The sequence below is a fragment of the Streptomyces sp. WZ.A104 genome, from assembly GCF_002382885.1.
Taxonomy (GTDB): domain Bacteria; phylum Actinomycetota; class Actinomycetes; order Streptomycetales; family Streptomycetaceae; genus Streptomyces.
Window position 1 is genome coordinate 1 of record NZ_NWVL01000014.1, and the last position, 56,335, is coordinate 56,335.

55 protein-coding genes and 5 tRNA genes (1 of these 60 cut by a window edge) are annotated in these 56,335 nt (G+C 71.0%); 44 read left to right on the forward strand and 16 right to left on the reverse strand.

Annotated features, from left to right (window positions below; translation table 11 throughout):
• From CIB93_RS10075 to CIB93_RS10090, 4 genes are all read right to left on the reverse strand, one after another.
• On the reverse strand, positions 1-353 hold a 353-nt coding region (locus CIB93_RS10075), incomplete at its 3' end, for an ATP/GTP-binding protein (RefSeq protein WP_179500052.1).
• Positions 334-741: a DUF742 domain-containing protein gene (locus CIB93_RS10080; protein WP_072487285.1), complete on the reverse strand. Its 408-nt coding sequence runs from the start codon at positions 739-741 to the stop codon at positions 334-336. The genes CIB93_RS10075 and CIB93_RS10080, both read right to left, overlap by 20 nt.
• Before the next feature lie 135 nt (positions 742-876).
• Complete coding sequence (locus CIB93_RS10085; protein WP_003966009.1) at positions 877-1,299, reverse strand: roadblock/LC7 domain-containing protein; 423 nt, start codon at positions 1,297-1,299, stop codon at positions 877-879.
• Positions 1,300-5,082 (reverse strand): nitrate- and nitrite sensing domain-containing protein, encoded by a 3,783-nt coding sequence (locus CIB93_RS10090; RefSeq protein ID WP_096626271.1) that lies wholly within the window; start codon positions 5,080-5,082, stop codon positions 1,300-1,302.
• A 581-nt stretch (positions 5,083-5,663) separates the two neighbouring features.
• On the opposite strand from CIB93_RS10090, the gene CIB93_RS10095 reads away from it, so the two are divergent.
• From CIB93_RS10095 to CIB93_RS10135, 9 genes are all read left to right on the forward strand, one after another.
• A complete protein-coding gene (locus CIB93_RS10095; RefSeq protein ID WP_096626273.1) occupies positions 5,664-5,846 on the forward strand; it encodes a hypothetical protein in 183 nt (60 codons plus the stop codon).
• A gap of 257 nt (positions 5,847-6,103) precedes the next feature.
• Positions 6,104-6,889 carry a fumarylacetoacetate hydrolase family protein gene (locus tag CIB93_RS10100; RefSeq protein WP_096626275.1) on the forward strand — a complete coding sequence of 262 codons (786 nt, stop codon included), beginning with the start codon at positions 6,104-6,106 and terminating at the stop codon, positions 6,887-6,889.
• A complete protein-coding gene (gene gltX, locus CIB93_RS10105) occupies positions 6,882-8,357 on the forward strand; it encodes a glutamate--tRNA ligase (RefSeq protein ID WP_096626277.1) in 1,476 nt (491 codons plus the stop codon). Before CIB93_RS10100 ends, gltX begins: the two co-directional genes overlap by 8 nt.
• Before the next feature lie 97 nt (positions 8,358-8,454).
• A complete protein-coding gene (locus CIB93_RS10110) occupies positions 8,455-9,174 on the forward strand; it encodes an HAD family hydrolase (protein WP_096626279.1) in 720 nt (239 codons plus the stop codon).
• An 88-nt stretch (positions 9,175-9,262) separates the two neighbouring features.
• Positions 9,263-9,334: transfer RNA gene (locus CIB93_RS10115), tRNA-Gln, on the forward strand.
• Between the two features lie 39 nt (positions 9,335-9,373).
• Positions 9,374-9,446, forward strand: a tRNA-Glu gene (locus CIB93_RS10120).
• 60 nt (positions 9,447-9,506) lie between these two features.
• Positions 9,507-9,579: transfer RNA gene (locus CIB93_RS10125), tRNA-Glu, on the forward strand.
• A 12-nt stretch (positions 9,580-9,591) separates the two neighbouring features.
• Positions 9,592-9,663 (forward strand) — tRNA-Gln (locus CIB93_RS10130).
• Positions 9,664-9,683: 20 nt separating this feature from the next.
• Positions 9,684-9,756, forward strand: a tRNA-Glu gene (locus CIB93_RS10135).
• Between the two features lie 67 nt (positions 9,757-9,823).
• On the opposite strand, the gene CIB93_RS10140 is transcribed toward CIB93_RS10135, so the two are convergent.
• Complete coding sequence (locus tag CIB93_RS10140; RefSeq protein ID WP_096626281.1) at positions 9,824-10,465, reverse strand: MerR family transcriptional regulator; 642 nt, start codon at positions 10,463-10,465, stop codon at positions 9,824-9,826.
• Between the two features lie 88 nt (positions 10,466-10,553).
• On the opposite strand from CIB93_RS10140, the gene CIB93_RS10145 reads away from it, so the two are divergent.
• On the forward strand, positions 10,554-11,126 hold the full coding sequence (locus tag CIB93_RS10145; protein ID WP_257002128.1) for a DUF4188 domain-containing protein: 573 nt from the start codon (positions 10,554-10,556) through the stop codon (positions 11,124-11,126).
• 83 nt (positions 11,127-11,209) lie between these two features.
• Here the strand turns inward: CIB93_RS10145 and ndgR are convergent, their stop codons facing one another.
• Positions 11,210-11,926, reverse strand: a complete 717-nt coding sequence (gene ndgR, locus CIB93_RS10150; protein WP_026237628.1) for an IclR family transcriptional regulator NdgR — start codon at positions 11,924-11,926, stop codon at positions 11,210-11,212.
• A gap of 174 nt (positions 11,927-12,100) precedes the next feature.
• Here ndgR and leuC point away from each other — a divergent pair, with 174 nt between their 5' ends.
• The 4 genes from leuC to CIB93_RS10170 all read left to right on the forward strand — a co-directional run bounded on the left by leuC (position 12,101) and on the right by CIB93_RS10170 (position 15,267).
• The gene (leuC, locus tag CIB93_RS10155; RefSeq protein WP_096626283.1) at positions 12,101-13,528 is read left to right on the forward strand and encodes a 3-isopropylmalate dehydratase large subunit; all 1,428 of its coding nucleotides are present in this window, start codon (positions 12,101-12,103) and stop codon (positions 13,526-13,528) included.
• A gap of 2 nt (positions 13,529-13,530) precedes the next feature.
• Positions 13,531-14,124 (forward strand): 3-isopropylmalate dehydratase small subunit, encoded by a 594-nt coding sequence (leuD, locus tag CIB93_RS10160; protein WP_096626285.1) that lies wholly within the window; start codon positions 13,531-13,533, stop codon positions 14,122-14,124.
• Between the two features lie 104 nt (positions 14,125-14,228).
• A complete protein-coding gene (locus CIB93_RS10165) occupies positions 14,229-14,456 on the forward strand; it encodes a hypothetical protein (RefSeq protein WP_026291031.1) in 228 nt (75 codons plus the stop codon).
• Positions 14,457-14,598: 142 nt separating this feature from the next.
• Positions 14,599-15,267, forward strand: coding sequence for an HU family DNA-binding protein (locus tag CIB93_RS10170; protein WP_096626286.1), 669 nt, complete (start codon positions 14,599-14,601; stop codon positions 15,265-15,267).
• 95 nt (positions 15,268-15,362) lie between these two features.
• On the opposite strand, the gene CIB93_RS10175 is transcribed toward CIB93_RS10170, so the two are convergent.
• Together CIB93_RS10175 and cofC are read right to left on the reverse strand one after the other, a co-directional pair.
• A complete protein-coding gene (locus tag CIB93_RS10175) occupies positions 15,363-15,566 on the reverse strand; it encodes a hypothetical protein (protein WP_096626288.1) in 204 nt (67 codons plus the stop codon).
• 10 nt (positions 15,567-15,576) lie between these two features.
• Positions 15,577-16,260, reverse strand: a complete 684-nt coding sequence (cofC, locus tag CIB93_RS10180) for a 2-phospho-L-lactate guanylyltransferase (protein ID WP_096626456.1) — start codon at positions 16,258-16,260, stop codon at positions 15,577-15,579.
• Positions 16,261-16,411: 151 nt separating this feature from the next.
• On the opposite strand from cofC, the gene CIB93_RS10185 reads away from it, so the two are divergent.
• Genes CIB93_RS10185 through CIB93_RS10195 form a run of 3 tightly spaced genes read left to right on the forward strand, consistent with a single transcriptional unit; the run spans position 16,412 to position 19,381 of the window.
• Positions 16,412-17,164, forward strand: coding sequence for a 1-acyl-sn-glycerol-3-phosphate acyltransferase (locus tag CIB93_RS10185; protein WP_096626290.1), 753 nt, complete (start codon positions 16,412-16,414; stop codon positions 17,162-17,164).
• Positions 17,161-18,171: an NAD(P)H-dependent glycerol-3-phosphate dehydrogenase gene (locus CIB93_RS10190; protein ID WP_096626292.1), complete on the forward strand. Its 1,011-nt coding sequence runs from the start codon at positions 17,161-17,163 to the stop codon at positions 18,169-18,171. The genes CIB93_RS10185 and CIB93_RS10190 overlap by 4 nt, the downstream gene beginning before the upstream one ends.
• Before the next feature lie 34 nt (positions 18,172-18,205).
• Entirely contained in the window at positions 18,206-19,381 is a 1,176-nt protein-coding gene (locus tag CIB93_RS10195; RefSeq protein ID WP_096626294.1) for a D-alanine--D-alanine ligase family protein, read from the forward strand.
• Positions 19,382-19,402: 21 nt separating this feature from the next.
• On the opposite strand, the gene CIB93_RS10200 is transcribed toward CIB93_RS10195, so the two are convergent.
• Both CIB93_RS10200 and CIB93_RS10205 read right to left on the reverse strand, forming a co-directional pair.
• On the reverse strand, positions 19,403-19,894 hold the full coding sequence (locus CIB93_RS10200; protein ID WP_096626296.1) for a DUF3515 domain-containing protein: 492 nt from the start codon (positions 19,892-19,894) through the stop codon (positions 19,403-19,405).
• A gap of 20 nt (positions 19,895-19,914) precedes the next feature.
• Positions 19,915-20,148 carry an Lrp/AsnC family transcriptional regulator gene (locus tag CIB93_RS10205; protein WP_096626298.1) on the reverse strand — a complete coding sequence of 78 codons (234 nt, stop codon included), beginning with the start codon at positions 20,146-20,148 and terminating at the stop codon, positions 19,915-19,917.
• 219 nt (positions 20,149-20,367) lie between these two features.
• Between CIB93_RS10205 and CIB93_RS10210 the strand changes: the two genes are divergently transcribed.
• Positions 20,368-21,339 (forward strand): thiamine-phosphate kinase, encoded by a 972-nt coding sequence (locus CIB93_RS10210; RefSeq protein WP_096626300.1) that lies wholly within the window; start codon positions 20,368-20,370, stop codon positions 21,337-21,339.
• Between the two features lie 38 nt (positions 21,340-21,377).
• Positions 21,378-22,187, forward strand: coding sequence for a bifunctional hydroxymethylpyrimidine kinase/phosphomethylpyrimidine kinase (thiD, locus tag CIB93_RS10215; protein ID WP_096626302.1), 810 nt, complete (start codon positions 21,378-21,380; stop codon positions 22,185-22,187).
• A gap of 96 nt (positions 22,188-22,283) precedes the next feature.
• Here thiD and rpmB read toward each other — a convergent pair whose 3' ends face one another.
• The gene (gene rpmB, locus CIB93_RS10220) at positions 22,284-22,469 is read right to left on the reverse strand and encodes a 50S ribosomal protein L28 (RefSeq protein ID WP_026171429.1); all 186 of its coding nucleotides are present in this window, start codon (positions 22,467-22,469) and stop codon (positions 22,284-22,286) included.
• Between the two features lie 256 nt (positions 22,470-22,725).
• Between rpmB and CIB93_RS10225 the strand changes: the two genes are divergently transcribed.
• The 9 genes from CIB93_RS10225 (at position 22,726) to mutM (ending at position 31,966) form a co-directional block, all read left to right on the forward strand.
• Positions 22,726-24,429: a DAK2 domain-containing protein gene (locus tag CIB93_RS10225; protein ID WP_096626304.1), complete on the forward strand. Its 1,704-nt coding sequence runs from the start codon at positions 22,726-22,728 to the stop codon at positions 24,427-24,429.
• A gap of 57 nt (positions 24,430-24,486) precedes the next feature.
• A complete protein-coding gene (gene recG, locus CIB93_RS10230; RefSeq protein ID WP_179500053.1) occupies positions 24,487-26,709 on the forward strand; it encodes an ATP-dependent DNA helicase RecG in 2,223 nt (740 codons plus the stop codon).
• Between the two features lie 126 nt (positions 26,710-26,835).
• The gene (rsmD, locus tag CIB93_RS10235; RefSeq protein ID WP_096626308.1) at positions 26,836-27,420 is read left to right on the forward strand and encodes a 16S rRNA (guanine(966)-N(2))-methyltransferase RsmD; all 585 of its coding nucleotides are present in this window, start codon (positions 26,836-26,838) and stop codon (positions 27,418-27,420) included.
• Positions 27,421-27,446: 26 nt separating this feature from the next.
• Complete coding sequence (gene coaD, locus CIB93_RS10240) at positions 27,447-27,926, forward strand: pantetheine-phosphate adenylyltransferase (RefSeq protein ID WP_179500055.1); 480 nt, start codon at positions 27,447-27,449, stop codon at positions 27,924-27,926.
• Between the two features lie 116 nt (positions 27,927-28,042).
• Positions 28,043-29,152, forward strand: a complete 1,110-nt coding sequence (locus CIB93_RS10245) for an ATP synthase F0 subunit B (RefSeq protein WP_096626312.1) — start codon at positions 28,043-28,045, stop codon at positions 29,150-29,152.
• Between the two features lie 194 nt (positions 29,153-29,346).
• Positions 29,347-29,958, forward strand: coding sequence for a DUF177 domain-containing protein (locus CIB93_RS10250; RefSeq protein WP_096626314.1), 612 nt, complete (start codon positions 29,347-29,349; stop codon positions 29,956-29,958).
• Between the two features lie 2 nt (positions 29,959-29,960).
• Complete coding sequence (rpmF, locus tag CIB93_RS10255; RefSeq protein WP_003965982.1) at positions 29,961-30,134, forward strand: 50S ribosomal protein L32; 174 nt, start codon at positions 29,961-29,963, stop codon at positions 30,132-30,134.
• A 19-nt stretch (positions 30,135-30,153) separates the two neighbouring features.
• A complete protein-coding gene (gene rnc / locus CIB93_RS10260; RefSeq protein ID WP_096626316.1) occupies positions 30,154-30,978 on the forward strand; it encodes a ribonuclease III in 825 nt (274 codons plus the stop codon).
• A gap of 127 nt (positions 30,979-31,105) precedes the next feature.
• Positions 31,106-31,966 (forward strand): bifunctional DNA-formamidopyrimidine glycosylase/DNA-(apurinic or apyrimidinic site) lyase, encoded by an 861-nt coding sequence (gene mutM / locus CIB93_RS10265; RefSeq protein WP_096626318.1) that lies wholly within the window; start codon positions 31,106-31,108, stop codon positions 31,964-31,966.
• Here mutM and CIB93_RS10270 read toward each other — a convergent pair.
• A complete protein-coding gene (locus tag CIB93_RS10270; protein WP_096626320.1) occupies positions 31,939-32,325 on the reverse strand; it encodes a helix-turn-helix domain-containing protein in 387 nt (128 codons plus the stop codon). The two genes, mutM and CIB93_RS10270, sit on opposite strands and share 28 nt — an antisense overlap.
• A gap of 28 nt (positions 32,326-32,353) precedes the next feature.
• Entirely contained in the window at positions 32,354-33,319 is a 966-nt protein-coding gene (locus CIB93_RS10275) for a CAP domain-containing protein (protein ID WP_096626322.1), read from the reverse strand.
• A 199-nt stretch (positions 33,320-33,518) separates the two neighbouring features.
• Between CIB93_RS10275 and CIB93_RS10280 the strand changes: the two genes are divergently transcribed.
• The 4 genes from CIB93_RS10280 to CIB93_RS10295 all read left to right on the forward strand — a co-directional run bounded on the left by CIB93_RS10280 (position 33,519) and on the right by CIB93_RS10295 (position 40,081).
• Positions 33,519-33,800 carry an acylphosphatase gene (locus CIB93_RS10280; protein ID WP_096626324.1) on the forward strand — a complete coding sequence of 94 codons (282 nt, stop codon included), beginning with the start codon at positions 33,519-33,521 and terminating at the stop codon, positions 33,798-33,800.
• Between the two features lie 438 nt (positions 33,801-34,238).
• On the forward strand, positions 34,239-34,451 hold the full coding sequence (locus tag CIB93_RS10285; RefSeq protein WP_073213902.1) for a hypothetical protein: 213 nt from the start codon (positions 34,239-34,241) through the stop codon (positions 34,449-34,451).
• Between the two features lie 260 nt (positions 34,452-34,711).
• On the forward strand, positions 34,712-38,458 hold the full coding sequence (locus CIB93_RS10290) for a chromosome segregation SMC family protein (protein WP_096626326.1): 3,747 nt from the start codon (positions 34,712-34,714) through the stop codon (positions 38,456-38,458).
• Positions 38,459-38,662: 204 nt separating this feature from the next.
• Positions 38,663-40,081, forward strand: coding sequence for a sugar porter family MFS transporter (locus tag CIB93_RS10295; protein ID WP_096626328.1), 1,419 nt, complete (start codon positions 38,663-38,665; stop codon positions 40,079-40,081).
• A 40-nt stretch (positions 40,082-40,121) separates the two neighbouring features.
• Here the strand turns inward: CIB93_RS10295 and CIB93_RS10300 are convergent, their stop codons facing one another.
• Positions 40,122-41,099 carry an LLM class flavin-dependent oxidoreductase gene (locus tag CIB93_RS10300; RefSeq protein ID WP_096626330.1) on the reverse strand — a complete coding sequence of 326 codons (978 nt, stop codon included), beginning with the start codon at positions 41,097-41,099 and terminating at the stop codon, positions 40,122-40,124.
• A gap of 267 nt (positions 41,100-41,366) precedes the next feature.
• Between CIB93_RS10300 and CIB93_RS38775 the strand changes: the two genes are divergently transcribed.
• Positions 41,367-42,389, forward strand: coding sequence for a hypothetical protein (locus CIB93_RS38775; RefSeq protein WP_257002129.1), 1,023 nt, complete (start codon positions 41,367-41,369; stop codon positions 42,387-42,389).
• A 181-nt stretch (positions 42,390-42,570) separates the two neighbouring features.
• Positions 42,571-43,782 (forward strand): signal recognition particle-docking protein FtsY, encoded by a 1,212-nt coding sequence (gene ftsY / locus CIB93_RS10310; RefSeq protein WP_096626332.1) that lies wholly within the window; start codon positions 42,571-42,573, stop codon positions 43,780-43,782.
• An 84-nt stretch (positions 43,783-43,866) separates the two neighbouring features.
• Here the strand turns inward: ftsY and CIB93_RS10315 are convergent, their stop codons facing one another.
• Positions 43,867-44,514, reverse strand: coding sequence for a bifunctional DNA primase/polymerase (locus CIB93_RS10315; RefSeq protein WP_096626334.1), 648 nt, complete (start codon positions 44,512-44,514; stop codon positions 43,867-43,869).
• Positions 44,515-44,945: 431 nt separating this feature from the next.
• On the opposite strand from CIB93_RS10315, the gene CIB93_RS10320 reads away from it, so the two are divergent.
• From CIB93_RS10320 to ffh, 5 genes are all read left to right on the forward strand, one after another.
• The gene (locus tag CIB93_RS10320; protein ID WP_096626336.1) at positions 44,946-46,421 is read left to right on the forward strand and encodes a hypothetical protein; all 1,476 of its coding nucleotides are present in this window, start codon (positions 44,946-44,948) and stop codon (positions 46,419-46,421) included.
• A 417-nt stretch (positions 46,422-46,838) separates the two neighbouring features.
• Positions 46,839-48,191, forward strand: a complete 1,353-nt coding sequence (locus CIB93_RS10325; protein ID WP_096626338.1) for an ammonium transporter — start codon at positions 46,839-46,841, stop codon at positions 48,189-48,191.
• Positions 48,188-48,526, forward strand: a complete 339-nt coding sequence (locus CIB93_RS10330; protein ID WP_003965965.1) for a P-II family nitrogen regulator — start codon at positions 48,188-48,190, stop codon at positions 48,524-48,526. The genes CIB93_RS10325 and CIB93_RS10330 overlap by 4 nt, the downstream gene beginning before the upstream one ends.
• Before the next feature lie 29 nt (positions 48,527-48,555).
• Positions 48,556-51,015, forward strand: coding sequence for a [protein-PII] uridylyltransferase (locus tag CIB93_RS10335; protein WP_096626340.1), 2,460 nt, complete (start codon positions 48,556-48,558; stop codon positions 51,013-51,015).
• A gap of 121 nt (positions 51,016-51,136) precedes the next feature.
• Positions 51,137-52,684 (forward strand): signal recognition particle protein, encoded by a 1,548-nt coding sequence (gene ffh / locus CIB93_RS10340; protein WP_096626342.1) that lies wholly within the window; start codon positions 51,137-51,139, stop codon positions 52,682-52,684.
• 87 nt (positions 52,685-52,771) lie between these two features.
• Here ffh and CIB93_RS10345 read toward each other — a convergent pair whose 3' ends face one another.
• A complete protein-coding gene (locus CIB93_RS10345; protein ID WP_096626344.1) occupies positions 52,772-53,656 on the reverse strand; it encodes a class I SAM-dependent methyltransferase in 885 nt (294 codons plus the stop codon).
• A 454-nt stretch (positions 53,657-54,110) separates the two neighbouring features.
• Between CIB93_RS10345 and CIB93_RS10350 the strand changes: the two genes are divergently transcribed.
• From CIB93_RS10350 to trmD, 5 genes are all read left to right on the forward strand, one after another.
• Entirely contained in the window at positions 54,111-54,704 is a 594-nt protein-coding gene (locus CIB93_RS10350; RefSeq protein WP_096626346.1) for a hypothetical protein, read from the forward strand.
• Positions 54,705-54,861: 157 nt separating this feature from the next.
• A complete protein-coding gene (gene rpsP, locus CIB93_RS10355) occupies positions 54,862-55,302 on the forward strand; it encodes a 30S ribosomal protein S16 (RefSeq protein WP_018488710.1) in 441 nt (146 codons plus the stop codon).
• Positions 55,303-55,304: 2 nt separating this feature from the next.
• Positions 55,305-55,544, forward strand: coding sequence for an RNA-binding protein (locus CIB93_RS10360; RefSeq protein ID WP_066978740.1), 240 nt, complete (start codon positions 55,305-55,307; stop codon positions 55,542-55,544).
• Between the two features lie 110 nt (positions 55,545-55,654).
• The gene (rimM, locus tag CIB93_RS10365) at positions 55,655-56,242 is read left to right on the forward strand and encodes a ribosome maturation factor RimM (protein ID WP_096626348.1); all 588 of its coding nucleotides are present in this window, start codon (positions 55,655-55,657) and stop codon (positions 56,240-56,242) included.
• On the forward strand, positions 56,242-56,335 hold the 5' portion of the coding sequence (trmD, locus tag CIB93_RS10370; RefSeq protein WP_096626350.1) for a tRNA (guanosine(37)-N1)-methyltransferase TrmD. Its footprint extends 728 nt past the window's final position; the window shows 94 of its 822 coding nt (coding positions 1-94); the start codon lies at positions 56,242-56,244; its stop codon lies beyond the right edge, outside the window. Before rimM ends, trmD begins: the two co-directional genes overlap by 1 nt.

The window sequence follows — 56,335 nt, forward strand, 5'->3', positions numbered from 1 at the left end:
AGGCGGCGGGTGTCGACGAGGACGACGGCGCCGATGGCGCCGCGGACCAGGTCGTCCCACATGAACCAGAAACGGTCCTGACCGGGCGTGCCGAACAGGTACAGGATCAGGTCCTGGTCGAGCGTGATGCGGCCGAAGTCCATGGCGACGGTCGTCGTCGTCTTGTCCCCGGTGTGGGTCAGATCGTCGATGCCCGCGGACGCGGACGTCATGACGGCTTCGGTGCGCAGCGGGTTGATCTCCGAGACGGCACCGACGAACGTGGTCTTGCCCACGCCGAAGCCGCCCGCCACCACGATCTTCGCCGAGGTGGTGGCGCGGCCCGTACCGCCGCTAGAGCTTGCGAAGTCCACTGAGCACCCTTTCGAGCAGTGTCACATCCGGCGCGCCGCCGGTCTCTCCGTTGCCCGGCTGGTGAATGGCCACCATGCCGGCTTCCGCCAGGTCCGCCACCAGGATCCGGGCGACGCCGAGCGGCATCGACAGCAGCGCCGACACCTCCGCCACCGACTTGACCTCACGGCAGAGGTGGCAGATCCGCTGGTGCTCGGGGAGCAGGGTCCCCAGGTGCGCCGGGTCTGCCGTCGTGCTGACCAGCGCCTCTATCGCGAGCTGGTAGCGCGGCCGGGTGCGGCCGCCGGTCATGGCATAGGGGCGAACCAGCGGCTGGTCGCCTTCCCCGTCGTACGACGCGTGGTGCAGTGCGCCGTACGGATCGGGTGAGGCGGGTGGCGGGGTCATGAATCCTCCGGGCGTGACAGCAGGTTCTCGGCTTGCCGTCTGCAAGGGGCCGGTGGGGGGACTGAAGCGGCCCGTCGGGTGAGGGTTGTGGGCATTACCTGGGGGGATCGTGTCGTGAATCCGCTGGAAGGCTGCCTAGTGGAGCAGACTGCCTTGGAGCTCGGCGCGGAGGTCGGGCGTGAGGACGGTGCCCGCACGGTCGACAAGGAGGGCCATTTCGTACCCGACCAGACCGATGTCGGCGTCCGGGTGGGCGAGAACGGCCAGTGAGGAACCGTCGGAGATGGACATGAGGAAGAGGAATCCCCGCTCCATCTCCACAACTGTCTGACTCACGGCGCCGCCCTCGAAGATCCGGGACGCGCCGGCGGTCAGCGACGTCAGCCCGGACGCCACGGCGGCGAGCTGGTCGGCGCGATCGCGCGGGAATCCTTCGGACATCGCCAGCAGCAGGCCATCGGCGGAGACCACCACCGTGTGGGACACCCCTGGGGTGTTGTCCACGAAGTTGGTGATCAGCCAGTTCAGATTCTGTGCGGCCTGACTCATCGGGCTCAACTAACGCTCCTGCTGGTGAGTGGGGCCGAGATGGATGCTGCCGGTCGACGGGCCGTTGTTGGCCTGCCGACCCTGCTGGATGCCCCGGCGGAGATTGGTGAGACGACCGCGTACGTCATCGGGCGCACGCGAGACCTGTGGTCCGGACTGGTGATTCTGCTGCTGAGCCGTCCCCGGAACCAAATTGGCGCGGGGAACCCGGCGGGGCAGCCCGGATGTGGTGACCCCGCCGGCGGCGGGCTTCTTGACCCGCTCGGCCTGTCGTACGAGTTCGTCGTTGGGCGAAGCGCGCCAGGAGCTGGTGACCGGGGCGTCGTCCGCACCGCGCTGAGGCAGCGGCGGAACGGGTGCGCCGGTGGGCTCCGGAGTCACGGGCGCCTGCGGCTCGGCGGACTGCTGGCCGCCCTGTCCCGGACCGTGGAACCAGTTGGTCTCCAGGGTGTCGTACAGCGGCGTACGGCCGTCCCCGGGACCGGCGGGCGGCAGGGCCTCCGGCTGCTGGGGCTGGACCGGCAGCGCGGGACGGCGCGGCGTCTCGCCCGCCGGACGCGGCGCACCGAAGTCGTCGCCGTCCAGGCCGCGCTGACGCGGCGCGGGCGGCTGCTGACCCTGGTCGTACGCGCCCGGGTTCTGCTGGTCCTGGTTCTGCTGGAGCGGGACGCCGAAGTCGGGCCGCGCGAACTGCGCGGTGCTCGCCGGGTCCTGGCCCTGCGGGCTCTGCTGCGGGTACGGACGGCCCTGCGGCGCCGAGAAGTCGGGCCGGGCGAACTCGGAGGTCGCGCCGGGGCCCTGGTGGTCGTCCAGCGGCTGCCGCTGGTTCGGCTGGTCGCCCTGGGCACCGAACCCCTGGTCCTGACCGGGTTCCGCCGGCCGGGCGAACTGCCCCGTCGCGTCGTGCTCGTCGTGACCGCGCGGAGCGTCGGCTCCCCAGCTGGTGGTCGCCGGGCGCTGCGGCTGCGGGTTGCCCCCGGGCAGCTCGGCACGCGGACCGCCGGGCGGCGGCAGCTGACGGCCGGGGCCGCCGGGCTGCTGGAATCCGCCCGGCTCCTGGCGGGGCTGCTGAGCCTGCTGGTTCTGGGGCGCGCCCGGGCCCTGCTGGTTCTGCTGGGCCTGCTGGTTCTGCGGCGCGAACTGGTTCGTACGGCCGTTCTGGCCGGGGGTGGCCGGAGCGCCGTGACCGAACAGGTTCGGCTGGCCCGCGTCGTTACGGCCCTGGGCGTCACCCTGGCCACCCTGAGGACCGCTGTGGGCACCGCCCTGGCCGCCTCGGGCGCCGAGCCGGGCGCTGTTGCCGAAGGCGCCGGAGAGGCCGCCGCCCTGGCGCTGCGGTTCCTGGCCCGGGGCTGGGAAGTCCTGGCCGCGGCCGCCGTTGTTCGGCTGTCCACCGTTCTGCGGGCCCTGCGCCCGGCCCGGTCCGCTGTCACGGGCGGGCAGAGCCGCCCGCGGACCCGAGCCCGCGCCGACCTGGCCGCGCTGCGCGCCCGGCCCGGAGCCGAGGCCCTTGGACCCCGGTCCGCCGGGGCCGCCGCCGAGGCCCGGACGCTGTCCGTTGCCCGCGCCGTTGCCCGTGAGCAGGCCGCCGGGGGCGCCGCCGGGCTGCTGGCCGGAGCCCTGCTTGGACGGCGGCTGCTTGCCGCCGTGCGCGACGTCGACAGGCAGCATGACGAGTGCCGTCGTACCGCCGGAGTCGGAGGGGCGCAGCTGGATCCGGATGCCGTGACGCAGCGACAGCCGGCCGACCACGAACAGACCCATGCGGCGGGAGACCGAGACGTCCACGGTCGGCGGCTGCGCGAGCCGCTCGTTGATCGCGGCGAGGTCCTCGGGGGAGAGGCCGATGCCGGTGTCGTGGATCTCGACGAGCACGCGGCCGTCGGGCAGCGCGTGACCGGTGACCCGGACCTTCGTCTGCGGCGAGGAGAACGACGTGGCGTTCTCCAGCAGCTCGGCGAGCAGGTGCACGAGGTCGTTGACGACGCGTCCGGCGACCTCGGTGGCGGGCACCGCGGACAGCTCGATGCGCTCGTACTGCTCCACCTCGGAGGCGGCGGCGCGGAGCACGTCGACCAGCGGGACGGGGCGGGTCCACCGGCGGCCCGGCTCCTCGCCCGCGAGGACGAGGAGGTTCTCGCCGTTACGGCGCATACGGGTCGCGAGGTGGTCGAGCTTGAAGAGGGAGGAGAGCTGGTCCGGGTCGGCCTCGCGGGACTCCAGTTCGGAGATGAGCGAGAGCTGACGCTGGATGAGGCCCTGGGAGCGGCGCGAGAGGTTGGTGAACATCGCGTTGACGTTGCCCCGCAGAAGGGCCTGCTCGGCGGCGAGGCGGACGGCCTCGCGGTGCACGTCGTCGAAGGCCGCGGCCACCTGGCCGATCTCGTCCCGGGAGTGCACGCCGACGGACTCGACGGAGGTGTCGACGTCCTGCGGGTCGGTCTCGGAGAGCTGCTTGACGAGCTCGGGCAGCCGGTCCTGGGCGACCCGGGTGGCGGTGTCCTGGAGGCGGCGCAGCGAACGGATCATGGAGCGGGCCACCACGAAGGCACCGACGAGCGAGACACCGAGCACGATGAGGATGACCGCACCGTTGATGATCGCGTCGCGCTGGGAGGCCTGCCGCAGCTCACGGGCCTTGGCCTCCATGTCGCTGAGGAGGGTGGCCTCGATGTTCTCCATGACGTTGATCTTGATGGTGCTCTGGTCGTACCAGTCGAGGTACGACCGGACCAGCTTGCCCTCGATGTCGTTCGTGGTGTTGAGGACGCGCTTGGCGTACATGTTCCCGGCGTTGATCTCCGGGTTCCCGTTGTCCAGGGACCTCATGAGCTCTTCGGCGCTCTCGCCGGTCGTGCCGTAGATCGTCTTGAACGAGCGTATCGCCCGGCCTTCTTTTTCGAGCGCGTTCTTTCCGAACTGCCGGTCGTTCGGGTTGAGGTGCGGGTCCTTGACCTGGCCGCCCGGGAGCGCCGCGGCGATGATCGCGCGCTGCACCGAGGCGTATTCCTTGGCGGAGGAGAACGCCGCCAGGGCCCGGGTCCGCTTGATCATGTCCGGGTTGCTGGTCGCCTGGGCCATGTCCTGCGAGAGGCTCAGCAGCGAGGTGATCAGCTGGCTGTACTGGTCGATGGTGTTGAGGCTCGGTGTGTCCTCTTCGTACGCCGTCTTGCGGATCGTACGGATGGTGCCGAGCTGGGAGGCGATCGACGAGATGCTCGCGTGGATGCTCTCCAGCGCCTCGTCGCCCTCGGAGTCACCGATCGAGTCGGTCTCGTTCAGGAAGGCGTCCGTGGCCCGGTCGGTCTTGTCCCGGGGGCCGGTGACCTTGTAGTCGGTCGGCTTGGACTTGTTGGACAGCGGACCGGCCGACTGGTCGCGCTCGACCTGGAGCGCCTGGGCGAGCGTGGTCGCCTGCTTGGTCATCTTCGTCAGCAGCTGCATGTGCTCCAGCTGCTGCATGTCGTTCATCGACTCCTGGATCCGCAGACCGCCGAGGCTGGTCGCGGCGACCACCGGGAGGGCGAGGAGCGAGACCAGTCGCGTACTGATGCGCCAGTTACGGAGCGCTATTCGCGAGCCCGTGTCGACCGGGCCGCGGGAGGAGGCGGACGTGTTCGGCTCCGCACCGCCGCCCGTCGTGGAGCCCGGGCGCTGCGCGCTGTCGCTGTTGTCGCCGGCACCGGCCGGCCCGGGGTTCTGGGCGTGCTGGGGCGAGGAACCGCGGTCGGTCCCGCCGCGCGGCTCCTGTTCCGCCGGAGCGCTGCCATCCCTCTTGAAACGTCCCTGCACTAGCGTCGCAACCTCTGGACCAGGCGTTCCACCCGCGTAAACGGACAGAACGGTGTCGGCGTCGTGGGGCGCTGGACGCGCCCCCTTGATGGTCGTTGAGTGACCGGCGAACTCCCCCTCCCGCCGCCACTCGGCGCTGCGTTGCGCCCTGCGCGCCGGCACTTGAAACCCGCGGCGGTGCGTGGAATTCCAGCACAGTGCCGGATCTCCAACAAGGCCCATGTACCGGGCTGTGACCTGGGTGACACGTTGTGATGAGTGAGTAACAAGGAGTGGAGAGGGATCGTGGGTAAAGCGGACTATTGGGGACGAGTCCCTTAGGGGTGGGGGGTGTCCCAGTCGCGATGATCAGGAGCGGAATGGTGGATTCAGTGATGCAATGTCCGTTTCCTGCGCCGTGGCCAGCTGTCCGGAATGGGTTAATTGTCGATTAGTTCGTGAGCAAACTCACATGATGATCGTCGCCTCATCCCGGCTTCGGCGGGGAACCGGATGTTTAGCCTGACGCTTTACAGGGATGGCGAATCCGACAAGCCGGCGCCGCCGATGCGGCGCCCGTACGAACAGGGTCCTGACGGCAGATGAAGACGACGACGATGTTCCGCAACATTGCCAACCCCCGGCGCACCACGCTGGCGCACCTCAAGGACGCCCAAGCGCTGCAGACGCCCCTCCAGCCGGAGCACGCCGCCGACCTGCCCGCCGTGACGGCCAACCCGCGTCGCACCATCCTCATGGACGCCCCGGTAACGGTCGCCCGGTAGCGGCCCCGCGAAGGGCGAGGCTGTGCCCCTCATCGGCGCCAGCGCCTCGCCCGGCCCGGATCGCCCCGTCACGCCGTCCAGCACGCACGCTCGCGGCGTCGGCCGAACGCCCTGGTAGCTCCGCTACGAGAGCCTTCGGCCGCCTTGCGATCGCACGCACTGGACGACGCTCCTTTTGGGGCGATCCGCGCCGGGCGAGGCGCTAGCCTGGAGCGTCAGTCTTCAGTCAGCCAGCAAGTGAGGGGCGACAGCATCCCGTGCGCATCGCCAGGTTCTCCATCGACGGCAATGTCGCCTTCGGCGCCGTCGAGGGACAGGGCACCGTGGAATCCGGTGACCTCGTCCTCGACATCATCAAGGGCATTCCGTACGCCGACTTCGAGCTCTCGGGCACCAAGGTCCCGCTGAACAAGGTCCGTCTGCTGCCCCCCGTGCTCCCCAACAAGGTCGTGGCCATCGGCCGCAACTACGCGGAGCACGCCGCCGAGCTCGGCCACGAGGTCCCCGAGGCGCCGATCACCTTCTTCAAGCCCACCACCTCGGTGATCGGCTCCGGCGACGCGATCGAGTACCCCTCCTTCTCCAGCGAGCTGCACCACGAGGCCGAGCTGGCCGTGGTCATCGGGCGTATGTGCCGCGAGGTCCCCCGCGAGCGCGTCAAGGACGTCGTCTTCGGCTACACCTGCGCCAACGACGTCACCGCCCGCGACGTGCAGAAGCGCGAGAAGCAGTGGGCCCGCGCGAAGGGCTTCGACACCTCCTGCCCGCTGGGCCCCTGGGTGGAGACCGACGCGGACCCCCACGACCTCACCATCCAGGCGACGGTCAACGGCGAGCAGCGACAGCTCGGCCGCACGAGCGACATGGTCCGCTCCGTCGAGGACCTGATCGTCCACATCACGGAGGCCATGACACTCCTCCCGGGCGACGTGATCCTCACCGGGACCCCCGCAGGGGTCGGCCCCCTGCACGTCGGCGACGAGGTCGCCGTCACCATCGAAGGCATCGGCACTCTCACCAACAAGGTGATCAAGCGTGGCTAACGCACCAGTCCGTGTACGTTTCTGTCCCTCCCCGACCGGCAACCCCCACGTGGGCCTGGTCCGCACGGCGCTGTTCAACTGGGCCTTCGCCCGGCACCACCAGGGCACCCTGGTCTTCCGGATCGAGGACACCGACGCGGCGCGCGACTCCGAGGAGTCCTACCAGCAGCTGCTCGACTCGATGCGCTGGCTGGGCCTGGACTGGGACGAGGGCCCCGAGATCGGCGGCCCGCACGCCCCCTACCGCCAGTCGCAGCGGATGGACCTGTACAAGGACGTCGCCGAGAAGCTGCTCGCCGCCGGGTACGCCTACGCCTGCTACTGCACCACCGAGGAGCTGGACACCCGCCGCGACGCCGCCCGCGCCGCGGGCAAGCCGTCCGGTTACGACGGCCACTGCCGCGACCTCACCGCCGAGCAGACCGCCGCGTACGAGGCCGAGGGCCGCAGCTCGATCGTCCGCTTCCGGATGCCCGACGAGGCCATCACCTTCACCGACCTGGTCCGCGGCGAGATCACCGTCCAGCCGGAGAACGTCCCGGACTACGGCATCGTCCGCGCCAACGGGGCCCCGCTCTACACGCTGGTCAACCCGGTCGACGACGCGCTGATGGAGATCACCCACGTCCTGCGCGGCGAGGACCTGCTCTCCTCCACCCCGCGCCAGATCGCCCTGTACCGGGCGCTCATCGAGCTGGGCATCGCCAAGGACACCCCCGCCTTCGGCCACCTGCCGTACGTCATGGGCGAGGGCAACAAGAAGCTCTCCAAGCGTGACCCGCAGGCCTCCCTCAACCTGTACCGCGAGCGCGGCTTCCTCCCCGAGGGCCTGCTGAACTACCTCTCGCTGCTCGGCTGGTCGATCGCAGAGGACCGCGACATCTTCTCGGTGGACGAGCTGATCGCCGCGTTCGACATCAAGGACGTCAACGCCAACCCGGCCCGCTTCGACCTCAAGAAGTGCGAGCACATCAACGCCGAGCACATCCGCATGCTGGATGTGAAGACCTTCACCGAGGCCTGCGGCCCCTGGCTGAAGGCCCCCTTCGCGCCCTGGGCCCCGGAGGCCTTCGACGCGGAGAAGTGGACGCGGATCGCCCCCTACGCCCAGACCCGGGTCACGGTGCTCTCCGACATCACCGACAACGTCGACTTCCTCTTCCTGGACGAGCCGGTCGACGACGAGGCCTCCTGGGCCAAGGCGATGAAGGGCGACCCGGCCGCGCTCCTGACCACGGCCCGCGCCAACCTGGAGGCGGCCGACTGGGGTGACCCGGAGTCGCTGAAGAACGCCGTCCTCACCGCCGGTGAGGCCCACGGCCTCAAGCTCGGCAAGGCCCAGGCCCCGGTCCGCGTCGCCGTCACCGGCCGCACCGTCGGCCTGCCGCTCTTCGAGTCCCTGGAGATCCTGGGCCGCGAGAAGAGCCTGGCCCGGGTGGACGCCGCCCTGGCCAAGCTGGCCGCGTAAAGCGACAGGACAGCCCGGGAAGGGCCGCAGCCGACCGGCTGCGGCCCTTCCCGGCTTTCCGCTCCGAGGCGGCCGCCGGGCGGCTACCGTGGCGTACATGCCGATCCGAGCCGTGCTCTGGGACATCGACGACACGATCTTCGACTACACGGGTGCCGACCACGCCGGCATGCGGCTCCACCTGGAGAGCACGGGACGGCCCGAGGCGTACGCGTCGGTCGACGAGGCCCTCGCCGCCTGGAGGGCGATCACCGCCGTGCACTGGGCGCGCGTCGCCGCCGGGGAGACGGACTTCACCGGCCAGCGCCGGGACCGGGTGCGGGACTTCCTCTCGCGGCCCATGACGGACGCCGAGGCCGACGCCTGGTTCGCCGGCCACCGGGTCCACTACGAGGCCGCCTGGGAGCTCTTCCCGGACGTGCTGCCGGCCCTGGACCGGCTGGCCCCCGACTACCGCCACGCGATCCTCTCCAACTCCAGCGCCCACCACCAGCACCGCAAGCTCACCGCGCTGGGTGTCCGCGACCGGTTCGAGGCGATGGTCTGCGCCGTGGAGCTCGGCATCTCCAAGCCCGAGCCCGGAGCCTTCCACGCGGCCTGCGAGGCACTCGGGCTGGAGCCCCACGAGGTGGCGTACGTGGGGGACGAGCCGGACATCGACGCGAGCGGGGCCGTGGCCGCCGGACTGACCGGCATCTGGCTCGACCGGCGGGGCCGGGGCGGAAGGCCGGATCTCCTGACGATCACCGGACTCGACCGGCTGCCCGGGCTGCTGGCAGGCAATACCCGTTTTGGAGCGCCGGACACCTTCGGGTAATGTTCTTTCTGCGCCGCCCGAGCGGGACGGAAGATCCGACCGGGAAGCGCAGACAGAAGTGAAGCCCCCGCCAGGGGTTGCATTTCAGTGGGCTATGGTGTAATTGGCAACACTACGGTTTCTGGTACCGTCATTCTAGGTTCGAGTCCTGGTAGCCCAGCGCAACACCAAGCAGTAACCAGCAGTACGAGCAAGACAAGCCCCCGTTGTGTAGCGGCCTAGCACGCTGCCCTCTCACGGCAGTAGCGCCGGTTCGAATCCGGTCGGGGGTACAGATCCTTCCCGCGGGAACGTCCGGGTCGCACCCACGTTCTCGATGCAGGATCGCTAGGGCCCCCGTTGTGTAGCGGCCTAGCACGCTGCCCTCTCACGGCAGTAGCGCCGGTTCGAATCCGGTCGGGGGTACTTGTCCCACCATGGGCTATGGTGTAATTGGCAACACTACGGTTTCTGGTACCGTCATTCTAGGTTCGAGTCCTGGTAGCCCAGCGCAAGTCAGCAGTAACCACGCCCCCGTTGTGTAGCGGCCTAGCACGCTGCCCTCTCACGGCAGTAGCGCCGGTTCGAATCCGGTCGGGGGTACAACAGAGCGGTACGGAAAGGCCCTTCACCTCGGTGGAGGGCCTTTCCGCTGCCGTCTTCGTCCATGTCACAGACCGTACCGGCGGGCCGACTCCTCACTCTGCGCCAGCCGTCGCAGCGACATCAGCAGCGGCTCGTAGAGCACCGCCGACGCGACGGCCTTCTCGACCTGCTCGGCCTCCGAGCCGTACGTCTCCATCTCGTCCAGATCGTGCACGGCGGCCTGCTCCATGATCCGGGCCTGCCGGGTCAAGTAGCCGATGTCACAGGGGTATCCGAGCCGGACCAGCGTGGCCACCGAGGCGACCAGCGACCGGTGGACGGGGGAGAGGTCACCGAGCTCCAGCGCGGTCGACCATCCCAACTCCGCGAGCAGCGACGCCACATGGCTGCGCGCGACGGCGGTCTCCGGGGCGTCCTCGTCCGGCGCGGGCCCGTGCGGCAGGGCCCACAGCGCCGCTCCCAGGCGGATCGTGCGGCCGAGCGACTCGTCGTCCACGTGCGCGAGCACCTCGCGGGCCGTCGCCACCGGCAGCCGTCCGACCTGGATCAGTGCCCGCACCAGCCGCAGCCGCCGCAGATGCGCCTCGTCGTACTCCGCCTGCGTCGCACTGACCCGCTGTCCGGCGGGCAGCAGCCCCTCGCGCAGGTAGTACTTGATCGTCGCCGTCGAGACGCCGCTCTGCTCGCTGAGTTCCGAGAGTCGCATTCCGTGTGCCTTCCCTTGCGCCACGCCTTGGGCAGTGCCACTATCCCACCATTGGATAGCGCCACTCTCCAACGAAACGGGGTACGACATGTTCGCGAAACCGATACCGGGCCGGACGACGGCGGCGGCCGAGGGCGATGTCGTCGTCCTGCTCATCGGGATGCGCATCAACCACTTCTGGGGCGTGCACCACTGGCTGCCGGTCTTCGCCGCGATGCCCCGCATGCTGCGGGAGTTGACCAGGAGCAAGGACCGGGGACTGCTCGGCTACACGCTGCTCACCGGCTCGCCCCGGACGTACTACGTCGTCCAGTACTGGGAGTCGAAGGAGAAGCTGTACGCGTACGCGGCCGCTCCCGACATGTTCCACCGCAAGGCCTGGGCGATGATCAACCGCAAGGAGAGGAAGTCCCGTCAGCACGTGGGGCTGTGGCACGAGAGCTACATCGTGCCCGAGGGCGGCTACGAGTCCATCTACGCCGATATGCCGGCGTACGGGCTGGCCGCGGCCACCGGCGTGCTGCCGATCACGGCCCGGGGCCGCAGGGCGGCGGACCGGCTCGCCCATCGGTCGGCCGCGCAGGAGTCCGGGTCGGAGCCCGGGAAGGGGAAAGCGGCTGCCACGGCGCTGGGGCGGCCTTCCGGAAAAGGGGAGGAGTAGCGGGTCACATCCCCGCGGTGCGGAGGTGGGCGGCGCGTCGGCCCGTGCGGGGGCGGCGCGTCGTGCTCCGTATGAAGGGGATGTCAGCCGCTGCGGCGCAGGGCCTCGCTCAGCCGCGCTGCCGAGTCGATGACCGCCTGGGCGTGCATCCGGCCCGGGTGACGGGTCAGCCGCTCGATCGGTCCGGAGACCGAGACTGCGGCGACCACCCGGTTCGAGGGGCCGCGCACCGGCGCCGAGACCGAGGCGACGCCCGGTTCCCGCTCGCCGATCGACTGGGCCCAGCCCCGCCGCCGCACGCCGGAGAGCGCCGTCGCCGTGAACCTGGCGCCCTGGAGGCCCCGGTGCAGGCGCTCCGGCTCCTCCCAGGCCATCAGGATCTGGGCGGAGGAGCCCGCCTTCATCGTGAGCGTGGAGCCGACCGGCACCGTGTCCCGGAGCCCGGACAGCCGTTCCGCCGCTGCCACGCAGATGCGCATGTCGCCCTGCCGGCGGTAGAGCTGTGCGCTCTCACCGGTGATGTCGCGCAGGTGGGTGAGCACCGGTCCGGCCGTGGCCAGCAGGCGGTCCTCGCCCGCCGCGGCCGCCAGTTCCGACAGCCGGGGGCCGAGAATGAACCGGCCCTGCATATCCCTCGCCACCATCCGGTGGTGTTCCAGTGCCACGGCCAGTCGATGGGCCGTGGGCCGTGCGAGCCCTGTCGCCGCGACCAGCCCGGCGAGGGTGGCCGGACCGGACTCCAGGGCGCTCAATACCAGAGCTGCCTTGTCGAGAACGCCGACGCCGCTAGAGTTGTCCATACGACGATACTCCCGTCTCACTCTGTGAAACGCAAGTTCAATTTTCCGCGGAAGTTGCGAACCTTTGGGGGCGGCCGCACAACGGCTCGTAGCCACCGCCCCGCTCGGGGGTGCGGACGGAGGCGCACCGAATCTCTAGTTGGGCCGGCGAAGACGCCGGCCGGAGGGAAAGCGATGGGTAGGACACTCGCGGAGAAGGTCTGGGACGACCATGTTGTCCGGCGCGCGGAGGGCGAGCCCGACCTTCTCTTCATCGATCTGCACCTGCTCCACGAGGTGACCAGCCCGCAGGCCTTCGACGGGCTGCGCCAGGCCGGACGTCCGGTACGGCGCCTCGACCTCACCATCGCCACCGAGGACCACAACACCCCGACCCTCGACATCGACAAGCCGATCGCCGACCCGGTCTCGCGCGCCCAGCTGGAGACCCTGCGCAAGAACTGCGCGGACTTCGGCGTGCGGCTGCACCCGCTGGGCGACGTCGAGCAGGGCGTCGTGCACGTGGTCGGCCCGCAGCTGGGGCTGACCCAGCCCGGCACCACCGTGGTCTGCGGCGACTCCCACACCTCCACGCACGGCGCTTTCGGCGCGCTGGCGTTCGGCATCGGCACCAGCCAGGTGGAGCACGTCCTGGCCACCCAGACGCTGCCGCTGGCCCGCCCGAAGACCATGGCCATCACGGTCGAGGGCGAACTGCCCGACGAGGTCACCGCGAAGGACCTGATCCTGGCGATCATCGCCCGGATCGGCACCGGCGGCGGCCAGGGCTACATCCTCGAATACCGCGGCTCCGCCATCGAGAAGCTCTCGATGGAGGCCCGGATGACCATCTGCAACATGTCGATCGAGGCCGGCGCCCGCGCGGGCATGATCGCCCCCGACGCCACCACCTTCGACTACCTGAAGGGCCGCGACCACGCCCCCGAGGGCGAGGACTGGGACGCCGCCGTCGCGTACTGGAAGACCCTGCGCTCCGACGACGACGCGGTGTTCGACGCCGAGGTCGTCATCGACGCCACGGAACTGGCCCCGTTCGTCACCTGGGGCACCAACCCCGGCCAGGGCGCGCCCCTGTCGGCCAGCGTCCCCGACCCGGCTTCGTACGAGGACGCCTCGGAGCGCAACGCCGCCGAAAAGGCCCTGGAGTACATGGGGTTGACCGCGGGGCAGCCGCTGCGCGAGATCAACGTGGACACCGTCTTCGTAGGTTCGTGCACCAACGGCCGCATCGAGGACCTGCGCAACGCCGCCTCGGTCCTTCAGGGCCGCAAAGTCGCGAACGGCGTACGGATGCTGGTCGTCCCGGGCTCGGTCCGGGTCGCGCTCCAGGCCGTCTCCGAGGGCCTGGACAAGGTCTTCACCGAGGCGGGCGCCGAATGGCGGCACGCGGGTTGCTCGATGTGCCTCGGTATGAACCCCGACCAGCTGGCCCCCGGCGAGCGCTCCGCCTCCACCTCGAACCGCAACTTCGAGGGCAGGCAGGGCAAGGGCGGCCGCACCCACCTGGTCTCGCCCCAGGTCGCCGCCGCCACCGCGGTGCTGGGCCATCTGGCCTCGCCCGCCGACCTGTCCGACACCCGTACCCCCGCCGGAGTCCGATAGCCATGGAAGCCTTCACCACTCACACCGGCCGGGCCGTTCCGCTGCGCCGCAGCAACGTCGACACCGACCAGATCATCCCCGCCCACTGGCTGAAGAAGGTCACCCGCGACGGGTTCGAGGACGGGCTCTTCGAAGCCTGGCGCAAGGACGAGAACTTCGTCCTCAACCGCCCCGAGCGCCAGGGCGCCTCGGTGCTGGTGGCCGGTCCCGACTTCGGTACGGGGTCCTCCCGCGAACACGCGGTCTGGGCCCTGCAGAACTTCGGCTTCAAGGCCGTCGTCTCCTCCCGCTTCGCCGACATCTTCCGGGGCAACTCCCTGAAGAACGGGCTGCTGACCGTGGTCCTGGAGCAGAAGGTCGTCGACGCCCTCTGGGAGCTGACCGAGGCCGACCCCAGTGCCGAGGTCACCGTCGACCTTGAGGCCCGACAGGTCCGCGCGGAGGGCATCACCGCCGACTTCGAACTCGACGAGAACGCCCGCTGGCGGCTGCTCAACGGCCTCGACGACATCAGCCTCACCCTTCAGAACGAAGCGGACATCGCGGCGTACGAGGCGGCCCGACCCGCCTTCAAACCGCGTACCATTGCCGCCTGAGCAGCGCTTTTCCACGACTGCGCCCCCTGCCTCCCGGCAGGGGGCGCAGTCGCTTGTTGAGACCCCGTCGGGCGACAACTCGCCCCAGATGGCACAATCGGTGCATGGAACGCGACAGCCAACTCAAGCTCTATGGCCAAGTCGCCGACCGATTGAAGGAAGCGCACGCGAAGGTGCGTGCACTGCAAGTCCCGGAGAGCGTACGGATGGCGCTGACCCGGAAGCTGCTGGTCGTCACGGCCGCGGCGAAGCACGATCTCCCGGACGCGGCAAGGCGTCTGGACCGGATGATGAAGGACCTCGATGAGGGCCGATTCCCCGAAGGTGACTGACACGTGGAACTGCGCATCGGTCGACTTCGTTGCGGCACTAGGGTGATTAGCCCGTTTCGTGTTTGATTTGCGGTATATATCTGCCTAACGTGCGAAAAAGCTTGAACACTTTCGTTCTGGCAATGTCTCCGAAGGGGAAGACGTGAACAAGGCGCAGCTCGTAGAAGCGATTGCCGACAAGGTCGGCGGCCGTCAGCAGGCCGCAGACGCCGTCGACGCGGTACTCGACGCGATCGTCCGTGCCGTTGTCGCCGGGGACCGTGTCTCGGTCACCGGCTTCGGCTCGTTCGAGAAGGTCGACCGCCCCGCCCGGTACGCCCGCAACCCGCAGACGGGTGAGCGCGTCCGGGTCAAGAAGACCTCGGTGCCCCGCTTCCGCGCGGGCCAGGGGTTCAAGGACCTGGTGAGCGGCTCCAAGAAGCTCCCCAAGAACGACGTGGCCGTCAAGAAGGCCCCCAAGGGCAGCCTCTCGGGCGGATCTTCCGCCGCCCGTACGACGGTGAAGGCCGCCGCCGCCAAGAAGTCGGCCGCCAAGAAGGCCACGGCGAAGAAGACGACCGCCAAGAAGGCGACCCCGGCGAAGAAGACCACCGCCGCCGCCAAGAAGGCCACCGCGAAGAAGACCACGGCCAAGAAGACCACCGCGGCCGCGAAGAAGGCGACCCCGGCGAAGAAGGCCGCGACGACCGCCAAGAAGGCCTCTCCCAGCAAGACCGCGCCCGCCAAGAAGACCACGGCGAAGAAGGCGCCCGCGAAGAAGACCACGGCGCGCAAGACCACGGCCAAGAAGGCCACTGCACGCAAGAAGTGAGACCGGGCACCCGCTCGCTCCTCACACGCGCCGGGCCGGGCTCCCCCTGGGGGAGCCCGGCCCGCGGGCTGTCCGGGCCCCGTCCGGGGCGGCCCTCAGAACGTCTGCAGCGTCACCAGCGTGATCCGCAGGTCCGGGCCCGTCCCCTCGCCCTCGATCCGCACCCGCTGCCCCGGACGCAGCAGCAGCAGGCCGCCCGCGTCGAAGGCCGGGGCGTCGAAGTCCACCGGCGTGCCGTCGTCCAGCAGCACACTGCCGGTCCGGGTCTCGGGGTCGTACGTGTACGAGGTCGCCTGCATGGGCGGCAGCCTATCGGTCACGGGCCGGCGTGAGCGCGGCCATCAGGCGCGCGGTGTGCGGCCCCGCCCCCAGGGCCAGGGCAACCCGCAGATCCTCGCCCGTATCCACGTCCCTGCGCACCGAGTCGAGACCGGGCAGCGCAATTTCCACCGCCCCCGACGCCAGGTGCCGGGCGCCGGACGGGCCGCCGAAAGCCGGACGGAATTCCGCACCCCGGGTGGCGGACAGAAATGTTGTCCCGATTCCTGCGGCATCCCGAAGAAATGCGCGCGGAAAAGCGGAGGCGAAATCGAGCACCCGCGCCAATTCGTCGCCGCGCAACGCGGGCAGATCCGCGTTCAGCGCGGCCACCGGCGCGGTCGGCCGCGGCCCCCGCACGAAGCGGGCGCCGTGCACCAGCGCCGCGTTGAGCCCGGCGCCCGGAGCGTCCGCCACGATCCGCGCCCCGAGCGACGAGAGCGCCGCCGCGGCCGCCGGATCGTCCGTGACGACCACCACATCCCGCACCCGGTCACAGGCCAGCGCCGTGGCCACCGTGTCCTGGGCGAACGCCAGCGCCAACCGGGGCCGCGCCTCCTCGCCCGCCGCCCGCCCCAAGCGGCTCTTGGCCCGTGCGAGCGGCTTCAGCGGAACGACCAGGGACCAGGACCCCGCCGGATCGGTGTTCGTGACGATCTCCCCCTCCGTACGCATCAGGACCCCCATTCTCGCCTGCCGGTACGACAACCCGGAGGGTCGGTCCCGAAGGTGAGGCGTACGGTGTTCTCGACAGAGCAGGGGCCTGGGGCGAGACTTGACCGTCGGTAGCCAGGCAGCAGGTCAGGTCAGAGAGAAAGGTGTCCTCGTGCCGCGCCGCAGAATCGGCTTCTGGTACCGCCTGGCGGCGGTTATCGCCAAGCCGCCATTGGTGGTTCTGTTCAAGCGCGACTGGCGGGGGATGGAACACATTCCAGCCGACGGCGGCTTCATCACCGCCGTCAATCACAACTCCTATCTGGACCCGCTCTCCTACGGCCACTTCCAGTACAACACCGGGCGGGTGCCGCGGCTCCTGGCGAAGGCCGGCCTCTTCCGCACCCCGTTCGTCGGGATGATGCTCCGCGGCACCGGCCAGATCCCTGTCTACCGCGAGACCACCAACGCCCTGGACGCCTTCCGGGCCGCCGTGGAGGCCATCGAGCGAGGTGAGTGCGTCGCCTTCTACCCCGAGGGCACCCTCACGCGGGACCCCGACATGTGGCCGATGGCGGGCAAGACCGGGGCGGCCCGGGTCGCCCTGATGACCCAGGCGCCCGTCATCCCCGTCGCCCAGTGGGGCGCCAACCTCGCGATGCCGCCCTACGCCAAGGAGAACAAGTTCCGGCTGTTCCCCCGCAAGACGCTCCAGGTGCAGGCCGGACCGCCCGTCGACCTCAGCCGCTTCTACGGTCTGGAGCCGACGCCCGAGGTGCTGCGCCAGGCGACCGAGGTCATCATGGCCGCGATCACCCGCCAGCTGGAGGACCTGCGCGGCGAGAAGGCCCCCGCCGAGCTCTACGATCACCGCAAAGCCCGTGCTGAACAACGGCGCAAGGCCCAGGGAAAGGGATCCACGTGACGCACCCCGTAAAAGCAGCCGTCTTCGGAACCGGCTCATGGGGTACGGCCTTCGCCGTGATCCTCGCCGACGCGGGCTGCGAGGTCACCCTCTGGGGCCGCCGCGCCGAGGTCGCCGAGGCCATCAACACCACCCGCACCAACCCGGACTACCTCCCGGGCATCACGCTCCCGGAGACGGTCCGCGCCACCACGGACCCCGCCGAGGCCCTGCGCGACGCCGAGTTCGCCTTCCTCGTCGTGCCCTCCCAGACGCTGCGCGCCAACCTCGCCGACTGGGCCCCGCACCTGGGCCCCGACACCGTCCTCGTCTCGCTCATGAAGGGCGTCGAGCTGGGCACCGCCAAGCTGATGAGCGAGGTGATCGCGGACGTCACCAAGGTCTCCGCGGACCGCATCGCCGTCGTGTCGGGACCCAACCTCGCCAAGGAGATCGCCGAGCGCCGCCCGGCCGCCGCCGTCGTCGCGTGCGCCGACGAATCCGTCGCCCAGCGCCTCCAGACCGCCTGCCACACCCCGTACTTCCGGCCGTACACCAACACCGACGTCGTCGGCTGCGAGCTCGGCGGCGCCGTCAAGAACGTCATCGGGCTCGCCGTCGGCATCGCGGACGGCATGGGCCTCGGCGACAACACCAAGGGCTCCCTCATCACCCGGGGCCTCGCCGAGACCACCCGCCTGGGCGTGGCCATGGGAGCCGACCCGCTGACCTTCTCCGGACTCGCGGGCCTGGGCGACCTGGTGGCCACCTGCTCCTCGCCGCTCTCGCGCAACCACACCTTCGGCACCAACCTCGGCCGGGGCATGACGCTCCAGGAGACGATCGCCGTCACCAAGCAGACCGCCGAGGGCGTCAAGTCCTGCGAATCGGTCCTCGACCTGGCCCGCCGGCACGGGGTCGACATGCCCATCACCGAGACCGTCGTCTCGATCGTCCACGAGGGCAAGTCGCCGGTCGTCGCCGTCAAGGAGCTGATGTCGCGGAGCGCCAAGGCCGAGCGACGCTGACGTCTCCTTTACCAGCAGGTACGCTCATCGCGATATGAGCAGCGAGAACCTCCCCCAGAGCCCTGAGCGCGCCGAGAGCCCTGAGCAGCAGCGCCGCAAGCCCCGCGTGGCTGTCGTGTTCGGCGGCCGCAGCTCCGAACACGGCATCTCGGTCGTCACGGCCGGCGCCGTCATGAAGGCCATCGACCGGACCAAGTACGACGTCCTGCCGATCGGCATCACGACGGACGGCCGCTGGGCGCTCACCGCGGACGAGCCCGAACGCATGGCCATCACCGACCGCAAGGTGCCCGACGTGGCCCAGCTCGCCGAGTCCACCGACGGCACCGTCGTGCTCTCCGTGGACCCCGGCAGCCGCGAGGTGCTCTACAGCGAACCCGGCTCCGTGCCCAAGGCGCTCGGCGAGGTCGACGTCGTCTTCCCCGTGCTCCACGGCCCGTACGGGGAGGACGGCACCCTTCAGGGCCTGCTCGAACTCTCCGGTGTGCCCTACGTCGGCGCGGGCGTCCTCGCCTCCGCCGTCGGCCAGGACAAGGAGTACATGAAGCGCGTCTTCCTCTCCTTCGGGCTGCCGGTCGGACCGTACGAGGTCGTCCGCCCCCGCGAGTGGGACCGCGATCCGGGTGCCGTCCGCAAGCGGATCGTGGAGTTCGCCGGTGAGCACGGCTGGCCGCTGTTCATCAAGCCCGCGCGCGGCGGTTCGTCCATGGGCATCACCAAGGTCGACGACCTCTCCGGCCTCGACGAGGCGATCGAGGAGGCCCGCCGCCACGACCCCAAGTTCCTCGTCGAGTCGCTGCTGCGCGGCCGCGAGATCGAGTGCGGAGTGCTGGAGTTCGAGGACGGGCCGCGCGCCAGCGTGCCCGCCGAGATCCCCCCGGTCACCGCGCACGACTTCTACGACTTCGAGGCCAAGTACATCGACTCGGCCGCCGGTCTGGTGCCCGCACCGCTCACCGAGGAGCAGACCGCCGAGGTGCAGCGGCTCGCCGTCGCCGCCTTCGACGCCACCTCCTGCGAGGGCCTGGTGCGCGCCGACTTCTTCCTCACCGAGGACGGCACCTTCGTCATCAACGAGATCAACACCCTGCCGGGCTTCACCCCGATCTCGATGTACCCCCGCATGTGGCAGGAGAGCGGCGTCAGCTACCGGGAACTGGTCGACCGGCTGATCCAGGCCGCGCTGACCCGCTCCACGGGACTGCGCTGAGCGACCGCCGGGAACCGTGCGTCAGAGCCGGTCCGGGATCGTCCTTTCGACCGGACCGGCGAACGCGCTGAGCGGGGTGATGTCGTTGGCGTACTCCGGGGAGAACGTGACCTCGACATACGCCTTGCGGTACGTGGTGGTGAACCGGGGCCCGGAATCCTCGGGCTGCTCCAGCATCCAGTTCACCCCGTCCGCCTCGACCGCCTCGGCCTGGGGGTCGTCCATCTTCGCGGGCCGAGGCACGCCGCAGCGCAGTACGATCGCCCCGTCCCCCCAGCCGGCGGTCAGCTCGGATTCCGGGGAGGGGTCGTTGCGTTCCCGGTCGAGGACGGTCTCCGGCAGCTCTCCGTCCAGGGCCTTGCAGTACGCGGCGGCCTCCGAAGACGGCGTGGGAACCGTGATCGAGGGCTGCGCGTCGCTGAAGGAACAGCCCGCCGCGGCCAGTGCGAGCACGGCGGCGGACGGACCGAGGGTGGATATCGAGCGGGGGGACCGGCGGGCGGATGACGTCACCGGCCCAGCCTAGACGGGGGTCAGAGGTGGACGACCGGGCAGGTCAGGGTTCGTGTGATGCCGTCCACCTGCTGCACCTTGGCGACCACCATGCGGCCGAGTGCATCGACCGTCTCGGCCTGAGCCCGCACGATCACGTCGTACGGACCGGTGACGTCCTCTGCCTGGATGACTCCCGGAATACTGGAAATGGTCTCGGCGACGATCGACGCCTTGCCCACCTCGGTCTGGATGAGGATGTACGCCTGTACCACGGAACCTCCAGGGCGGCCACGAGGATCATGTGGGGGAAAGGGACGCCACGTTATCGCGTTGCCGAGCGCGACGGGGAGACCTACGGGCCGGATGACGTCCACAGCGTGGCGCACAGGACACAGAAGTTGACGTATCTCTTGACGGTACAGACAGCAGTGACGGCTCGCGACCGGGGGCCCGGACGGGTGTCCGGGGCGATAAAGGAGAGGTGAGACTCGGTGAAGGGAACCGTGGGCGAGTTGGGGGAGTTCGGGCTCATCAGAGAGCTCACGTCCCGGCTCACCACCACCCCGGCGGTGCGGCTGGGGCCCGGCGACGACGCCGCGGTCGTGGCAGCTCCCGACCGCAGGGTCGTGGCCAGTACGGACATCCTGCTGGAAGGGCGGCACTTCCGCCGTGACTGGTCGACGGCGTACGACGTCGGCCGCAAGGCGGCCGCCCAGAACCTCGCCGACATCGCGGCGATGGGAGCCGTGCCCACCGCGCTGCTCCTCGGCCTGGTCGTCCCGGCCGACCTGCCCGTCACCTGGGCCGCCGAGCTGATGGACGGCCTTCGCGACGAGTGCCAGGTGGCCGGGGCGGCCGTCGTCGGCGGCGATGTGGTCGGCGGTGACACGATCACCGTCGCCATCACCGCGCTCGGTGACCTGCGCAACCACGAACCGGTCACCCGGGCCGGCGCCTGCCCCGGGGACGTCGTCGCGGTCACCGGCTGGCTCGGCTGGTCCGCCGCCGGGTACGCCGTGCTCTCCCGAGGCTTCCGCTCGCCCCGCGCCTTCGTCGAGGCCCACCGCCGCCCCGAACCGCCGTACCACGCGGGCCCGGCGGCCGCCGGGCTCGGCGCCACCGCGATGACCGACGTCAGCGACGGGCTGGTAGCGGACCTCGGGCACATCGCGGAGGCCAGCAAGGTCCGGATCGATCTGCGCTCCGGCCTCATCGACATCCCCTCACAGATGTCCGACATCGGCCAGGCCGTCGGCGTCGACCCGCTCCAGTGGGTGCTGACCGGGGGAGAGGACCACGCGATCGTGGCGACCTTCCCGCCCGACGTGAAACTCCCCGCCCGCTGGAAGGTGATCGGGGAGGTCCTCAACCCCTCCGCCCTGCCCCAGGTCACCGTCGACGGCGCCCCCTGGACCAGCAAGGGCGGCTGGGACCACTTCGGCTCCATCGAGGACACCCACTAGCCGATCGCGGGTCGGGGGCTCCCGCTAGATTGCTGGGTATGCCCATACGTACCGCTGTACCGCCCCGCGTGCTCACCGTCGCCGGATCCGACTCCGGCGGCGGTGCGGGCATCCAGGCCGACCTGAAGACCATGCTGGCCCTCGGCGTGCACGGCATGAGTGTGCTCACCGCCGTCACCGCACAGAACTCCCTCGGCGTCCAGGGCGCGTGGGAGCTTCCGGTGGACGCCGTACGCGCCCAGTACCGCAGCGTCGTCGACGACATCGGCGTCCAGGCCGTGAAGACCGGGATGCTCGCCTCGGCCGTCCTCGTCGAGACCGTCGCCGAACTCCTCGCCACCACCGACGCCCCCGTCGTCGTGGACCCCGTCGGCGTCTCCAAGCACGGGGACGCGCTGCTCGCCGCCGAAGCCCTCGACTCCGTACGGCGGAAGCTGCTGCCCCTCGCCACCGTCGCCACCCCCAACCTCGACGAGGTGGCCCAGCTCACCGGGGTGCAGGTCACCGACGAGAGCGGAATGAGCCGGGCCGCCGAGGAGATCCTCGGCTTCGGGCCGCGCTGGGTGGTCATCAAGGGCGGCCATCTGCCCGGCGAGGCGGTGGACCTGCTCACCGACGGAAGCGCGGAACACTGGCTGCGCGCCCCCCGGCACGACAACCGCCACACCCACGGCACCGGCTGCACCCTGGCCTCAGCCATCGCCTCCGGGCTCGCACTCGGTCAGGACGTGCCCACGGCCGTACGGGGCGCGAAGACGTACGTCACCGGCGCGATCGAGGCCGGATTCCCGCTGGGCGGCGGCATCGGCCCGGTCGACCACGGCTGGCTGACCCGCCCGGCATCCTGACCCACCCCGACAAGCCGCCTGAGCACAGCAAAAAGCCGGTCCACCGAGGTGGACCGGCTTTTTGGGCAACCGGAAGGCTGCGCTACGACGGGAACGTCAGCGCGCGACCTTGCCGGCCTTGATGCACGAGGTGCAGACGTTGAGCCGCTTCGGCGTCCGACCGACCACGGCACGCACGCGCTGGATGTTGGGGTTCCAGCGACGGGACGTACGGCGGTGCGAGTGCGAAATGTTGTTGCCGAAGCTCGGCCCCTTGCCGCAAACGTCGCAGTTGGCAGCCACGGGTCACTCCAAAGACTTCAGATGCACTTACAGTGAAATCCGGCGCGCCGGAATCAGTTGACTGAAGTGGCGGTACCGGAGGAATGGCCCGACTCTCATCGGGCAACCGGAGCAGCATACAACGCCTGCTTCGGAGATACGAAACTACCACGGGTTCGCCCGCCCCCGCCCCGCCCCCTGTCCCTGCCGGTGCCCAGGCAGGCGGGCTAACCTGCGGTTCAGCCCGTAGCCACGGCCGCTTCAAGGAGGACCATCGGTGCCGCAGCTCCCCGACGACCTGGATGCCGTCGCGGTGCGCACCTGGTGCTCGCTGGCCCTGGAGGCCCTGGGCCGGGAGCGCGCGGAGATCGACGCGATCAACGTCTATCCCGTCGCCGACGGTGACACCGGCACCAACCTCTACCTGACCGTCGAGTCCGCCGCCGCCGCCGTCGAAGCGGTGTTCGCCGCCCACGAGACCGGCACCACCGTGCCCGCCACCGCCGACGCCGTACGCGCCATGGCGCACGGCGCCCTGATCGGCGCCCGCGGGAACTCCGGCACGATCCTGGCCCAGCTGCTGCGCGGCATGGCCGGGGTGCTCGCGGAGGGCGGCGACCCGGACCGGCTGCGCCTCGCCCTGGTCCGGGCCGATGCCGCTGCCCGCCAGGCCGTCGCCCACCCGGTGGAGGGCACCGTGCTCACCGTCGCCTCGGCGGCCGCCGAGGCGGCCCAGGGCGCGGAGCCGGAGCTGTGCGCCGTGGTGAACGCCGCCTACGAGGGGGCGCGCGAGGCGCTCGCGAAGACCCCCGGCCAGCTCGCCGTGCTCGGCCGGGCCGGGGTCGTGGACGCCGGAGGGCGGGGGCTGGTCGCGGTCCTGGGCGCCCTGGTGGAGGCGGTGACCGGGCAGGCTCCCGTAAGGGGACCTCGCACCGGAGCCGGCCGGGCGGCCGCTCCCGTGGACGGCGGGTCGGTCGTGGGGCTCCCGGTGGGGGGCGTTCCGGTGGCTTCCGGAGCCGGCCATGTGCCCGACAGCGCCGAGGACTGCCCGCAGGACGGTGGGGGCGGGCCCGCGTTCGAGGTGATCTACCTCCTGGAGGCCCGAGACGAGCAGGTGGCCCGGCTGCGCACTCGGCTCGACGCGCTCGGCGACTCCCTGGTCGTGGTGGGCGGCGACGGGCTCTGGCACGTCCACGTCCATGTCGACGACGCCGGGGCCGCCGTCGAGGCGGGCGTCGAGGCCGGGCGGCCCTACCGGATCCGGATCACCCACTTCGCCACCGAGAGCGGCCACGACGCGCGCACCCCGACCGAGCCCGCCCAGCGCGCCGTCGTCGTCGTGGTCCCCGGCGACGGACTGGCCGGACTCTGCACCGAGGCCGGCGCCACCACCGTGATCGCCCGCCCCGGCGAACCGCCCGCCAGCGGCGAACTGGTCGACGCCATCCGCCGGGCCCACGCCCGTGAGGTGGTGCTGCTGCCCAACGACGCGGCCCTGCGCCACACCGCGGCCGCCGCCGCCGAGCAGGCCAGGACCGAGGGGGTCCGGGTCGCCCTCGTCCCCACCCGGGCCGCCGTCCAGGGCCTGGCCGCCCTCGCCGTCCACGAGCCGGACCGGGGCTTCGACGAGGACGTGGTCGCCATGACCTCGGCCGCGGGCGCCACCCGCTACGCCGAACTGGCCGTCGCCGAGCGCCAGTCGTGGACCATGGCGGGCGTCTGCCAGGCCGGGGACATCCTCGGGCTGATCGACGGGGACGTGGCAGTGATCGGCGCCGACGTCCCGGCCACCGCCCGCACCGTGCTCGACCGGATGCTGGCGGCGGGCGGCGAGCTGGTCACCCTCGTCCTCGGCGAGGACGTCCCGGACGCGCTCGCCGACGCGCTGGCGGAGCACGTACGCGAGGGTCATCTCGCCGTGGACACGGTCGTCTACCGGGGCGGCCACCAGCGGGCGCCGCTCCTGATCGGCGTCGAGTAGTCCCGTATCCGCTTCGCGGCCGCGCCCGGCGGACAGCTGTCAGTGCCGTGGTGTGCAATGGATCGCGTGTCCTCGTTCGATGAACCCCTCAAGAAGCTGCTCGGCGGAGCCACCGCGAAGGTGATGGCCGAACACCTCGACCTGCACACGGTCGGTGATCTGCTGCACCACTACCCGCGGCGGTACGAGGAGCGCGGCAAGCTGACCGCGCTGGCCGACCTCCCGCTGGACGAGCACGTCACGGTCGTCGCCCAGGTCGCCGACGCCCGCATCCTGATGTTCAACAACGGCCGGGGCAAACGCCTGGAAGTCACCCTGACCGACGGCAGCGGCCGCCTCCAGCTGGTCTTCTTCGGCCACGGCGTCCACAAGCCGCACAAGGAGCTGCTCCCGGGCCGCCAGGCGATGTTCGCGGGCAAGGTCTCCGTCTTCAACCGCAAGATGCAGCTGGCCCACCCCACGTACCAGCTGCTCGACGCCTCCGACGCCGACGAGGCGACCGAGGCCGTGGACGCCTTCGCCGGTCGGCTGCTGCCGATCTACCCCGCCTGCAAGCAGCTCGACTCCTGGCGGATCGCCAAGGCCGTGGACGCCGTGCTGCCCAGCGCGCGCGACGCCGTGGACCCGCTGCCCGACTCCCTGCGCGAGGGCCGTGGCTTCACCCCGCTGCCCGAGGCTCTGCTGAAGGTGCACCGCCCGCAGACCAAGGCGGACATCGAGGACGCCAGGGCCCGCCTCAAATGGGACGAGGCGTTCGTCCTCCAGGTCGCGCTGGCCCGCCGCCGCTACGCCGACACCCAACTCCCCGCCGTCGCCCGCCGCCCCGTCGCGGACGGCCTGCTCGACGCCTTCGACGCCAAGCTGCCCTTCACCCTCACCGAGGGCCAGCAGAAGGTCAGCAAGGAGATCTTCGACGACCTGGCCACCGAACACCCGATGCACCGGCTCCTCCAGGGCGAGGTGGGAAGCGGGAAGACGATGGTGGCCCTGCGCGCCATGCTCACCGTCGTCGACGCGGGCGGCCAGGCCGCGATGCTCGCCCCCACCGAGGTCCTGGCACAGCAGCACCACCGCTCGATCACCGAGATGATGGGCGAGCTGGCCGAGGGGGGAATGCTGGGCGGCTCGGACCGGGGGACCAAGGTCGTCCTGCTCACCGGCTCCATGGGCATGGCCGCCCGCCGGCAGGCCCTGCTCGACCTGGTCTCCGGCGAGGCCGGGATCGTCATCGGCACCCACGCCCTGATCGAGGACAAGGTCCAGTTCCACGACCTGGGACTGGTGGTGGTGGACGAACAGCACCGCTTCGGCGTCGAACAGCGGGACGCCCTGCGCTCCAAGGGAAAGCAGCCGCCCCACCTCCTCGTCATGACCGCCACCCCCATCCCCCGTACGGTCGCGATGACGGTCTTCGGCGATCTGGAGACCTCCGTCCTTGACCAGCTCCCGGCCGGACGCTCCCCGATCGCCAGCCATGTCGTCCCCGCCAAGGACAAGCCCCACTTCCTCAGCCGCGCCTGGGAACGCGTCCGCGAGGAGGTGGGACACGGCCACCAGGCGTACGTGGTCTGCCCCCGCATCGGCGACGAAGCCGAGGAGGCGGAGGGGAAGGGCGTGAAGAAGGCGAAGGCCAAGAAGGCGGCGCCCGAGGCGGACGGGGAAAAGCGGCCGCCGCTCGCCGTCCTGGAGATCGCCGAGCAGCTGCGCACGGGCGCGCTGGCCGGGCTGAGCGTCGAGGTGCTGCACGGGAGGATGCCGCCCGACGAGAAGGACGACGTCATGCGCCGGTTCGCCGCCGGTGCCGTGGACGTCCTGGTCGCCACCACGGTCATCGAGGTCGGGGTCAACGTCCCCAACGCCACCGCCATGGTGATCATGGATGCCGACCGCTTCGGCGTCTCCCAGCTCCACCAGCTCCGCGGCCGCGTCGGCCGTGGCTCGGCGCCCGGGCTCTGTCTGCTGGTCAGCGAGGCCCACGAGGCGAGCCCCGCCCGCGCCCGCCTCTCGGCCGTCGCCGCCACCCTCGACGGCTTCGAGCTCTCCCGCATCGACCTGGAGCAGCGCCGCGAGGGCGATGTGCTGGGCCAGGCCCAGTCCGGGGTGCGCTCCTCGCTGCGGATGCTCACCGTCATCGACGACGAGGAGGTCATCGCCGCCGCTCGCGAGGAGGCCGTCGCGATCGTCGCCGCCGACCCGGAGCTGGAGCGGCTGCCGGAGCTGCGCACCGCCCTGGCCGCCCTCCTGGACAAGGACCGCGAGGAGTATCTCGACAAGGGGTGAGAGCGCGGGGGATGTCCTGCCGACCGGGCCGGTGCGGGCCGCACGCCATATCGTGGACGCACGGCACGCGCCCACCGCGCGCCGCCGGCCCCCGCACCCGCCCACGACCCCGAGGATCCGACACCCATGACCCGCGTGATCGCCGGCTCGGCCGGCGGACGCCGCCTGGCCGTCCCGCCCGGCACCGGCACCCGCCCCACATCCGACCGTGCGCGCGAGGGCCTGTTCTCCACCTGGCAGGCGCTGCTCGGCACCCTGGAGGGGACCAGGGTCGCCGATCTGTACGCCGGATCCGGCGCCGTCGGCCTCGAAGCGCTCTCCCGGGGAGCGGTCCACGCCCTCCTCGTCGAGGCCGACCAGAAGGCGGTCCGCACCGTCCGCGACAACGTCCGCACGCTCGGCCTGCCCGGAGCCGAGGTGCGTACCGGCAAAGCCGAACAGATCGTGACAGGACCGGCGCCCGCCGACCCGTACGACATCGTCTTCCTGGACCCGCCGTACGCCGTCACCGATGACGATCTTCGCGAGATCCTGCTCACACTCCGTGCTCAGGGGTGGCTCACCGGCGATGCGCTCGTCACCGTGGAACGCAGCACCCGGGGCGGAGAATTCGGCTGGCCCGCCGGATTCGAGCCACTGCGGGCCCGTCGCTACGGCGAGGGAACGCTTTGGTACGGTCGCGCCGCCGCTACGTGCGAAGACGCACGATGACCGGACCGGAGAGCGAGGGAATCACTGTGCGCCGCGCCGTCTGTCCGGGGTCTTTCGACCCCATCACCAACGGACATCTCGACATCATTGGCCGAGCCTCGAAGCTGTACGACGTGGTGCACGTCGCGGTGATGATCAACCAGTCCAAGAAGGGGCTGTTCACCGTGGACGAGCGGATCGAGCTGATCCGCGAGGTCACCGCCGACTTCGGCAACGTCGAGGTGGAGTCCTTCCACGGCCTGCTGGTCGACTTCTGCAAGCAGCGGGAGATCCCGGCGATCGTGAAGGGCCTGCGGGCCGTCAGCGACTTCGACTACGAGCTCCAGATGGCCCAGATGAACAACGGCCTCTCGGGCGTCGAAACCCTCTTCGTGCCGACCAACCCGACGTACAGCTTCCTGTCGTCCTCGCTGGTCAAGGAGGTCGCGACCTGGGGCGGTGACGTCTCCCACCTGCTGCCGCCCACGGTCCACGAAGCGCTCATGGAGCGCCTGGGCGAACAGTGAATCGCTGACGGCCCGTCACGAGGTGTCGGACGGCGGCCGACTGGCCTTACAGTCGTCCCGTCCGTCTCCAACAGAACAGCGGCTCCAGCGGAGCGGCAGAGAGTGGCGAGCACACGGTGGACGTGCAGAAGAAGCTCGACGAGATCGTCGAAGCGGTCGGAAACGCCCGCTCCATGCCCATGTCGGCCTCGTGCGTGGTCAACCGCGCCGAGCTGCTCGCCATGCTCGAAGAGGTGCGTGAGGCGCTGCCCGGCTCCCTCGCCCAGGCGCAGGAGCTGATCGGCGGCCACGAACAGTTCGCCGAGCAGGCCCGGCAGGAGGCCGAGCGGATCATCGAGTCCGCCCATGCCCAGCGGGCCTCCCTGATCTCCGACACCGAGATCGCCCGCCAGTCGCAGAGCGAGGCCGACCGGATCCTGTCCGAGGCCCGCCGCGAGGCCGAGGAGGTGCGTGCCGAGGCCGACGACTACGTCGACAGCAAGCTCGCCAACTTCGAGGTCGTCCTCACCAAGACCATCGGCTCCGTGGACCGCGGCCGCGAGAAGCTGCTCGGCCGCGGCCAGGGCCTGGACGAGCAGGGCTACCAGGACCCCGACTTCGCCGAGGCCCCCGAGCGCAGCGCCGACCCGGAGACCCTGCGACAGCGGGCCGACGCGTACGTCGACGCCAAGTTCGGCGCCTTCGAAGCCGTCCTGGCCAAGACCCTGGAGGCGGTCGGCAGGGGCCGGCAGAAGCTGCACGGCCGGGTCGCCACCGACGACCTCGGCGCGCACATCGCCGCCCAGGACGCCGCGGCCGGCCAGGGCCACACGAGCGACGCCGACTATCTGGCCGGCCTGGCCGAGCTCGCCACCCCGCAACCGCAGCAGGCCCCCCAGGGGCAGCCGCACTACCAGGGGCAGCCGCCGCAGCCCGAGCCGACCTATGCGCAGGCGGCGTACGGCTACCAGGAGCAGCCTCTCCAGCAAGGCGGCGAGGGTGTCCAGGACCCGTACGGCTACCAGCAGCAACCCGACCCGTACGCGGCCTACCGGCAGACCGGCTACGACCCGAACGCGTACCCGCCCCCGCCCCAGGCCCAGCCGGACTACGGCTGGCCCCAGCAGGCTCAGCAGCCCCCGCAGGCGCCCGGCCAGCAGGGCGGCGGGGCGCTGGACGAGACGAGCCTCTTCGACACCAGCATGATCGACCTGGAGCAGCTGCGCCGGTACGAAGAGGGCCGCTGATCCGGGACGGGCTGGTCCGATTGGGTGCTGAGCGGTCCGTCCAGTATCCTGAATCCTCGGTCGCGCGTAGGTCCGCGATCCAGGCTGCCCGTTTCGACTCCGGACCGGGTCGGCCCTCCCCTCTGTCGTGCGACCCCCATGATTCGAAAGCAGGAAAAGCCCTGAACGGCCACCTCGACCACCGCAACCCTCTCGTGTTCGATACGCACGAGCTGGGTCGGCGTCCCGGTGCCCTGAAGCGGCTGACCCGCTCGGTGGACGCACCCGGTTCACCGGTTCTCGGTATCGACGGCGTCATCGGTGTGCCGGAAGGCGCACCCGTGGAGCTGGACCTCCGACTCGAATCGGTCATGGAAGGGGTGCTTGTCACAGGCACCGCCCGTGCAACCGCCGAGGGGGAGTGCGTAAGGTGTCTGGAGCCGCTGACCGTCGAGGTCGACGCGGATTTCCAGGAGATGTTCTCGTACCCTGACGCCGATGACCGGGGCCGCAGCACTGCGGACCCGGCCGACGACGCCGAGGACGACGAGGACAGGTTCTTCCTTGAGGACGGCTTGTTCGACCTCGAGTCAGTGCTGCGTGACGCGGTAGTGCTCGCACTGCCCATGCAGCCGGTGTGCAAGGAGACCTGCGCCGGTCTGTGTTCCGAATGCGGAATCAGGCTGGACGAGAACCCGGGCCACCACCACGATGCCGTCGACATTCGTTGGGCGGCACTGCAAGGACTCGCCGAGACCGTTCAGGACGGCGAGAAGGACAACATGGGCGGCGCCGAACCGGGCGTCGACGAGAAGCAGGAGAAGTAGCCGTGGCTGTTCCGAAGCGGAAGATGTCGCGCAGCAACACGCGCCACCGCCGGTCGCAGTGGAAGGCTGCGGTCCCCACCCTGGTTTCGTGCGAGCGTTGCCAGGAGCCCAAGCTCCAGCACATTGCGTGCCCGAGCTGCGGCACCTACAACAAGCGCCAGGTCCTCGAGGTCTGAGCGGCTGGTGAGAGGCCCGATGTCTGAGTTGTCCAACGCCAAGAAGCAGGCAGACAACGTCAACACAGCCTCGTCCCACACGCTTCTGGAAGGGCGGCTCGGGTATCACCTCGAGTCCGCCCTTCTGGTGCGTGCGCTGACCCACCGTTCGTACGCATACGAGAACGGCGGTCTGCCCACCAACGAGCGGCTCGAATTCCTCGGGGATTCGGTGCTCGGCCTGGTGGTCACGGACACGCTGTACCGCACCCACCCCGACCTGCCCGAAGGCCAGCTGGCCAAGTTGCGGGCCGCGGTGGTCAATTCGCGTGCGCTTGCGGAAGTGGGCCGCGGCCTCGAACTCGGCTCCTTCATCCGGCTCGGCCGCGGTGAAGAGGGCACGGGTGGCCGGGACAAGGCTTCCATCCTCGCCGACACACTGGAAGCAGTGATCGGCGCGGTCTATCTCGACCAGGGCCTCAGCGCGGCCTCGGAGCTGGTCCACCGGCTCTTCGACCCGCTGATCGACAGGTCCTCGAACCTCGGCGCCGGCCTGGACTGGAAGACCAGCCTCCAGGAGCTCACCGCGAGCGAGAGCCTCGGAGTCCCCGAGTACCTCGTCACGGAGACCGGCCCGGACCACGAGAAGACCTTCACTGCTGCTGCTCGCGTCGGTGGTGTCTCGTACGGCACCGGCACCGGCCGTAGCAAGAAGGAAGCGGAGCAGCAGGCGGCTGAGTCCGCCTGGCGCGAGATCAGCGCCGCCGCTGAGGCACGGCAGGCCGCGGAGAAGTCCGCGGCCGACGGAGGGGCCGCCGACACCCCTGCCGAACCGTCGCCGAGCACGGACGCCGCTCCTGCCTGAAGCGGAACGAGAACCCCTCGGTGCCCTGCGCACCGGGGGGTTTTCCCTGTCCTGGGTTCCCCGTCCGGGACGCGGTCTGCGCAAGGCCGCTCCCGTACTACCGTCGTCGTGTCTGGAGTAGTGCATCGTGCCCGAGCTGCCCGAGGTAGAAGTCGTCCGCCGGGGCCTTGAGCGCTGGGTCAGCGGCCGCACCGTCACCGAGGTCGAGGTCCTGCACCCGCGATCGGTCCGCCGGCACCTCGCGGGCGGCGTCGACTTCGCCGCCCGGCTGCGCGGGGCCCGCTTCGGTACGGCGATGCGCCGGGGCAAGTACCTCTGGGTGCCCATCGAGGAGGCCGGTGCCTCGCTGCTGGGCCACCTCGGGATGAGCGGGCAGCTGCTGGTGCAGCCCACGGACGCGCCCGACGAGAAGCATCTCCGGATCCGGATGCGGTTCGACGACACCCTCGGCACCGAACTGCGCTTCGTCGACCAGCGCACCTTCGGCGGGCTCTCGCTCCACGCCACCACCCCCGACGGACTGCCCGACACCATCGCGCACATCGCCCGGGACCCGCTCGACCCGCTCTTCGACGACGCGGCCTTCCACAAGGCGCTGCGCCTGCGCCGTACGACCGTCAAGCGCGCGCTGCTCGACCAGTCACTCGTCAGCGGTGTCGGCAACATCTACGCGGACGAGGCGCTCTGGCGCGCCAGGCTGCACTACGACCGGCCGACCGCGACCCTGACCCGCCCGAAGTCGGCCGAGCTGCTCGGCCACGCCCGGGACGTCATGAACGCGGCGCTCGCCCAGGGCGGCACCAGCTTCGACAGCCTGTACGTGAACGTGAACGGCGAGTCCGGCTACTTCGACCGGTCGCTCGACGCGTACGGCCGGGAGGGCGAGCCCTGCCACCGCTGCGGCACGCCGATGCGCCGCCGCGCCTGGATGAACCGGTCCAGCTACTACTGCCCGCGCTGTCAGCGGCCGCCGCGCGCCTCGTCGTAACGGGCCCGGGCGCTCAGCACCTCGTCCATCCGGTCCTCGACGACGCGGATGAGGGCGAGCAGCTGTCCGGCGACCTCGCGGCCGAGCGGGGTCAGTTCGTAGTCCACACGGGGCGGGCTGACCGGCTGGGCCTCCCGCAGGACGAGACCGTCGCGCTCCAGCGCGTGCAGTGTCTGGGCGAGCATCTTCTCGCTCACCCCGTCCACCCGGCGGCGCAGCTCGTTGAACCGGAAGCCGCCCTCGTACAGCGCGCCGAGCGTCAGGGCGCCCCAGCGGCCGGTGACGTCCTCCAGCGTGGAGCGCGAAGGGCACTGCCGGGAGAAGACATCGAAGGCGAGGCTGTCCGTATCGCTGGCCATATCACCAGCTTACGGGGGTGCCTGTGGGTCAGAAGCCGAAGTTCTGGGTCCACCAGGGGCCGCCGGAGCCCTCGTGCACACCGATGCCGATGGTCTTGTAGTCGCAGTTGAGAATGTTCGCGCGGTGGCCGTCGCTGTTCATCCAGGCATCCATCACGGCCTTCGCGTCCGTCTGGCCGCGGGCGATGTTCTCCGCTGCGAGCCCCTGCACGCCGGCCTGCGCGGCGCGGTCCCAGGGGGTGTCGCCGTCGGGGTCGGTGTGGTCGAAGAAGCCGCGCGCCGCCATGTCCTCGCTGAAGTTCTGGGCGAGTGAGGTCAACGGGGCGCTGGTGGCCAGCGGGGAGCAGCCGACCTTCGCGCGCTCCTGGTTCACCAGGGCCAGCACCTCGGAGCGGGCGGAGGCGTCGGTGGGCGAGGGGGAGGGCTGCCGGCTCGGCGGCGGGGCGGCGGAGGTCTTCGGGGGCGCCGGGGCCCTGCTCGCTGGGGGAGCGCTCTTCTTCGGGGCCGTGGTGGGCGCCTTCGTCTTCTCGGACGGGGCGGCGGACGGCTTCTCGGAGGGGGCCTTGGACGGCGACGCCGACTTCGAGGGCGTCTTCGACGGGCTCGTGGAGGGCGAGGCGGAAGCGCTCTTGGACGGCGTCTTCGGGGTCCTGACGGAGGGGGCCTCCGGGCGCTCGCTGCCCCGGCTGGTGGGGGCGGCGGACCGGTCGGCGGGCGCGGTGGAGCTGCCGCCCTGCGTCAGCAGGTCCGGTACGCCGGTGCGCACCTGGTCGGCGGCAGTGACCTCGCCGGAGGTGGTGGTGCCGCCGCCGGGCAGCAGACCCGAAGCGACGGCGACGGCGCCGGCGGCCACGGCGGCCGAGGCGCCGAGGAGGCCGGTGCGCACCGGGACGGAGGACCTCTTCCGGCGGCGCGCGCCCTTGTGCCGGGAAGCGTCCCGGGCCACGGGTTCTTCAGCGGCGGGGCCTGCGGCGGATCGTCGGTGGCGTCCCATGCGCTGTGCCTTCCTGATGCTCCGGACGTCCCTGCGACGCCGTTCGACTGCTCTGGTGATCGAATGCCGGATGATCGACTATTCGTCGACGTCCATCCGATACTCACCCGATCGAGTGAGGCTATTGCGACCGGACTGTAGCCCATGGGTGAAAGGGGGCGGCGTGCTTCGAGAGCAATTGGCCGGTTAGCGTTCGGGCATGGACAAAGATGCGCGCCTCGTCGTCTGGGTACGCGGCCGGGTACAGCAAGTAGGGTTCCGCTGGTTCACCAGGGCAAATGCTTTGGAGATCGGCGGCCTCGTGGGCTTCGCCCTCAATCTCGACGACGGCAGGGTGCAGATCGTGGCCGAGGGGCCACGTGAGAATTGCCACCGTCTGCTGGACTGGCTGCGCTCCGACGACACACCCGGGCGCGTGGACGGCGTCACTGAGATCTGGGACACGCCGCGCGGCGGATACGACGGGTTCGCCATCCGCTGATCCCGTCGCCGGGGGCCGGTCGATCCGCTTGGTGAACGGGGCGCGCCGAACGGTCACCCGCGGTGCCCACCCGGACCCCCGCACCCGAAATGACCTGCGAAGGGACCCGGCGGCGACCGATGGTTGCCAGATATCGAATGTCGTGCAAGGCTGCGGCATTGACGAAGATCTGCACGCCCCTCGGGGTCCCGCAGGAGAGTCGCGCCGCATGATCGTCCGGCCGCGCGCCCCCGGGACACCCGAGTACACAGGGCGTGATCGTGTTGACCGTCAAACTTTTTGGTGAGACGCTGAAAACCCCGCGCACCTGAGCTGTTCGGTAGAGCTGACAATCAGCAGAACCGCAGTAGTGACAGAGCCCTGCCGAGCACCGCGGGTGCGATCCCCTGACGACCCACACCGCATCGGTCGGTCACTCATTGTGGAGGACCATCCATCATGGCAAAGGCGCTTCTCGGTTACGTCGGCGGTTCCGACCCGCGACTCCTCGCCGAGATGCGACGGCTCCAGCAGCGCGTCCAGGACCTGGAATCCGAGCTCACCCGGATCCAGGGCGAGAACGACGCGCTGAACGCCGCCGCCCAGCACCAGGAGTCACTGCTCGACAGCATCGACATCGACGTACCCCAGGGCGAGCCGGCGCTGACCTGACCGCGGTGGCCCTCACGGGGGCCGGTCGGGTCGGCAACGGCTCAGTAGCCTCTGAACACCTCTGATTCGTCCTGCGTCACGGTAGAGCGATGTGCCGCGCAGGACCGTAGCAAGATTCACAGGGACGCTTCGGCGTCCCTTTTTCTTTGCCGGATCCCCTCCGCCCGACCCCGCCCCGGGCGTACCGGCCTTCGCTTACCGTCTGATGTGCCCTGCACCTTCATCAGTGAAACCGAGAGGGAAAGGTAGAGTCCGGCGGCGTGCACCTCAAGGCCCTGACCCTGCGTGGTTTCAAATCGTTCGCGTCCGCCACCACCCTGCGGTTCGAACCGGGGATCACCTGCGTCGTCGGTCCCAATGGATCGGGAAAGTCCAATGTGGTGGACGCGCTCTCCTGGGTCATGGGGGAACAGGGAGCCAAATCCCTGCGCGGCGGCAAGATGGAAGACGTGATCTTCGCCGGGACCACCGGGCGGCCCCCGCTCGGCCGCGCCGAGGTATCGCTGACCATCGACAATTCCGACGGCGCATTGCCCATCGAGTACGCCGAAGTGACGATCACTCGGATCATGTTCCGCAATGGCGGCAGCGAATACCAGATCAACGGCGACACCTGCCGACTGCTGGACATCCAGGAACTCCTCTCCGACTCCGGCATCGGCCGCGAGATGCACGTCATCGTCGGTCAGGGCCAGTTGGACTCCGTCCTGCACGCCGACCCGATGGGCCGCCGGGCCTTCATCGAGGAGGCCGCGGGCGTCCTCAAGCACCGCAAGCGGAAAGAGAAGGCACTGCGGAAGCTGGACGCGATGGGCGCCAACCTGGCCCGCGTCCAGGACCTCACCGACGAACTGCGCCGCCAGCTCAAGCCGCTCGGCCGCCAGGCCGCCGTCGCCCGCCGCGCCGCCGTCATCCAGGCCGACCTGCGCGACGCCCGGCTCCGGCTCCTCGCGGACGACCTGGTGACCCTGCGGGACGCGCTGCGCGACGAGATCGCCGACGAGGCCGAGCTGAAGAAGCGGAAGGACGCGGCGGAGGCCGAACTGAAAGCGGCGCTCGACCGCGAGGCGGAGCTGGAGGGCGAAGTGCGCCGGCTCGCCCCCCGGCTCCAGCGCGCCCAGCAGACCTGGTACGAGCTCTCGCAGCTGGCCGAGCGGGTACGCGGCACGATCTCGCTGGCCGACGCCCGGGTCCGCAGCGCCACCCAGGCCCCCACCGAGGAACGCCGGGGCCGTGACCCCGAGGACCTGGAGCGCGAGGCCGCCCGCATCCGCGAGCAGGAGGCGGAGCTGACGGCGGCCCTGGAGGCGGCCGAACACGCGCTGGAGGACACCGTCGGCCACCGCGCCGACCTGGAACGCGAACTGGCCGCCGAGGAGCGCCGCCTCAAGGACGCGGCCCGCGCCATCGCCGACCGCCGCGAGGGGCTCGCCCGGTTGAACGGCCAGGTCAACGCGGCCCGCAGCCGGGCCGGTTCGGCGCAGGCGGAGATCGACCGCCTGGCCGCATCCCGAGACGAGGCCATGGAACGGGCACGAGCCGCCCAGCAGGAGTACGAACAGCTCAAGGCCGAGGTCGACGGCCTGGACGCGGACGACGAGGAGCTCGCCGCCCGCCACGAGGCCGCCAAGAAGGCCCTGGCCGAGGCCCAGTCCGCCCACAGCGCCGCCCGCGAGGACGCCACCGCCGCCGAGCGCCGGCGGGCGGCGGTCGCGGCCCGGCACGAGGCACTGGCCCTGGGCCTGCGCCGCAAGGACGGTACGGGGGCGCTGCTCGGGGCCCGGGACCGGCTGACCGGCCTCCTCGGCCCGGCCGCCGAACTGCTGACCGTCTCGCCCGGCTACGAGATCCCGGTCGCCGCAGCCCTCGGCGCGGCGGCGGACGCGGTGGCGGTCACGGGCCCGGCCACGGCCGCCGAGGCGATCAGGCTCCTGCGCGAACGGGACGCGGGGCGCGCGGCGATGCTCCTGGGGGACGGGGACGGGGACGGGGACGGGGACGGGGACGGGGACGGGGGCGTCGCGGAAGCCGGGGCCGGGCACGTACCGGGGCAGTCCGGTCCCCCGGGCGCCGAGCCCTCGCACGTACCCGGTGCCGCCCACCGGGCCCCGCTGCCCGCGCAGAGCGGTGCGCCGGGTTGCGGGGGAGGCCGTACGGAGACCGGGGGCAGCGCTCCAAGCCGTACCGGAAGCGTCGCCGCCCCCACCGCCCCCGCCGTCGCCGACCTGGTCTCCGGCCCCGTCGCCCTGGTGAACGCCGTGCGCCGCCTCGCACGGGACACCGTCGTCGTCGCCACCCTGGAGGACGCCGAAGCTCTTGTCGCCGCGCACCCCGGGCTGACCGCGGTGACCGGTGAAGGGGACGTGCTCTCCGCCCACTTCGCGCACGGTGGTTCCGCCGGGGCGCCCAGCCTCCTGGAGGTGCAGGCCTCCGTGGACGAGGCCGCCGCCGAGCTGGCCGACCTCGCCGTGCGCTGCGAGGAACTGGCCGAGGCTCAGCGGCTGGCGGGGGAGCGGCGCAAGGAGTCGGCCGCGCTCGTCGAGGAGCTGGGGGAGCGCCGCCGGACGGCCGAGCGGGAGAAGTCCGGGGTCGCCCAGCAGCTCGGGCGGCTCGCCGGGCAGGCCCGGGGCGCGGCGGGCGAGGCCGAGCGGATGACCGCGTCCGCGGCCCGCGCCCAGGAGGCCCTGGAGCGGGCGACCGAGGAGGCCGAGGAGCTGGCCGAACGGCTGCTGGCCGCCGAGGAGGCCCCGGTGGAGGAGGAGCCCGACACCTCCGTACGGGACCGGCTCGCCGCCGACGGGGCCAACGCCCGCCAGACCGAGATGGAGGCCCGGCTCCAGGCCCGTACGCACGAGGAGCGGGTCAAGGCGCTGGCCGGGCGCGCCGACTCGCTGGACCGGGCCGCCCGCGCCGAGCGGGAGGCCCGCGCCCGCGCCGAGCAGCGCCGGGCACGCCTGAGGCACGAGGCGGCCGTGGCCTCCGCCGTGGCCTCGGGCGCCCGTCAGCTGCTGGCCCACGTCGAGGTGTCCCTCGTAAGGGCCGACCAGGAACGCACGTCGGCCGAGGCGGCGAAGGGCGAGCGGGAGCGCGAGCTGGCCGCCGAGCGCGACCGGGGCCGGGGGCTGAAGGGCGAGCTGGACAAGCTCACCGACTCGGTCCACCGGGGCGAGGTGCTGGGCGCGGAGAAGCGGCTGCGCATCGAGCAGTTGGAGATGAAGGCCCTGGAGGAGCTGGGCGTCGAACCGGCGGGGCTGGTCACCGAGTACGGCCCGGACCAGCCCGTGCCGCCGTCGCCCGCGGCCGAGGGCGAGGAGCTGCCGGAGGACCCGGAGCACCCGCGCAACCTGCCGAAGCCGTATCTCCGGGTCGAGCAGGAGAAGCGGCTGCGGGCGGCCGAACGGGCGTACCAGCGACTCGGGAAGGTGAATCCGCTCGCCCTGGAGGAGTTCTCGGCACTGGAGGAACGGCACAAGTTCCTCTCCGAGCAGCTCGAAGACCTGAAGAAGACCCGGGCCGATCTGCTCCAGGTGATCAAGGAGGTCGACGAGCGGGTGGAGCAGGTGTTCACCGAGGCGTACCGGGACACGGCCCGTGAGTTCGAGGGGGTCTTCGCCAGGCTCTTCCCCGGCGGTGAGGGGCGGCTCGTCCTGACCGACCCGGACAACATGCTGGCCACCGGTGTGGACGTCGAGGCGCGCCCGCCGGGCAAGAAGGTGAAGCGGCTCTCGCTGCTGTCCGGCGGTGAGCGGTCCCTGACGGCCGTGGCGCTGCTGGTCTCGATCTTCAAGGCCCGGCCCAGCCCGTTCTATGTGATGGACGAGGTCGAGGCGGCGCTCGACGACACCAACCTCCAGCGGCTGATCCGGATCATGGAGGAGCTCCAGGAGAGTTCCCAGCTGATCGTGATCACGCACCAGAAGCGGACGATGGAGGTCGCCGACGCGCTCTACGGCGTGTCCATGCAGGGCGACGGGGTCTCGAAGGTCATCAGCCAGCGGCTGCGCTGACTCCCAACCGAATCATCAGAGGTCCAACGCACGTTTTGTGCACTCCTGGGTACACGGGACCAGACCCGCTGTTTGACTTCGCTTCTTGAACGCATAACCTCTCCAAAGTTGATTTCGCCTTCAAGTGGTGGCGGGCCGGATGTTGTGCCCCACTGGGAAGGCTCACCCCCACGTCTGACTTGCGGCCAGGCATCAGGAGTTCACGTGACCAGCACAGCGAACGGACCGGCGTCCGGAGCCCGAGCGGCCCATCCGGACCACCTCGGCCATGTCATCTTCATCACCGCGGCCGCGGCGATGGGCGGCTTCCTCTTCGGCTACGACAGCTCCGTCATCAATGGGGCGGTCGAGGCGGTCCGTGACCGGTACGACGTCGGCTCCGGGACGCTCGCCCAGGTCATCGCGATCGCGCTGATCGGCTGTGCGATCGGCGCCGCGACCGCCGGACGGATCGCGGACCGGATCGGGCGCATCCGCTGCATGCAGATCGCCTCGGTGCTCTTCACGGCCAGCGCGATCGGCTCCGCCCTGCCGTTCACGCTCTGGGACCTGGCGATGTGGCGTATCATCGGTGGCTTCGCCATCGGCATGGCCTCCGTCATCGGCCCGGCCTACATCGCGGAGGTCTCCCCGCCCGCCTACCGGGGCCGCCTCGGCTCCTTCCAGCAGGCCGCGATCGTCATCGGCATCGCCGTCTCCCAGCTGGTCAACTACACCATCCTCCAGGTCGCCGACGGCGACCAGCGCGGCGACATCCTGGGCCTGGAAGCCTGGCAGTGGATGCTCGGCGTAGAGGTGATCCCGGCCATCCTGTACGGGCTGCTCTCGTTCGCCATCCCCGAGTCCCCGCGCTTCCTCATCTCGGTCGGCAAGAAGGCCGAAGCGCGCAAGATCCTCGAAGACGTCGAGGGCAAGAGCATCGACCTCGACGCCCGGGTGGCCGAGATCGAGACGGCCATGCACAGCGAGCACAAGCCGGTCTTCAAGGACCTGCTCGGCAATCGCTTCTTCTTCCTGCCCATCGTCTGGGTCGGCATCGGCCTCTCGATGTTCCAGCAGTTCGTCGGCATCAACGTGGCCTTCTACTACTCGGCGACGCTGTGGCAGTCCGTCGGCATCGACCCCACCGACTCGTTCTTCTACTCGTTCACCACCTCGATCATCAACATCATCGGAACGGTGATCGCGATGGTGCTCGTGGACCGGGTGGGCCGCAGGCCGCTCGCCCTCGTCGGCTCCATCGGTATGGCGATCGCGCTCGCCGTCGAGGCGTGGGCCTTCTCCGCCGACCTGGTCGACGGCAAGCTGCCCACCACGGAGGGAGCTGTCGCCCTGATCGCCGCCCACACGTTCGTGCTCTTCTTCGCCATGTCGTGGGGTGTCGTCGTCTGGGTCTTCCTGGGCGAGATGTTCCCGAACCGCCTGCGCGCCGCGGCCCTCGGCGTGGCCGTCTTCGCGCAGTGGATCGCCAACTGGGCGATCACCGCGAGCTTCCCGAGCCTGGCCGACTGGAACCTGTCGGGCACGTACATCATCTACACCTGCTTCGCCGTGCTCTCGATCCCCTTCGTGCTCAAGTTCGTGAAGGAGACCAAGGGCAAGGCGCTGGAGGAGATGGGTTGAATCCCCGCTGCCCGTCTCCTCACCACCGCGCTGCCCCGGCTCACCGAGCCGGGGCAGTCGGCGTTCCCACCGAATCGCAGAACAGCCGCAGACTCCGCCACCCCTCCTCCACCGGCATCCCGCCGCACAGCGGATGCAGCACCAGACTGTCCGCCTCCAGGGCCTTCAGCTCGTCCGGCGTCACCATCCGGTACACCCCCTCCTCGCGCAGCTCCGCCACGGTGGTCGCCGCCGAGCGCACCGCCGAGCGGATGTCCTTGGACTGCCAGGAGGCGTACGTCCGCGCCTCGTGCAGCAGATGCTCCCCGTGCAGCGCCCACGTCCGCTCCGGGTCCTGCGACACGTGCAGCAGCGGCGTACGCTCCGCGGGCATCATGCAGAAGCCCTCCGTCCCGTGCTCGGCGCACTGCTCCCGGTAGTACGCCTCCAGCTCCGGCAGATGCGCGCTCGGGAACAGCGGCAGCCCCAGCCGGGCCGCCCGCCGCGCCGCCGCCCGCGAACTGCCGCCGACCAGCAGCATCGGGTGCGGCCGCGTGTACGGGCGCGGGGTGACGCGTACCGTACGGCTCCGGTACGCGAACGGCTCCCCGGTCCACGCCGCCAGGAGCGTCTCCAGCAGCTCGTCCTGGAGCCTGCCGCGCCGCCCCCACTCGACGCCGGCCCGCTCGTACTCCTCGGGGCGGTAGCCGATCCCCGCCACCGTCACCAGCCGCCCGGCGCTCAGCAGGTCCAGCACCGCGATGTCCTCCGCCAGGCGCAGCGGATCGTGCAGCGGCCCGATGATCGCCGAGACCGTCACCGCGATCCGGCGGGTGGCGCCGAAGACCGCCCCGGCGAACGTGAACGGGGACGGCAGCCAGGAGTTCGCCGCCCCGTGGTGCTCCTCGGTCTGGACCGTGTCGATCCCGTGCTCGTCCGCGTACGCCGCCATCTCCAGGGCGGCGCGGTAGCGGGCCGAGTGCGATACGGGGGTGGCGTCGGGATCGACGAGATTGAACCGGATCACCGTGAAGGCCATGGGCGTCCCTTTCGCCGGGCGGGCAGGGCGCACCATAATTGACGTAGCGTCAGAAGTGTAGGCCGGGGCGCGTCGGCTTCCCCGTCCGCCTGTGCTGGACGCCCCCGGCGGCTGACGGTGACCTCTTCGAATTCCCCGCGTAGCGCCCGCTGATGCCTCACGCTCGGTGAGCCACACCTGAGTCTCCGCGGCGCTCCCCCGGCAGGAGGAGGGAGATCGTTCCCGTGGCTGACGGCGGGCCGATGCCGTCGATGCGACGTTGAGGACATGACCGCTGATGTACCGATGGTGAAGACGTCCTGGCGCGCGTGGTGGCAGCAGTGGCCACGCTGGGCGGGCCGGATGGCGGTGTTCTGGGCGGTGGCGTACGCCGGCTTCGGCCTGGTCTGCGCGCTGAACGAGACCCCGGTGTTTCCCGCCGGGGACACTCTGGGGCCCTCCGCGCCGGGCTGGGCGGTCACGGTGGTGGGGGTGCTGGCGGCGCTGACCTGCGCGGCGGTGTCCCGGTACGGGATGCGGCCCGCGCTGCGGGTGCTGCTGTGGACGGTGTGCGGGGTGGCCGGGCTCGCCGCGTTCAGCCTGCTGATGGACGTGATCACGCTGATGTTCGGCCAGGGCGTGGACAATTGGGCCTCGGCCGCGCACCGCGCCCTGTCGGCGGCCGGGGCGCTCCTGCTCGCAGCGACCGCCCGCTCCGATCGACGCCTGCCCGTCGTGACCTCCGTCCGGGCGCCTTCTGCGGCGTCCCGGCCGGTCCAGTTCGCCGCCTGGGCCGGCACGGTGGCCTTCCTCCCGTATGCGGTGATGAAGCTGACCTGGGCCTTCGGCGGAACCTTCGCCGGGATGTCCGGTGCCGAGATGCGCGCGATCTCCGAACGCAACGGAGCCTCGGGGATCTGGCTCACCCTGGAGTCCTGGGGCCTGGACGCCACCGTGCTCCTGGCCGCGCTCGGCGTCTTCCTGCTGTGGGGCCTGGTCCGTCCCTGGGGTCAGGTGTTCCCGCGCTGGACGCCGTACCTGCGCGGACGTCGCGTGCCGCGCTGGCTCCCACTGGCTCCCGCCCTGATCGGCGCAGCCACCCTCGCCCCTTACGGGGTGCTCGGCCTCAGCTACGTGGCTCTGGCCACGACGGGCGTGGTCACGATACGGCCCGGCGATTTCCACTCGTCGGGCGACGCGCACCTCGTCGGCTGGATCGGGATGGCCGCATTCGCCGTATACGGACTCGCGCTGACGGTGGCCGCCCGCTCGTACTGGTTCCGGACCCGCCGTGTACCCGCCGCACATTGACGCTGGGGGACCGGCTGCGGCCCTGCGCTGACGGGTGCAAGCACCCTCGGCTCCACAGACGGGCGGCCCGGAGACGGCATGCCGGACGGACTCGGGTGGCCCGTGATCGCTCGTACGCGCATCGTCACGGGTTCGCACCTTCTGCGATTCCCCGCTTCTCGTGGCCGATACTGGACCCGTTATGGAAATCCTGATCCTTGCTGTAGTCATCGCCCTGGTCGCGGTCGGCCTGATCAGCGGGCTCGTGGTCAGCAGCCGCAAGAAGAAGCAGCTGCCGCCCCCTCCGCCGAGCACGCCGACCATCACCCCTCCCGCCGAGCCCCACGTCGGCGAGGAGGCCGAGACGCCGCGCGACGAAGCGCGGCGCACCATCGACGAGGTCGGCCTCCCGGAGGCCGCCGCGCCCGTCGAGGAAGCCCCGGTCACCGAGGAGCCCGAGGCCCCCGCGCCGCCCGCGCTGGAGATCCCCGAGCCCACCGAGGGCCGGCTCGTCCGGCTGCGGGCCCGGCTCGCGCGTTCGCAGAACTCGCTGGGCAAGGGGCTCCTCGCCCTGCTGTCCCGGGACAACCTCGACGAGGACACCTGGGAGGAGGTCGAGGACACCCTCCTCACCGCCGACGTCGGCGTCGCCCCCACCCAGGAACTGGTCGAGCGGCTCCGCGAGCGCGTCCGGGTGCTCGGCACCCGTACCCCCGAGGATCTGCGTGCCCTGCTCCGCGAAGAACTGATCACCCTGCTCGGCCCGGACTTCGACCGCGAGGTCAAGACCGAGGGCGGCGCCGAGACCCCCGGCGTCGTCATGGTCGTCGGCGTCAACGGCACCGGCAAGACCACCACCACCGGCAAGCTCGCCCGGGTGCTCGTCGCCGACGGCCGCAGCGTGGTGCTCGGTGCGGCCGACACCTTCCGCGCCGCCGCCGCCGATCAGCTCCAGACCTGGGGCGAGCGCGTCGGAGCCCGTACGGTCCGCGGGCCCGAGGGCGGCGACCCGGCGTCGATCGCCTACGACGCGGTGAAGGAAGGTATCGCCGAGGGCGCCGACGTCGTCCTCATCGACACCGCGGGTCGGCTGCACACCAAGACCGGTCTCATGGACGAGCTGGGCAAGGTCAAGCGCGTCGTGGAGAAGCACGGCCCGCTGGACGAGGTCCTGCTCGTCCTGGACGCCACCACCGGACAGAACGGCCTCGTTCAGGCCCGGGTCTTCGCGGAGGTCGTGGACATCACCGGCATCGTCCTGACCAAGCTCGACGGCACCGCCAAGGGCGGCATCGTCATCGCGGTCCAGCGCGAGCTGGGCGTACCGGTGAAGCTCATCGGGCTCGGCGAGGGCGCGGACGACCTGGCCCCGTTCGAGGCCGGCGCCTTCGTGGACGCGTTGATCGGCGACTGACGCGCGGTCGTGAACCGCTCCGTACGGCGGACGGGCGGCGGCTCCCACGGGGAGCCTGCCGCCCGTCCGCCGTTTCCGCATCCTCTACGAGCGGTGGCAGACGTACGCCAGCGTCCCCAGCAGCAGCCGTGCCTGCGGGGGAGCGGCCGCCGTGTCCAGCACCGGGGGGCGCAGCCAGCGGACCGGGCCGAGGCCGCCGAGGTCGGAGGGCGGGGCGGTGATGTGGGCGCCCGGCCCCAGGGCGCGCAGATCGAGGTCCGCGTCGTCCCAGCCCATCCGGTAGAGCAGCGCGGGCAGTTCCGCGGCGGCCCCGGGGGCGACGAAGAACTGCGCCCGGCGCGTCGGCGTCACCGCGACCGGGCCCAGCGGCAGCCCCATCCGCTCCATCCGTACCAGCGCCCGCCGCCCGGCCTGCTCCGCGACCTCCAGTACGTCGAAGGAGCGGCCCACCGGCAGCAGCATCGCCGCGCCCGGCGTCTCGGCCCAGGCGTCCGCGGCGCGCTCCAGTCCGGTGCCCGCCGGGACCTCCCGGGCGAAGCCCAGCGGGTGGGCGCCGGGCGCCGGGCAGGCCGGATCGCCGCACGAGCAGGCACCGGCCTCGGCCCGCGCCCCGGGGGCCACGGCCCAGCCCCACAGCCCTGTGTACTCGGCCACCGCCGTGCCCTCGGTGCCGCGGCCGCGCCGCCGCGCACCGGATCGCATCTCCCGGATGCCGCCGATCGTGAAGCCCATACCCCCTCCAACGGGTCCGAGTCATCGGTGGTTACGACCCGCGGTGCTCGGGTAGCCCTCCGTCGCTGCAACTCGATCGAGTGGCGTGCGCGGTGGTGCGCAAGGGAGTGCGGCACCGCGTGCGCGCCCCGCGAGTGCTTCCGTCCGCTCGCTCTCGGTCGTGGTCGCTCAAGTCAAGCGCGCCCGGCGGCAGTCGGGTTCATTCGAAGGGGTGGCGAATGGTGGCGTTTCCGCGATCCCCCTCGCGAGAGGGGTGATCGTAGGATTACCGTCGGTACACGAACCCTGGGAGTATGTGCACCCACGGGTATGCCGCGGGCAACCCGATTTACTGTTCGATGTCGTTGGGAACTCCCGCACGGACAGCACTGATGCACGGCATTCTGATAATGGTTCGCGCGATGAGGTTTCGGCGGGATGGGGGCGTTCCAGTGAGTGGCAGCGGCGCAGGCGACACGGAGGCCGGCAAGCGCCCCAACGGGCAGTTGAGTTCATGGTTCGTGCGCAGCGGCTGGTCCAAGGGCGAGCTGGCGCGACAGGTGAACCGGCGGGCGCGCCAGATGGGCGCCCACCACATCAGCACCGACACCTCCCGGGTGCGGCGCTGGCTCGACGGGGAGCAGCCGCGGGAGCCGATTCCGCGCATCCTGTCCGAACTGTTCTCCGAGCGCTTCGGCGCCGTCGTCGCGGTCGAGGAGCTCGGGCTGCGCACCGCGCACCAGTCACCCTCGGTGTCCGGCGTCGACCTGCCCTGGGCCGGCCCCCAGACCGTCGCCCTGCTCAGTGAGTTCTCCCGCAGCGACCTGATGCTCGCCCGCCGCGGCTTCCTCGGCAGCTCGCTCGCGCTGGCCGCGGGCCCCGCGCTCATCGAGCCCATGCAGCGCTGGCTGGTGCCCGTCCCCGCCCCGGGCCCGGGTGAACCGGAATCCCCGGCCGCCGCCCGCCGCCCCTCCCGGCTCTCCCCGCCCGAGCTGGACCTGCTGGAATCGACCACCGCGATGTTCCGGCAGTGGGACGCCCAGTGCGGCGGCGGACTGCGCCGCAAGGCCGTCGTCGGGCAGCTCCACGAGGTCACCGACCTCCTCCAGGAGCCCCAGCCCGGCCCCACCGCCCAGCGGCTCTTCCGCTGCGCCGCCGAACTGGCCGAGCTCGCGGGCTGGATGAGCTACGACGTGGGCCTCCAGCCCACCGCCCAGAAGTACTTCGTGCTCGCCCTGCACGCCGCCAAGGAGGCCGGGGACAAGCCGCTCGGCAGCTACATCCTGTCCAGCATGAGCCGCCAGATGATCCACCTGGGCCGCCCCGACGACGCCCTGGAGCTGATCCACCTCGCGCAGTACGGCAGCCGCGACTGCGCCACCTCCCGTACGCAGGCCATGCTGTATGCGATGGAGGCCCGCGCCTACGCCAACATGGGCCAGCCCAGCAAGTGCAAGAGGGCCGTCCGGATGGCCGAGGACACCTTCCTGGACGCCGGTCTCGACGGCGAGCCCGAGCCCGACTGGATCCGCTTCTTCTCCGAGGCCGAGCTCAACGGGGAGAACGCCCACTCCTACCGTGACCTGGCCTATGTCGCGGGCCGCAGCCCCACCTACGCCTCCCTCGCCGAGCCCGTCATGGAGAAGGCCGTCGAGCTGTTCGGCGAGGACGACGAGCACCAGCGCTCCTACGCGCTCAACCTCATCGGCATGGCCACCGTCCATCTGCTCCAGCGCGAGCCCGAGGAGTCCACCGTGCTCGCCACCCGCGCCCTGAAGATCGCCAAGAAGGTCCGCTCCGAACGGGTCAACACCCGTCTGCGCAAGACCGTCGACACCGCTGCCAGGGACTTCGGCGATGTCGCCGACGTCGCCCGGCTCACCGAGCTGCTCCACGAACAGTTGCCGGAGACCGCCGAAGCGGTCTGACCGGCACCACCGGCCCCGGCCGCGGCGCCCCTTCCGAACAGCCCGACCCGGCTCCCCCATCGCCTGGTCACCCGGAGGGACGCCGTGGCCGGTTCTGTCCTCCGCGGCTCCTGGGCGTTTCAACCGCACCGTATGCGGTGTGCGCCGCATGCCAGGGCCTGTCGTTCGAAAGACCCTAAGGGCTGTCCTCAGGCAGGGCACCGGACTCGCCACCCCGGATTCATTCGGCCGTAACACGCGCCTCCTCTTCGTCACGCTCGCGAAACATCGTGCGGCATCCCCGGAAACGGCGTTCAGCCAATCTCATGGCGCACGGAGGGTGTCCGGCGGACACCTCCTGACCGGCCCGCACCCTTTCCCAGTGGTCCCGCAGCCTCCCCCGCACGCCGCGGCCGCTCCGACGACGAGGAGACGCCGATGCCCCCAGGCATCACGACGCTTGCCGCAGACGCCCCCGAGCTGTCTGCCGCCAACACCGGGTTCATGCTCATCTGCACGGCCCTGGTGATGCTCATGACCCCCGGCCTGGCCTTCTTCTACGGAGGCATGGTCCGCGTCAAGAGCACCCTCAATATGCTGATGATGAGCTTCATCAGCCTCGGGATCGTCACGATCCTGTGGGTGCTCTACGGATTCAGCCTCGCCTTCGGCTCCGACATCGGCTCGGTCATCGGCTGGAGCTCCGACTACGTCGGCCTCAGCAACATCGGCGTCAACGAGCTCTGGGACGGCACCACCATTCCGGTGTACGTCTTCGCCGTCTTCCAGCTGATGTTCGCCGTGCTCACCCCGGCCCTGATCAGCGGTGCGCTGGCCGACCGGGTGAAGTTCACGGCCTGGGCGGTGTTCATCGTCCTGTGGGTCAGCCTCGTCTACTTCCCCGTCGCCCACTGGGTCTGGGGCTCGGGCGGCTGGCTCTTCGAGATGGGCGTCATCGACTTCGCGGGCGGTACGGCGGTCCACATCAACGCGGGCGCCGCGGCCCTCGGCGTGATCTTCGTCATCGGCAAGCGCGTCGGCTTCAAGAAGGACCCGATGCGGCCGCACAGCCTGCCGCTCGTCATGCTCGGCGCGGCCCTCCTGTGGTTCGGCTGGTTCGGCTTCAACGCCGGATCCTGGCTCGGCAACGACGACGGCGTCGGCGCGGTCATGTTCCTCAACACCCAGGTCGCCACCGCCGCCGCCGTCCTCGGCTGGCTCGTCTACGAGAAGCTGCGCCACGGCTCCTTCACCACCCTCGGCGCCGCCTCCGGCGCGGTCTCCGGCCTCGTCGCCATCACCCCCGCGGGTGGTGCCGTCAGCCCGCTCGGGGCCATCGCGATCGGTGCCATCGCCGGTGTCCTGTGCGCCATGGCGGTCGGCCTGAAGTACAAGTTCGGCTACGACGACTCCCTGGACGTCGTCGGCGTCCACCTCGTCGGCGGCATCATCGGCTCCGTCCTGGTCGGCTTCTTCGCCACCGGCGGTGTCCAGTCCGACGCCAAGGGCCTCTTCTACGGCGGCGGTGTCGAACAGCTCGGCAAGCAGGTCATCGGCGTCGTCGCGGTCCTCGCGTACTCTCTGGTCGTCTCCGGCCTCATCGCCCTGGTGCTCCACAGGACCATCGGGATGCGGGTCTCCGAGGACGACGAGATCTCCGGCATCGACCAGGTCGAGCACGCCGAGACGGCGTACGACTTCAGCGGAGCCGGCGGCGGCACGGTCTCCCGCACCACCGCCCCCGCGACGGACCCGACGGCAGCACCGAAGGCAAAGAAGGTGGACGCATGAAGCTCATCACCGCGGTCGTGAAGCCCCACCGGCTGGACGAGATCAAGGAGGCCCTCCAGGCCTTCGGCGTCCAGGGCCTCACCGTCACCGAAGCCAGCGGTTACGGGCGTCAGCGCGGCCACACCGAGGTCTACCGGGGCGCCGAGTACACCGTCGACCTGGTCCCCAAGATCCGCATCGAGGTCCTTGTCGAGGACGAGGACGCCGAACAGCTCATCGAGGTCGTCGTCAAGGCCGCCCGCACCGGCAAGATCGGAGACGGCAAGGTCTGGAGCGTCCCGGTCGAGACCGCCGTCCGCGTGCGGACCGGCGAACGCGGCCCGGACGCCCTCTGACCGACGGCCCGCAAACGGAAGGCAGCCGGGTGACGAGTACCGAAGTGACCACCGAAACCGAAGGCTCGGGACCCAGCGGCTACGCGGCGGCCCGGCTGCGCCTCCTCCAGCAGGAGGCGCAGTCCGGGCCGCCGCGCCGTGCGGCCCTCGCCCGCCTCACCGACGACTGGCTCACCGGCCTGTTCACCGCGGCCGCCGAACGCGCCGGAGTCCGGGGCGCCGCGCTCGTCGCCGTGGGCGGCTACGGCCGCGGCGAGCTCTCCCCGCGCAGCGACCTCGACCTGCTCCTCCTGCACGACGGCAGCGCCGACGCGGCGGCCGTCGCCGCCCTCGCGGACTCCGTCTGGTACCCGGTCTGGGACCTGGGCCTGGCCCTCGACCACTCCGTACGCACCCCCGGCGAGGCCAGGAAGACGGCCGGAGAGGACCTCAAGGTCCAGCTCGGCCTGCTGGACGCCCGCCCGGTCGCGGGCGACCTCGGCCTCGTCGCCTCCCTGCGCACCGCGATCCTCGCCGACTGGCGCAACCAGGCCCCCAAGCGCCTCCCCGCCCTCCACGAGCTCTGCCAGGAACGCGCGGAGCGGGCGGGCGAGCTCCAGTTCCTCCTGGAGCCCGACCTCAAGGAGGCCCGCGGCGGCCTCCGCGACGCCACCGCCCTGCGCGCGGTCGCCGCGTCCTGGCTCGCCGACGCCCCCCGCGAAGGGCTCGACCAGGCCCGCCGGACCCTCCTGGACGCCCGCGACGCCCTCCACCTCACCACCGGGCGCGCCACCGACCGCCTCGCCCTCCAGGAACAGGACCAGGTCGCCGAGGCACTCGGCCTGCTCGACGCCGACACCCTGCTGCGCCAGGTCTACGAGGCCGCGCGGACGGTCTCGTACGCCACCGACGTCACCTGGCGCGAGGTCAACCGGGTCCTGCGCGCCCGCTCGGTCCGTCCCAAGCTCCGTGCCATGCTCAGCGGAGGCCTCGGCTCCAAGGCCGTCCCCGAGCGTGCCCCGCTGGCCGACGGCGTCGTCGAGGCCGACGGCGAGGTGGTCCTCGCCCGTGCCGCCCGCCCCGACCGCGACCCGGTCCTCGCCCTGCGCGCCGCGGCGGCGGCCGCCGAGGCCGGTCTGCCGCTCTCCCGCCATCTCGTACGCCACCTGGCGACCACCGCCCAGCCGCTGCCGGTGCCCTGGCCCGCCGAGGCCCGCGAAGAGCTCGTCACTCTGCTCGGCGCGGGGGAGGCCACCGTCGCCGTCTGGGAGGCGCTCGAAGCGGAAGGGATCATCACCCGGCTGCTGCCCGACTGGGAACGCGTCCACTGCCGTCCCCAGCGCAACCCCGTGCACACCTGGACCGTCGACCGGCACCTGGTGGAGACCGCCGTCCGCGCCGCCTCCCTCACCCGCCGGGTCCACCGCCCCGACCTCCTGCTGGTCGCCGCCCTCCTCCACGACATCGGCAAGGGCTGGCCCGGGGACCACTCGGTGGCCGGGGAGGTCATCGCCCGCGACATGGCCACCCGCATCGGCTTCGACAAGCACGACGTGGGCGTCATCGCCACCCTCGTACGCCACCATCTGCTGCTCGTCGAGACCGCCACCCGGCGCGACCTCGACGACCCCGCCACCGTGCAGTCCGTCGCCGCCGCCGTCTCCGACGCCTCCACCCTGGAGCTGCTGCACGCCCTCACCGAGGCCGACGCGCTCGCCACCGGGCCCGCCGCCTGGTCCACCTGGCGTGCCTCCCTCGTCACCGGCCTCGTCGAACGCGTCGCGGCCGTCCTGGCGGGGGAGTTCCCCGGAGAGCCGGACGAACCCGCGCCCAGCGCCGAGCACGAACGCCTCGCCGTCGAAGCCCTGCGCACCGGCGAACCCGTCCTCGCCCTGCACACCCAGCCCGAGGAGCCCGCCGGGGACGGCGAGGTGGAACCGGTCGGCGTAGAGCTCCTCATCGCCCTGCCCGACCGCCCCGGAGTGCTGCCCGCCGCAGCCGGAGTCCTCGCCCTGCACCGGCTCACCGTGCGCGCCGCCGACCTGCGGGCGGTGGAGCTCCCCAACGAGCTGGGTGAATCGGCGGACCTGCTGCTGCTCAGCTGGCGGGTCGCGGCCGAGTACGGGTCCCTCCCGCAGGCCGCCCGGCTCCGCGCCGACCTCGTACGAGCCCTGGACGGCTCCCTGGACATCCGGGCCCGGATCGCGGAGCGGGAGGCCGCCTACCCGCGCAGGCGTGGTGTGAAAGCCCCACCGCCCCGGGTGACCGTCGCCGCCGCGGGCTCCCGCCGTGCCACCGTCATCGAGGTCCGCGCCCAGGACGCCCCGGGGCTGCTGCACCGGATCGGCAACGCCCTGGAGGGAAGCGCGGTACAGGTGCGCAGCGCGCATGTCTCCACCCTCGGCGCCAACGCCGTGGACGCCTTCTACGTCACCGGCACCGACGGCGAACCACTGCCTCCGGTCCGGGCCGCCGAGGTGGCCCGGGAGGTCGAGAAGGCCCTCGGCTGACCCGCCCGGCCCCCGCTGTCCGCCTTCGTATCCGGGCGAGGGCTTGGTGTTCTCCGGGGGACGGATACCCTGGAGGGCGATTGACCTGCCCCGCCCCCGACCCTGAGGACCGACGAGCGCCGTGTTCGATACTCTCTCCGACCGCCTTAGCGCGACTTTCAAGAACCTCAGGGGCAAGGGTCGCTTGTCCGAGGCCGACATCGACGCCACGGCACGCGAGATCCGTATCGCCCTGCTGGAAGCCGATGTCGCCCTGCCCGTGGTGCGGGCCTTCATCGGCAAGGTGAAGGAGCGGGCGCGCGGCGCCGAGGTCTCCCAGGCGCTGAACCCCGCCCAGCAGGTCGTCAAGATCGTCAACGAGGAGCTCGTCGCCATCCTCGGCGGTGAGACCCGGCGGCTGCGGTTCGCCAAGACCGCGCCCACCGTGATCATGCTCGCTGGTCTCCAGGGTGCCGGTAAGACGACGCTGGCCGGAAAGCTCGGCCTCTGGCTCAAGGGCCAGGGCCACTCCCCGCTGCTCGTCGCCTGTGACCTCCAGCGCCCCAACGCCGTCAACCAGCTGAGCGTCGTCGCCGAGCGCGCCGGGGTCGCGGTCTACGCCCCCGAGCCGGGCAACGGTGTCGGCGACCCGGTCCAGGTCGCCAAGGACTCCATCGAGTTCGCCCGGGCCAAGGTCCACGACATCGTGATCGTCGACACCGCCGGCCGTCTCGGTATCGACCAGGAGCTGATGCAGCAGGCCGCGGACATCCGCGACGCCGTCAGCCCCGACGAGATCCTCTTCGTCGTCGACGCGATGATCGGTCAGGACGCGGTCAACACCGCGGAGGCCTTCCGCGATGGTGTCGGCTTCGACGGCGTGGTGCTCTCCAAGCTCGACGGCGACGCCCGCGGTGGTGCGGCCCTGTCGATCGCCCACGTCACGGGCAAGCAGGTCATGTTCGCGTCGAACGGCGAGAAGTTGGAGGACTTCGACGCGTTCCACCCGGACCGGATGGCCTCCCGCATCCTCGACATGGGTGACCTGCTCACCCTGATCGAGCAGGCCGAGAAGACGTTCAGCCAGGAAGAGGCCGCCAAAATGGCCTCCAAGCTGTCGTCGAGCAAGGGCAAGGACTTCACGCTCGACGACTTCCTGGCCCAGATGGAGCAGGTCCGCAAGATGGGCTCCATCTCCAAGCTCCTCGGGATGCTGCCCGGCATGGGGCAGATCAAGGACCAGATCAACAACATCGACGAGCGCGACATCGACCGCACCGCCGCGATCATCAAGTCGATGACCCCCAAGGAGCGCGCCGAGCCGACGATCATCAACGGCTCGCGCCGGGCCCGTATCGCCAAGGGTTCGGGTGTCGAGGTCTCCGCGGTCAAGAGCCTGGTGGAGCGCTTCTTCGAGGCCCGCAAGATGATGTCGAAGATGGCCCAGGGCGGCGGCATGCCCGGGATGCCGGGGATGCCCGGCATGGGCGGCGGCCCCGGCCGTCAGAAGAAGCAGGTCAAGCAGGCCAAGGGCAAGCGCAAGAGCGGCAACCCGATGAAGCGCAAGGCCGAGGAGGCCGCCGCCGCGGAGCGCCGCGAGCAGGCGGCCGCCCAGGGCGGCGCGTTCGGCCTGCCCGCCCAGGACAGCAAGAACTTCGAGCTGCCGGACGAGTTCAAGAAGTTCATGTAGGACAAGGCACGGCATGTGTAAGGGGCGCCCTTGAGAGAGGGCGCCCCTTACGTATGTCCTGAAGCCCCATGCCCCGAAGGGGCCCGCTCAGGTCACGCAGACCAGGTAGCGGAACACGTTCGGCATCCACACCGTGCCGTCCGGTCGCCGGTACGGATGCAGGGCCTCCGCGACCTCCTTCTCCACCTGTGAGCGGTCCGTGGCCCGTACGGCGGCGTCGAAGAGACCGGTCGACAGCAGCCCGCGCACCGCGCTGCCCACGTCCGCGTAGCCGAACGGACAGGACACCCGCCCCGAACCGTCCGGTTTCAGCCCGGCCCGGGACGCCACCTCCTCCAGCTCGTCCCGCAGGGTGGGCCGCCAGCCGCCCGATGCCGTACGCGGCGGGCGCGCGGACTCCGCCAGCCGGGCGGCCACCCGCAGCACCGCCGCCGTGGCACACCGCTCCGGCGGACCCCAGCCCGTCAGCACCACCGTCGCCCCCCGCGCGGCCAGCGGCACGGCCGACTCCAGCGCGGGCACCAGCCCCTCGGAGTCGCCCGCGGCACAGCCGATCGGCTCGAAGACCGTGATCAGGTCGTACGTAGCCCCGTCCGCACCGGATGCCGCGGCTCCACCGTCCTCCAGCAGCCGGGCCCGGCTGCGCGCCGGTTGCGCGGAGTGCGCGGGCGCGTCGTCCCAGTCCGCGCCGGGCAGCAGCCGGGCGCGGGCCAGGGCCAGGCGCTCCCGGTCGGAGTCCACACCCGTGACGTGCGCCCCCCGGGCCGCGGCGATGAGCATCGCGAGGCCGGAGCCGCAGCCGAGCGACAGCATCCGGGTGGCTGCCCCGACTTCCAGCCGGTCGTACACCGCCTCGTACAGCGGTGCCAGCATGCGCTCCTGGATCTCGGCCCAGTCACGTGCGCGGGTACCGGCGTCCGCCGGCGCGGACGGATCCGCGTCCCGGTGGTGCCGGACGAGCGTTGGTGTCATGGAAAGCGCCCCAATCCGCCAAGAGGTCGGTCGTGCCCGAATGGACGGCCCCCGCGTGCGTATGTCCGCACCCCCCGTATGCCAGAGAACTGCGCATCCGCCGTTCCGTCCAGGGGTTGTGGAGCAATGTCTTCGTGCTCCGGTCGTGCGCCCCGCCCCCGCGTCCGCTCTCCGAACAGTCTGACCCGACACCCCGCCCCGGGCACGTCGAGCCGCGCGGAAGGTAGTCTCACGGGGCGGATCCGTAAGGGCCGACGTGCGCCGGCACACCGCACAACCGCTGCGCCGGGCGTACGGACGCTACGCACCACCTTGGTGCGAGCTGTGCGTCTTCTCCGCAGTTCTGCGCACGCGCCCTCGTCCGGACGCATCAAGGGCAACTGACTGGTACGTGCAAATTATTTGGGATGCCCCGGAATAGGAACACCGGAGCACTCGGGCTCGTTATCACGACGTGAGCACGACACCACCTGTACTTGCCGCAGAGCTGGCACAGGCGTGGGCCGACATTCAGCGGCACCACCCCGAGCTGCCCGATCTTGCCGCGCCCGAGTCCCTGATCGGAGAGTCCTCGTCCGCCTGTGGCGCCGAGCTCTCCTTCGAACGACTGCTCCACGAGGCAGTCCACGGCATCGCCGCCGCGAGAGGAGTCCGTGACACCTCCCGCGCCGGCCGCTACCACAACAGACGCTTCCTCGCGATCGCCGAGGAGCTGGGCCTCGACCATGCCGAGGAACCCCACCCCAGCAGCGGATTCTCGCTGGTCACGCTGAATCCGGAAGCCAAGCGCCGGTATCGTCCGACCACCGAACGGCTGCAGCGCGCCCTCAAGGCGCACACGGTTGCCACTGCCGCCGACACCAAGCGCTCCTTCCGCGGACCTGCCGCCCGGCACGGTTCCTCCGGGGGCGGTGTGCGGGTCAAGGCCGTCTGCGACTGCGGACGCAACGTCCGGGTCGTCCCGTCGGTCCTGGCGCAGGCGCCGATCGTCTGCGGTGGCTGCGGAAAGCCGTTCCGGATCCCGGAAGCGGCGGTCGCGGTGGGGTGAGCCTTCGTGGTGTGGCACAATGGCTAGCTGTACTCGACAGTCGCATAGGACCCCTCTCTCCTCCGGCTGACGCGTCCATCGGGCACCCGAGTACCGCAACCCCACGTGGCATCTTCGTTGTGCCCAACCACGTCATAGACCAGGAGACACCACTTCCGTGGCAGTCAAGATCAAGCTGAAGCGTCTGGGCAAGATCCGTTCGCCTCACTACCGCATCGTCGTCGCCGACTCCCGTACCCGCCGTGACGGCCGGGCCATCGAGGAGATCGGCCTGTACCACCCGGTGCAGAACCCCTCGCGCATCGAGGTCAACTCGGAGCGCGCGCAGTACTGGCTGTCCGTCGGCGCCCAGCCGACCGAGCCGGTCCTCGCGATCCTGAAGCTCACCGGTGACTGGCAGGCCCACAAGGGTCTCCCGGCCCCCGCGCCGCTGCTTCAGCCGGAGCCCAAGGCTGACAAGCGCGCACTGTTCGAGGCGCTGTCCGCGGACGGCGACGAGGCCAAGGGTGAGGCCATCACCCCCAAGGCCAAGAAGTCCGACAAGAAGGCGGACGAGGCGGCTGACGCCGCTGCGTCCACCGAGTCCACCGAGGCCTGAGCATGCTCGAGGAGGCTCTCGAGCACCTCGTGAAGGGCATCGTCGACAACCCCGACGACGTGCAGGTGGCCTCGCGCACCCTGCGCCGCGGGCGCGTGCTGGAGGTTCGGGTCCACCCCGAGGACCTCGGCAAGGTGATCGGCCGCAACGGCCGCACCGCTCGCGCCCTGCGTACGGTCGTGGGTGCCATCGGCGGCCGTGGGATCCGCGTCGACCTCGTCGATGTGGACCAGGTTCGCTGAGAGAAGTTGAACACCGGCCAGGGCCGGGGAGGGCCTTCGGGCCGTCCCCGGCCTTTGTCGTCGGCCACCCGGGGCGCCCAGGCGTCCGTCCCCACCAATCGGAGAACAGCGTGCAGTTGGTAGTCGCGCGGATCGGCCGCGCCCACGGCATCAAGGGCGAGGTCACCGTCGAGGTACGAACGGACGAGCCGGAACTGCGGCTCGGGCCCGGTGCCGTCCTGGCCACCGAACCGGCGGCGACGGGCCCGCTGACGGTCGAGTCCGGCCGGGTCCACAGCGGCAGGCTGCTGCTGCGCTTCGAGGGCGTGCGCGACCGCACCGCCGCCGAGGCCCTGCGCAACACCCTGCTGATCGCCGAGGTGGACCCGGAAGAACTTCCCGAGGACGAGGACGAGTTCTACGACCACCAGCTGATCGACCTCGACGTGGTGCTCGCCGACGGCACCGAGATCGGCCGGATCACCGAGATCTCCCACCTGCCCTCGCAGGACCTCTTCATCGTGGAGCGCCCCGACGGCAGCGAGGTGATGATCCCCTTCGTGGAGGAGATCGTCGCCGGGATCGACCTGGAGGAGCAGCGCGCGGTCATCACCCCGCCGCCCGGCCTGATCGACGCGAGCGAGGCCGTGGTGGCCTCCTCCCGTGACGAGGAGGAGGCCCCCGGGGACGCGGGCGAGGCGCCGAAGGGCGACGCCTGATGCGGCTCGACGTCGTCACGATCTTCCCGGAGTACCTGGACCCGCTGAACGTCTCCCTCGTCGGCAAGGCCCGCGCCCGTGGCGTACTGGACG

Bases quoted from the DNA above. Each gene is read 5' to 3' on its own strand.
- CIB93_RS10080 (WP_072487285.1), bottom strand. From the start codon at position 741: ATGACCCCGCCACCCGCCTCACCCGATCCGTACGGCGCACTGCACCAC.
- CIB93_RS10095 (WP_096626273.1), top strand. From the start codon at position 5,664: ATGAAGACGACGACGATGTTCCGCAACATTGCCAACCCCCGGCGCACC.
- CIB93_RS10110 (WP_096626279.1), top strand. From the start codon at position 8,455: ATGCCGATCCGAGCCGTGCTCTGGGACATCGACGACACGATCTTCGAC.
- CIB93_RS10140 (WP_096626281.1), bottom strand. From the start codon at position 10,465: ATGCGACTCTCGGAACTCAGCGAGCAGAGCGGCGTCTCGACGGCGACG.
- CIB93_RS10145 (WP_257002128.1), top strand. From the start codon at position 10,554: ATGTTCGCGAAACCGATACCGGGCCGGACGACGGCGGCGGCCGAGGGC.
- ndgR (WP_026237628.1), bottom strand. From the start codon at position 11,926: ATGGACAACTCTAGCGGCGTCGGCGTTCTCGACAAGGCAGCTCTGGTA.
- leuC (WP_096626283.1), top strand. From the start codon at position 12,101: ATGGGTAGGACACTCGCGGAGAAGGTCTGGGACGACCATGTTGTCCGG.
- leuD (WP_096626285.1), top strand. From the start codon at position 13,531: ATGGAAGCCTTCACCACTCACACCGGCCGGGCCGTTCCGCTGCGCCGC.
- CIB93_RS10165 (WP_026291031.1), top strand. From the start codon at position 14,229: ATGGAACGCGACAGCCAACTCAAGCTCTATGGCCAAGTCGCCGACCGA.
- CIB93_RS10175 (WP_096626288.1), bottom strand. From the start codon at position 15,566: ATGCAGGCGACCTCGTACACGTACGACCCCGAGACCCGGACCGGCAGT.
- cofC (WP_096626456.1), bottom strand. From the start codon at position 16,260: ATGCGTACGGAGGGGGAGATCGTCACGAACACCGATCCGGCGGGGTCC.
- CIB93_RS10195 (WP_096626294.1), top strand. From the start codon at position 18,206: ATGAGCAGCGAGAACCTCCCCCAGAGCCCTGAGCGCGCCGAGAGCCCT.
- thiD (WP_096626302.1), top strand. From the start codon at position 21,378: ATGCCCATACGTACCGCTGTACCGCCCCGCGTGCTCACCGTCGCCGGA.
- recG (WP_179500053.1), top strand. From the start codon at position 24,487: ATGGATCGCGTGTCCTCGTTCGATGAACCCCTCAAGAAGCTGCTCGGC.
- rsmD (WP_096626308.1), top strand. From the start codon at position 26,836: ATGACCCGCGTGATCGCCGGCTCGGCCGGCGGACGCCGCCTGGCCGTC.
- rnc (WP_096626316.1), top strand. From the start codon at position 30,154: ATGTCTGAGTTGTCCAACGCCAAGAAGCAGGCAGACAACGTCAACACA.
- CIB93_RS10270 (WP_096626320.1), bottom strand. From the start codon at position 32,325: ATGGCCAGCGATACGGACAGCCTCGCCTTCGATGTCTTCTCCCGGCAG.
- CIB93_RS10275 (WP_096626322.1), bottom strand. From the start codon at position 33,319: ATGGGACGCCACCGACGATCCGCCGCAGGCCCCGCCGCTGAAGAACCC.
- CIB93_RS10280 (WP_096626324.1), top strand. From the start codon at position 33,519: ATGGACAAAGATGCGCGCCTCGTCGTCTGGGTACGCGGCCGGGTACAG.
- CIB93_RS10285 (WP_073213902.1), top strand. From the start codon at position 34,239: ATGGCAAAGGCGCTTCTCGGTTACGTCGGCGGTTCCGACCCGCGACTC.
- CIB93_RS10300 (WP_096626330.1), bottom strand. From the start codon at position 41,099: ATGGCCTTCACGGTGATCCGGTTCAATCTCGTCGATCCCGACGCCACC.
- CIB93_RS38775 (WP_257002129.1), top strand. From the start codon at position 41,367: ATGACCGCTGATGTACCGATGGTGAAGACGTCCTGGCGCGCGTGGTGG.
- ftsY (WP_096626332.1), top strand. From the start codon at position 42,571: ATGGAAATCCTGATCCTTGCTGTAGTCATCGCCCTGGTCGCGGTCGGC.
- CIB93_RS10315 (WP_096626334.1), bottom strand. From the start codon at position 44,514: ATGGGCTTCACGATCGGCGGCATCCGGGAGATGCGATCCGGTGCGCGG.
- CIB93_RS10325 (WP_096626338.1), top strand. From the start codon at position 46,839: ATGCCCCCAGGCATCACGACGCTTGCCGCAGACGCCCCCGAGCTGTCT.
- CIB93_RS10330 (WP_003965965.1), top strand. From the start codon at position 48,188: ATGAAGCTCATCACCGCGGTCGTGAAGCCCCACCGGCTGGACGAGATC.
- CIB93_RS10345 (WP_096626344.1), bottom strand. From the start codon at position 53,656: ATGACACCAACGCTCGTCCGGCACCACCGGGACGCGGATCCGTCCGCG.
- CIB93_RS10360 (WP_066978740.1), top strand. From the start codon at position 55,305: ATGCTCGAGGAGGCTCTCGAGCACCTCGTGAAGGGCATCGTCGACAAC.